The sequence below is a fragment of the Solimonas terrae genome, assembly GCF_011067135.1.
GTDB classification, from domain to species: domain Bacteria; phylum Pseudomonadota; class Gammaproteobacteria; order Nevskiales; family Nevskiaceae; genus Solimonas; species Solimonas terrae.
This window is the reverse complement of sequence record NZ_JAAMOW010000007.1, coordinates 171,319-227,429: the sequence shown is the minus strand read 5'-3', so window position 1 is coordinate 227,429 and position 56,111 is coordinate 171,319. Positions and strand designations below refer to the sequence as shown.

Genomic DNA, 56,111 nt, shown 5'->3' with positions numbered 1-56,111 from the left:
TCTGGTGATCGGCTTCGCGGCCGGGCCGATTCCGAATCTGGCCGCCAACCGTCTGTTGCTGAAAGGCGCGGCGGCGGTCGGCGTGTTCTGGGGCGCGTTCGCGCAGCGCGAACCGGAGGTCAATGCCGACAACTTCCGGCAGCTGTTTGCCTGGTATGCGGCCGGCGAAATCAAGCCCTTCGTCTCCCGGCGCTACACGCTCGCCGAGGCGCCTCAGGCACTGCGCGACATGATGGATCGCCGCGTCACAGGTAAAATCGTCGTTACCCCCTGAACTGTCGATCGGGCTGCTGCGCTCGCCAGCTCGCGTGCCGGCGGTGCCCGGAATGCTCACGTACTGATGTACGCTGCGCTTCCTGCGCGCCGTCCTCGACGCGATCTGTCATCGCTCGCGACGCCTGGCCGGCAGTTCATCATCCGGAAAAAGCAGGCGGCCCGATGCCGCCCTGGTAAGACATGTTCAATCGCATCATCGTCGTCTGCACCGGCAACATCTGCCGCAGCCCCATCGCCGAAGGCCTGCTCAAGGCACGCCTGCAGGATCGCAAGCTCGACATCTGCTCGGCCGGCACCGGCGCGCTGGTCGGCTATCCGGCCGATCCGCTGGCGATCGAGGTCGCGGCCGATCACGGGCTCGACATTTCCGCGCACCGAGCCCAGCAGGCGACGCTGCCGCTGCTGTCGGCGATGGATCTGGTGCTGACGCTCGATCAGGGCCACAGCGACTGGATCAACGCCAGGTACCCGCAATTGCGCGGCCGCGTGCACAAGATCCTGAAATGGCGGGAAGACGCCGATGTCGCCGATCCATACCGGCAGCCGAAGGCGGCATTCGAGCAGGCCTGGGACGGTATCGAGGCCGGCATTGCCGACTGGATGCAGAAGATCGGCTGATAGCGGTCTGGCCGGTACCCTGCCGCCGGGGCAATGGGCGCGTGTCGTTTATACTGTGCGGCCTAGGTTCTGACGGCCTTCCCCGGCCGCATGCGATGTCCGAAGCCTTGTCCTCCGAAGCCGCCCCGACCGTGCCGCGCAAGCTGTACCTGATTTCCTACGGTTGCCAGATGAACGACTACGACTCGGCGAAGATGGCCGACGTGCTCGCCGCATCGCACGGCTATGCGCGCACGCAGAACCCTGACGAGGCCGACCTGCTGCTGCTCAATACCTGCTCCGTGCGCGAAAAGGCGCAGGAAAAGGTGTTTTCCGAACTCGGCCGCTGGCGCGAATGGAAAGCTGCCGATCCGGCGCGCGTGATCGGCGTCGGCGGCTGCGTCGCCTCGCAGGAAGGCGAGGCGATCGCGCAGCGCGCTCCGATCGTCGACATCGTGTTCGGGCCGCAGACCCTGCATCGCCTGCCGCAGATGCTCGACAGCACGCGCTCGACCCACAAGCCGGCCGTCGATGTCAGTTTTCCGGAAATCGAGAAGTTCGATGCGCTGCCCGCGCCGGTCGCGTCCGGCCCGACCGCGTTCGTGTCGATCATGGAAGGCTGCTCCAAGTACTGCACGTTCTGCGTGGTGCCGTATACGCGCGGTGCCGAGGTTTCGCGACCGCTCGACGATGTGCTGGTCGAATGTGCACGGCTCGCCGCGCAAGGCGTGCACGAGATCACGCTGCTCGGCCAGAACGTCAACGCCTATCGCGGCGCGATGGGTGGTACCCGCGAGCGCTGCGATCTGGCGCTGCTGATCGACTACCTCGCGCAGATTCCGGGCATCGAGCGCATCCGCTACACGACCTCGCATCCGGCCGAGTTCAGCGACGCGCTGATCGAGGCCTATGCCGAGCAGCCGAAGCTGGCGTCCTATCTGCACCTGCCGGTGCAGTCGGGCGCCGACCGCATTCTCGGCATGATGAAGCGCGGCTACACGCGCGCGCAGTTCCTCGACAAGATCCGCCGCGTGCGCGCGGCGCGGCCGGATCTGTCGCTGTCGTCCGACTTCATCGTCGGCTTTCCGACCGAATCCGATGACGACTTCATGCAAACGATGGACCTGATCGCCGAAGCGCGCTTCGACTGCGCATTCTCGTTCGTCTACAGCCCGCGGCCCGGTACGCCGGCGGCGAATCTGCGCGATACCGTCGATGCTGCGATCAAGGAGCAGCGGCTGGCCATCCTGCAGAACCGCATCCGCCAGTTCGACGATGAATTCCGTCAGGGCCTGGTCGGCACGACACAACGCATTCTGGTGGAGCGGCCGTCGCGGCGCGGCGGCGGCCAGATGGCGGGCCGCACGTCGAGCAACCGCATGGTCAATTTCGACGGTGATGCGTCGCTGGTCGGCCGGTTCATCGACGTCACGATCACCGCAGCGATGGCCAATTCGCTGCAGGCGCGTTTGTTGACGCCCGTGGCATGAGCAAACCCGTACAGCCGGCGAAACTCGATCTGGTGCTGGAGCCGGACGACGCGCAGCGCCTCGTCAACCTCTGCGGGCCTTTCGACGCACATCTGCGGCAGATCGAACTGCGCCTCGGCATCGAGATCCGCAATCGCGGCAACCGTTTCCAGCTGGTCGGTGCGCGCAAGGACGTCGGTCGCGGCGAGGCCGTGCTGCAGGAGCTGTTCAACCTTGCCGCCGACGACACGGTGACCACGGAGAACGTGCATCTCGCGCTGGCCGAGCAACTCGGCGACGGCGACGACAACAACGGCAATGACGACGATGCGCGGGTCGGCGACGAGGTCGTGATCCGCGGCAAGCGCGGCGTGATCCGCGGCCGTGGTGCGCAGCAGAAGCAGTACCTGAAAAGCATCGTCACGCATGATCTGAATTTCGGCATCGGCCCGGCCGGTACCGGCAAGACCTACCTGGCGGTCGCCAGCGCCGTGCATGCGCTGGAACGCGATCGCGTGCGCCGCATCGTGCTGGTGCGGCCGGCGGTCGAAGCGGGCGAGAAACTCGGCTTTCTGCCGGGCGACATGGCCGAGAAGATCAATCCCTATCTGCGGCCGCTGTATGACGCGCTCTACGAGATGCTCGGCTTCGAGCGGGTCGCGCGGCTGACCGAGAAGAACGTCATCGAGGTCGCGCCGCTGGCCTTCATGCGCGGCCGCACGCTCAACGAATCGTTCATCATCCTCGACGAAGCGCAGAACAGCACCGTCGAGCAGATGAAGATGTTCCTGACGCGCATCGGCTTCGGCAGCGTCGCGGTCGTCACCGGCGACATGACGCAGACCGATCTGCCCAGGCATCTGATGTCCGGCCTGCGCCATGCGCAAACGGTGCTCGCCGGCGTGCCCGGCATCAGCTTCACGCAGTTCCGCAAGGAAGACGTCGTGCGCCATCCGCTGGTGCAGGCCATCGTCTCGGCCTACGAGCAGCACGAACTGGGCGCGGACGGCGCCGCGTCATGAACGAAATCGCCATCCAGCGGCAGGTGTCGGCGAAAGGCCTGCCGTCGCCGGCCAGCCTGCGCAGCTTCGCGCTGGCGGCCCTGCCGAAGCGCTTCGGCGAACTGACGATCCGCATCGTCGATGAAAGCGAAAGTCATGCGCTGAACAAGCACTACCGTGGCAAGGACAAGCCGACCAATGTGTTGTCCTTCCAGGGCGATGCCGCCCTGCGCGAGGCCGTGCTCGGCGATCTGGTGATCTGCGCGCCGGTCGTCGCGCGCGAGGCCGTCGAGCAGAACAAGACCGCGCGCGCGCACTGGGCGCATCTGGTTGTGCACGGCTGCCTGCATCTGCAAGGCTATGATCACGAACAGGAACCCGAGGCCGGTGCCATGGAGGCACGCGAAGTGCGTATCCTCGAAAAGCTTGGATTCGCAAATCCCTACCAATGAACGACGACGAAGAAGACAGTAGTCACAAGGACGATGCCCCGCTCGGCGGCTGGTGGCGGCGCGTCACGCAGCGCCTGGCCGGCGGACCGCGCACCCGCGACGATCTGCTGGAACTGCTGCGCGATGCGCGCGAAGCCGAGCTGATCGACAGCGATGCGATGTCGATGTTCGAGGGCATCGTCCAGACCACCGAGATGCATGTGCGCGATGTCATGGTGCCGCGCGCGCAGATGGTGATCGTCGAGGCCGACTGGCCGCTCGATCAGATCTTCAACGTCGTCATCGAGTCCGGCCACTCGCGGTTTCCGGTGATCGGCGATTCCAAGGACGAAGTCGTCGGCATCCTGCTCGCCAAGGATCTGCTGAAGTTCAGCGGCAATATTCCGGACTTCAATCCGGGTACCTTCGACTTGCAGCGCCTGCTGCGGCCGGCCGGTTTCGTGCCGGAGTCCAAGCGCCTCAACGTGCTGCTCAAGGAGTTCCGCCGCAGCCGCAATCACATGGCGCTGGTGGTCGACGAGTACGGCGGCGTCGCCGGCCTGATCACGATCGAGGACGTGCTCGAACAGATCGTCGGCGAAATCGACGACGAGTACGACGAAGCCGAGGGCGCGCACATCCTCAAGCAGGACGAGCGCCGCTATCTGGTCAGCGCGCTGGCCACGGTCGAGGAATTCAACGAGTACTTCGGCACACGGTTCCCGACCGACGATTTCGACACCATCGGCGGCTATGTGCTGCACGTGTTCGGCCACATGCCGAAGCGCGGCGAGAGCGTCAGCGTCGAGCGCTTCATGTTCAACGTGCAGCGCGCCGACACGCGCCGCGTGCACCAGTTCATGGTGACGGTGGCGTCGAATTGATGCGCTTCCGCATTGCCACGGCATCGCGGCTGCACAAAGCCCTTGCAGGAGCGGCGCAAGCCGCGATGCTGGCAATCCTGCCGCTGCTCGGCGTCCAGCCGGCGCTGGCACAGGACACGGCGCCATCTCCCGCGATCAGCCTGATCACCTTCGGTCCGGGCGAAACCTACTGGGAACGCTTCGGTCACGACGCCATCCTGGTCGGCGATCCGGCCGATCCGGACGCGCGGCTCTACAACTACGGCATGTTCGATTTTCATCAGAAGAATTTCTTCCTGAACTTCGCGCGTGGCCGCATGAATTATCGCGTCGCCGAGCAGCCGTTTTATGACGCGCTGCGTTTCTATGCTTCGGAACGGCGTTGGGTTTACCTGCAGCAGCTCGATCTCGACGCCGAACAGCGCCGCGGGCTGGCCGCCTATCTGCAATGGAACGTGCAGCCGGAAAACGCCGAATATCGCTACGACTACTTCGTCTCGAACTGCGCGACGCGTGTGCGCGATGCGCTCGACAAGGCCAGCGGCGGTGCGATCGCCCGCGCCAGTCGGGGTGTCGCCAGCGGCCGCACGTATCGCTTCGAGGCAACGCGCCTGATCGCGCCGGTCGCGCCCCTGTCCCTGTTGATGGATCTCGGCATGGGCCCGCGTGCCGACGTGCCGATCGACCGCTGGCAGCAGAGCTTCGTGCCGATGGTGCTGAAGGACGTCGTGCAGGACGCGCAGCTCGTCAACGCCGACGGCAGCACGCGACCGCTGGTGGCGCACGCGACCTGGGTCCTGCGCAGCGATGCCTGGCCGGAACCGGCGCGGCCGCCGGCCTGGACCCTGCCGCTGACCGTCCTGGGGCTCGCCTTTGCCGCCTTGCTGCTGTTGCTCGATCGCCTGCGCCGGCAACGCGCCGCGCGCTGGAGCTTCGCGCTGCTGGCGTTCGCGACCAGCGTCAAGGCCGCGCTCGGCGGGCTGGTGCTGCTCGCCGGCTGGACGCTGACCGAACACTGGGCGCTGTGGGCGAACCGCAATCTGCTGCTGTTCGATCCCCTGTGCCTGTTGCTGCTGCCGGCCTGGCTGATGTCGGCGCGCGTCGGCTGGCAGCCGCGCGCCTGGCAACGGTTGCTGGCGGTCGTGATCGCGTTGCTGGCGACCGTCAGCCTGCCGCTGCTGTTGCTGCCCGGCGCGCAGCAGAACCTGCCGTGGATCGGTGCCATGCTGCCGGGCCAGCTGGCGCTGGCCTGGGCGATGCTGCGCATGCCGCAGCGACTGCCATAGCGTTAACAGGCCCTAGTCGCGGAACGAGGGATCGAGACGGTCGAGCCGACGCAGCAGACCCGGCCAGGCCAGCGCGCCGCCCAAGCCCTTGGTGACAGCCGCGGCGGCGGCCTGCACGCCGGCGACGATCTTCGGGTTGACCGGTATCAGCTCGCCGCCGCCCGCCTGCGCGCGTACCTGGATCATGCAGGCGGCTTCGAACACGTACATCGCCAGGAAGGCGTCGGCCGGCGTCGCGCCGACCGTCAGCAGGCCGTGATTGCGCAGCATCAGGAAGATCTTGTCGCCGAGATCGCCGACCAGGCGCGGTTTCTCGTCTTCGTTGAGGGCGATGCCCTCGTAGTCGTGGTAGGCCAGTGACGCCAGGACCAGCGTCGACTGCTGCGAGATCGGCAGCACGCCGCCCTTCTGCGCCGAGACCGCGACCCCGTTCAGCGAATGCGTGTGCATCACGCAATGGGCGTCGTGGCGCGCGGCGTGGATCGCGCTGTGGATCGTGAAGCCGGCCGGATTGATCGGATTCGGCGAGTCCATGACCTTGCGGCCCTGCAGATCGATCTTGACCAGGCTCGATGCGGTGATTTCGTCGAACAGCCAGCCGTAGGGATTGATCAGGAAATGGCCATCCTCGCCGGGCACGCGTGCGGAGATGTGGGTGAACACCAGATCGTCCCAGCCGAAATGCGCGACCAGCCGGTAGGCCGCCGCCAGATCGACCCGTGCCTGCCATTCGGTTTCCGGGACCTGCTGTTTGATGCTCGCGCTGCTGCCCATGCTCGTGCTCCTCCCGATCTTGTGCGCCGACAGTAGCGCAGCAACGGCGACATCGCCCATGCTGTGAGCGCAATTTCCCATCGGAGCCAACTTGGAGCCGCAACTGCTGCTGGCCTCGCAATCGCCGCGTCGCGCCGAACTGCTGCAGCAGTTCGGCCTGCGCTTCGTTGTCGCACCGGCCGATATCGTCGAGCAGGTCGAAGCCGGCGAAACGGCGGCCGACTATGCCCGCCGCATCGCGCTGGCCAAGGCGCGCGCCGGCTGGCAACGCTCGACGCTCGGTCTGCCGGTGCTCGGCGCCGACACCGATGTCGTGCTCGACGGCCGCATCCTCGGCAAGCCGCGCGACCGCGACGATGCGCTGGCGATGCTGGCCGCGCTGTCCGATCGCGAGCACGAGGTGTATTCGGCGGCCGCGGTCGTGCACGATGCCTGCGAGGCGGTCGCGCTGTCGGTGACACGCGTGCGATTCGCGGCGATCGCGCCGGCACAGGCGGCGGCCTACTGGGCCAGCGGCGAGCCGGCCGACAAGGCCGGCAGTTACGGCATCCAGGGCCTCGGCGCGCTGTTCGTGACCGAAATCAGCGGTTCCTACAGCGGCGTCGTCGGCCTGCCCTTGTTCGAGACTGCCGCGCTTCTGAAACAATTCGGCATCGAACCCCTTTTTCTTCCATCCAGAGCATGAGTACAGAAATACTGGTCAATATCGGGCCGCAGGAGACGCGTGTCGCGCTGGTCGAGGGCGGCAGCGCGCAGGAGGTTCACGTCCAGCGCGCGTCGCGGCACGGCCTGACCGGCAACATCTACAAGGGCACGGTGCAGCGCGTGCTGCCCGGCATGCAGGCGGCCTTCATCGAGATCGGCCTCGAGCGCACGGCGTTCCTGCACGTCAACGACATGCTGGCGACGCCCGCCAATGGCGGCGCCGCGCCGCTGATCACGCAATTGCTGCATGACGGCCAGCGTGTGCTCGTGCAGATCGTCAAGGATCCGCTCGGCAGCAAGGGCGCGCGCCTGACCAGCCTGTTGTCGATTCCCTCGCGCTATCTGGTGCTGCTGCCCTACGAGCCGCATGTCGGCGTGTCGGCGCGGTTGGAGGACGAGGCCGAACGCGGCCGGCTCAAGCAGATCCTCGACGAGCTGCAGCAGCGGCTGGCGCCGAACTTCGGCGTGATCGCACGCACGGCGGCCGACGGCGCCGAGCCTGTCGCACTGGAAGCCGACCTGCTGTTCCTGCTGCGGCTCTGGGACGATGTCATCACCCAGGCGGAGCCGGCACCGCCCGGCACGCTGGTGCACGGCGATCTGCCGCTGTCGATGCGCATCCTGCGCGATCTGCTCGGCACCACCGTCGAGCGCATCCGCATCGACTCGGCCAGCGAGTGCGAGCGGGTCCGCGAATTTGCACAGACCTTCATTCCGCAGGCCGCGCCGCTGGTCGAGCTGTATGAAGGTCGCGCGCCGATCTTCGATCTGTACGGCGTCGAGGACGACATCTCGCGCGCGCTCGAACGCAAGGTCGATCTGAAGTCCGGCGGTCACCTGGTGTTCGACCAGACCGAGGCGATGACCACGGTCGACGTCAACACCGGCGCCTACATCGGCCACCGCAATCTCGAAGAGACGGTGCTGAAAACCAATCTGGAGGCGGCGCAGGCCATCGCGCGCCAGCTGCGGCTGCGCAATCTCGGCGGCATCATCATTCTCGATTTCATCGACATGAAATCCGAGGACCATCGCGCGCAGGTGCTGCGTGCACTGGAGCGTGCGCTGGCGGCCGATCACGCGCGCACGCAGATCCATCCGTTCTCGCCGCTGGGCTTGATCGAAATGACGCGCAAGCGCACGCGCGAATCGCTGGGCCACATTCTCTGCGAGCCATGCCCGGCCTGCAGCGGTCGCGGCACGATCAAGACCGTGGAAACGGTCTGCCACGAGATCGCGCGCGAAGTGCAGCGCGCCGCCCGCCAGTTCGAGGCCAAGGGTTTTCTGGTGCTGGCGGCGCCACATATCGTCCAGCGCCTGGTCGAGGAACAGCCGTCCGGACTGGCGGCGCTGGAAGCCAGTCTCGAACGGCCGATCCGGCTGCAGGCCGAGGCCGGCTACACCCAGGAGAACTTCGACGTCGTGCCGCTATAGGCATTCGCTGACAGCGATCGGCTGGATTCCGGTCCGGCCGGCAGTGGCTCTTGGCGCCGTCGCACGCGACAATGGCGGCCGTTTTCTTCTGCGCTGATCCATGGAACGCGTCAAACGCCGCTGGTGGACCTGGGCGATCACGCTGCTGGCCGCCGTCGTCATTGCCGGCGCGGTCATCAGCGGCCTGTTCCAGCTCGCGGTTCTCACCCTGCCGAGCTACCGCGCCGACCTGTCGGCGTGGGTGACGCGTGTCGCCAATCGGCCGGTGCAGATCGGCGGCGTCAATCTCGGCTGGCACGGCATCGAGCCGCGGCTCGATCTGACCGATATCACCTTGTTCAGCGACGACGGCGACGAAAGCCTGACGATGGACCGCCTGAGCCTCGGCTTCAGTCCGTTCCGTCTGCTGACCGGCGACATGCTGCCGGAGCGTCTGGAAGTCTCGGGCCTGACACTCGACATCGAGCGCGGCGATGACGGCCAGTGGAGTTTCGCCGGCTTCCCGGCCGGCACCGGCGAGCTTTCGCAGCAGAAGCGCGACGCCCTGCAGAAGCAGATCGCGGGCTTCGGCCATGTCGTCGTGCAGAACTGCACGCTGGCCTTCAGCGGCAAGCCGTTCGGCGACGATGGCCAGCAGCTGCGCATCGTGCGGCTCGATCTCGAGCAGAGCGCACATGGCTTCGAGATCGACGGTCGCGCGCAGCTGCCGGTCACGCATGGCGACGTCGTCGAACTGTCGGCGGACATCGACGGGCCGATCGTCGATCCGCAGCAATGGACCGGCGATTTCGAGTTCGACTTCGAACGGCTGCGGCCGCAGGGCTGGCTCGCGCCGTTCCTGCAGAAAGGCGTGCAGATCGGCGCCGAGAACCTCAACGGTTCGGTCGAAGGCCATCTGCGCAACGGCCAGGTGCGCGACGCCCAATTCGACGCCGACTCGGAAGGTTTCATCGTCGCCCACGGCGGTCACGCCAGCGGCGCCCGGAAGATGCACCTGCGCGCCAACCTCGGCAACGACGCGCGCGGCTGGTTTGCCGATCTGAAGGAACTGCGCTTCGACGACGATCTGCTGGCGCGCGGCAGTCTGCGCTGGATGGACGATGCCGACGGTCACGAGCTCGACGTCAACGCCGATGAACTGCATCTCGGCCGGCTGACGCCCTGGCTGGCGGTCTGGCGCGACATGCCGGCTGCCACCGCGCAACTGCCGCGCCTGTCCGGCACGCTGCGCAATCTGGTCTTGCGTCTGCACACCGACGGCGAAGGCCACACGCGCTACTCGACGACCGCACGTCTCGACGATGTGGCGCTGGCGCCGGACGCGCACATCGGTGTATCGCATATCTCCGGCGAGGCCTCGGCCAACGAGAGCGGTGGCCAGCTGCGGCTCAAGCAGGCGCCGGTCGAACTGCAGTTGCCGAATGCCGTCGGCAAACCATTGGCGCTCGACGGCTTCGACGGACAGGTGCAGTGGAGCCACGGCAGCGACGGCTGGCGGATCGGCAGCCCGGCCTTCTCCTGGACCTGGGTCGGTACCAGTGGCGACGGCCATTTCGATCTGCAGCTGCCGGCCGATTCCGGTGCCTCGCCCGTGCTTGACCTGGGCGCGAACTTCGCGGTGCAGGACATCAACCTGCTCAAGCCGTACATGCTCCTGCACTGGAGCGATCATCTGCGCGACTGGCTGAACAACAGCCTGAAGCGCGCCCATGCGTCGAGCGGCAGCCTGACGATCCGCGGCCCGCTCGCCGACTTTCCGTTCGGCAAGCATCCGGACGGCATCTGGAAACTGGATGCCGACATCAGCGGCGCCGACCTCGTCTTCGCGCCGGACTGGCCGCAACTCAGCGACGTCTCGGCGCATCTGAGCCTGGATCGCGACAGTCTCGCGGTCGAGGCCTCGGCCGCCAACATCAATGGCAACAAGCTCGATCACGCGCTCGCGCGCATCGATGACCTGTCCAATGCCGACATCGAGGTTGATGCCACGACCAGCGGCGAAATCGGCCGCTACTACGACTTCCTGCGCGCCTCGCCGCTGCACGAGCAGCTCAGCGGTCTGCTCGACCAGACGCGAGCGGCCGGCGATGCGACCGTGAAGGTGAAGCTGGACCTGCCGCTGCACGACCTCGACTCGACCACCGTCGACGGTGACGTCGCGCTCGACAACGTGCAGATGTTCTACGACAAGCTCGACCAGCCGCTCAGCGGCATCACCGGCACCGTGCATTTCACGCGCGCCGGCGCGACGGCCGACAGCGTCACCGGGCGCTTCGAGGATCTGCCGCTGACCGTGCGCATGGAGCCGCGCGAGGGCACTCATGGCGTGGTCATCGCCGAGTTTCCGTTCACGCCGAACGCCGACGGCGTCGGCGCCAGCGAGTTCCTTCCGGACTTCATCCGCACGGCGCTGGGCGGCAGCAGCCAATGGCGTGCCGAGTTGCCGATCGAGGCGCACGGCGGCACCGCGCTGACCCTCAGCAGCGATCTGCGCGGCACCGAAATCCGGCTGCCGGAGCCGCTGGCCAAGCCGACCGACACGCCCTTGCCGATTCAGGTGCGGATTGGCGGCGACGCCGACGCGCCGCTGCGGATCGCCGTCGACTACGGCCAGCGCGCCGCCGCCGACATGATGCTGGCCGGGCGTGACAACGGGCAGCGGGGAATGGACCTGCAGGGTCTGCGCTTGCGTTTCGGTGCGGCGCTGGCGCCGAAAGCGCAGAAAGGCAGCTTCATCGTCGATGGTCATGCCGGCACGCTCGACCTCGGTGCCTGGATCGGTCTGATCGGTCATCGTGACGACGGTCCGGCCGCGCCGGTCGCCGCCGGTACCGCGGCCGTCGCGTCCGCGGCGGCGCCAGGGGACGGCGGCCTGCCGCTCGACCTGATCGATCTGGATGCCGACCACCTGCGCTGGCAGCAGCAGCTCACCGCAGCGCTGCACCTGCACTGGCTGCCGCTGCCGGATGGTTGGCGCGCGAGCCTGAGCGGCGACGGTGCGCAGGGCACCGCCGAGTGGAGTGGCCCGTCACCCGGACATCTCGTCGTGCGCCTCGATCATCTGGCACTGACACCGGCCGAGACAGCCGACACCGCCAGGGACCTCGCTGGCGAAGCCGTGGCCGCGAAGAGCAACGGCGCGCCGCTACAGTCGCCGGCAAGCGGCGCGCCGCCGGCCGCTCCGGCGCAGTGGCCGGACGTCGATCTGCTGTGCGCGTCGCTGACCGGCAAGGACGCCGATCTCGGCCGGGTCGAGCTCAGGAGCGTGCGGATCGCCGATGGCCAGCGGCTCGATCGGCTGAAGATCGCCGGCGGCGCGCTGACGCTCGACGCCAGCGGCCAGTGGCGCCGCCGCGGCGGCAAATCGACCGCCGAGCTGCAGGCCAATGCCGACAGCAGCGATTTCGAAGCCGTACTGCGTGCACTCGATTACGAGCAGAACTTCAGCGCGAAGAAGACGCAGATCAAGGTCGATCTGAAGTGGCAGCCCTCGGCCAGCGGGCTGATGTGGCAGCAAGCCGCCGGCCGCGTCGATCTCAGCGCCGAGGATGGTCAGTTGCGTGCGGTCAAGCCGGGCGCCGGCCGCGTGCTCGGCCTGCTCAATTTCTACGCGTTGCCGCGACGCCTGCTGCTGAATTTCAGCGACGTGGTCGACGAGGGGCTCGGCTTCGATCACATCGACGGGCATTTCGATCTCGGCGACGGCGCGGCGGTGACCGACGACCTGACGATCAAGGGCCCGTCGGTGAAGATCGACATGCGTGGTCGCATCGGCCTGGTCGCGCGTGACTACGATCAGCGCGTGACGGTCTATCCGGCGGGATTGTCGTCCGGCGTCACGCTCGGCGCCGCCCTGCTCGGCGGTCCGGCGGTCGGCGCGCTGGTGCTGCTTGCGCAGGAAGTGCTCGACAAACCGCTCGACTCGGTGACGCAGCTGACGTATCACTTGTTCGGCAGCTGGGACAACCCGCAGGTCGAGAAAGTCGATTCGCATGCGGCCGAGCCGCACGCAGTGCAAAAAAAGAAGTCGGAGCCGAAGAAATGAACGCGACGGTCGCGGCGATCCAGATGAACAGCGGCGACGATGTCGTCGCCAATCTCGAGCAGGCCGCGCAACTGCTGCGCGAGGCGGCAAGCGCCGGCGCGCGGCTTGCAGTGCTGCCGGAGAATTTCGCGTTCATGGGCAAGCATGAACGCGACAAGCTCGCGCATGCCGAAGCCGACGGACGAGGCCTGATCCAGGATCGCATCGCCGCGCTGGCGCGCGAGCTCGATCTGTGGATCATCGCCGGGACCTTGCCGATCGCGGTCGACGGCGAACCGCGGGTATACGCCTCCTGCTGCGTCTACGACAGCGACGGTGCGCGCGTCGCGCGCTACGACAAGATCCATCTGTTCGACATCGACGTGCCGAACGGCGGCGGCGAGCGCTATCGCGAATCGGCGAGCATCGCGCCGGGACGCCTGCATCCGGTGGTGGTCGACACGCCGGCCGGTCGCGTCGGCCTGTCGGTCTGCTACGACGTCCGCTTTCCGGAGCTGTATCGCGCATTGGCGCAGGCCGGCGCCGAATTGCTGGTGGTGCCGGCGGCATTCACCGTCAAGACCGGCGAGGCGCACTGGGATCTGCTGCTGCGCGCGCGTGCGGTCGAGAACCTCTGCTATGTCATCGCGCCCGGCCAGTGCGGCACGCATCCGAGCGGCCGGGCGACCTACGGGCACAGCCTGATCGTCGAACCCTGGGGCGAGGTACTGGCGGCGCGCGCCGAGGCGCCGGGCCTCGTGCTGGCGGCTCGCGACGCCGAGCGCCAGGCCGAACTGCGACAGTCGTTCCCCGCGCTCGCGCACCGGCGCTTGCAAACCGCGTATCCGCCGTCACTATGAATGCCATGACTGAATCCCTTGATCTTGCGCGGCAGACCTTCCTCGAACCGGCGGAGCTGGACGAGAACCGCATCGCCGACGTGCTCGGACGCTTGATGAAACCGGGTGTCGACAGCGCCGATCTGTATTTCCAGCATGCGGTGACCGAAACCTGGTCGCTGGAAGACAGCATGATCAAGTCGGGCGCACATCACATCGAACACGGTGTCGGCGTGCGTGCGGTCGCCGGCGACAAGCAGGGCCTGGCGTACTCGGACGATCTGCGCATGCCGGCGCTCGGCGACGCCGCGAATACCGCCGGCGCGATCGTCCGTCACGGCCAGGAAGGCACGGTGCAGGCGTTCGCGCCGCGCCTCGTCAAACCCTTGTACGCGGCGGTCGATCCGCTCAAGAGCTGGCCGACCGAGCGCAAACTGGAACTGCTGCGCCGCGCCGACGCGGCCGCGCGTGCCGCCGATTCGCGCGTGATCCAGGTGATGTGCTCGCTGGCCGGCAGCTACGAAACCATCCTCGTCGCCGGCAGCGACGGCACCTGGAGTGCCGACGTGCGGCCGCTGGTGCGCATGGATGTGTCGGTCATCATCGAGCATCAGGGGCGTCGCGAGCAGGCCCATGCCGGCGGCGGCGGACGCGCCCGCTACGCGGATGTCTTCGACGGCGACATGCCGGAACGCTATGCACGCGAGGCCGTGCGCATGGCGCTGATGCTGCTGGAAGCGGTGCCGGCGCCGGCCGGTCAGCTTCCTGTCGTGCTCGGCCCCGGTTGGCCCGGCGTGCTGCTGCACGAGGCGGTCGGCCACGGCCTGGAAGGCGATTTCAACCGCAAGGGCACGTCGGCGTTCTCGGGCCGCATCGGCGAGAAAGTGGTGTCGGAGCTGTGCACGATCGTCGACGACGGCACCTTGCTCGATCGGCGCGGCTCGCTGACGGTGGACGACGAGGGCACACCGACACAGTGCACGACGCTGATCGAGAACGGCGTGCTGAAGAACTATCTGCAGGACAAGCTCAACGCCAAGCTGATGAAAATGGCGCCGACCGGCAATGGTCGCCGCGAGTCGTACGCGCAGCTGACGATGCCGCGCATGACCAATACCTACATGCTGGCCGGCAAGAGCGAACCGGGCGACATCGTTGCCTCGGTCGAGAAGGGCCTGTATGCCGTCAACTTCGGCGGTGGCCAGGTCGACATCACATCCGGCAGTTTCGTGTTCTCGGCGTCCGAGGCCTACCTGATCGAGAACGGCAGGATCACGCGCCCGGTGAAGGGGGCGACCCTGATCGGCAATGGTCCGGAGGCGCTGTCGCGGGTCTCCATGGTCGGCAACGATCTCAAGCTCGACACCGGCGTCGGGGTCTGCGGCAAGGACGGCCAGAGCGTGCCGGTCGGCGTCGGCCAGCCGACACTGAAGCTCGATGCCCTGACCATCGGCGGTACGCAAGCCTGAGGACGGGCGCGCTGCCCGTCGCCCGCTTCACCGCCGGTTCACGCGTCTGCGGGATGCTCGACGGATGACGACGCGACGGGAGCGCGACGATGATCTGGCTGCGCTTTGAAAGCCATCTGGCGGCCGAGCCGCCGACCATCTGGTTGCATGCGACGCAGATGTCCGGCGTCAACAGCGAGCTGTCGCCGTTGATGCGGATGAGCGTACCGAAGGCGTTCGCCGGTCTCGGCCTGCGTGATGCACCGCAGGGCAGCCTGCTGTTCAACAGCTGGCTGCTGCTGTTCGGCGTGCTGCCGTTCGACCGTCACGGTCTGCGCATTGAACGATTCTGGGATTACGGTTTCCAGGAAGATTCGAGTTCGTGGCTGCAGCGCCGCTGGCGCCACCGGCGCTACGTCGAACTGCTGCCGGATGGTTCGCGTCTGGTCGACGAACTCGAAATCCAGCCGCGCTTTCTGCCGGCCTGGCTGCTGCGTCCGGTGATCGACCTGCTGTTCCGGCACCGGCATCGCTATCTGCGCCGCCATTTCGGCATCGTCGAGCCGCGCCCGCCGGCAGGCTGAGGAATCTCCCGCACGCGGCCTCGTCGCAGTCTGCGCATAATCGGCACCTTGTCCGAACGGGGGAGTGTCGTCATGCGTATCGCCGCGGCGGGGCTGTTGATGGTCATGCTGGCGGGGCCGGTCTTTGCCGACGATCCGGCCTATCGCTGGAATCTGGCCGACCTGTACCCGGATGTCGCGGCCTGGAATGCCGACGCCGGCAAGCTGCAGGCACAGCTCAAGGATCTCGAAGCCTGCCGGGGCCATCTGGCCGACAGTCGCGCACGCTTCAAGTCCTGCCTTGATCTGCAGAGCGACGCCGCCCGGCGCTACTACCGCCTGCGCATCTATTCGTCGCAACTGCTCGACGAAGCCAACGACAAGGCCAGCAGCCAGGAACTCGATCAACGCGCCAACAACCTGGGTACCGCGTTCGGCGAGGCGGCCAGCTCGTTTGCGCCGGAGATTCTCGCGATCGGCGAGCAGCAGATCGACGGCTGGCTGGCGCAGGACCAATCGCTGGCGATCTACCGCCATCCGCTCGCCGATATCCTGCGCGGCAAGGCACATACGCTCGACGCCGAAGGCGAGTCGATCATCGCGACCTTGTCGGCCACCAGCGATGCGCCGCAGAACACCTACGGCATGCTGTCCAGCGCCGATCTGCCCTGGCCGACGCTGAAACTCGACGGTCAGGACGTGCGCCTCGATCAGGCCGCCTACACCAAGTACCGCAGTGCCGCCGATCGTGACGAGCGCAAACAGGTGTTCGATGCCTTCTTCGGCAAGTGGAAGGAATACGAGAACACCTTCGGCGCGACGTTCTACGGCATGCTGAAGAACAGCAGCGCCTACGCCAAGGTCCGTCACTATCCGGATTCGCTGGCGCAGGCCCTGGATGGCAGCGCCGTGCCGGCGGCGGTGTACGACACGCTGATCCAGCAGACCGAGGCGCATCTGCCGACGCTGCATCGCTACTTCCGTCTGCGCGCCCGCCTGCTCGGCATCGACGAACTGCATTACTACGATCTTTACGTGCCGATCGTGAAGTCCTCGCAGAAATATCCGATCGCAACCGGCGAGCAGCTGATGCTCGATGCCGTCAAACCGCTGGGCGCCGACTACGTGGCGGCGATGCGCAAGGGTGTCGGCAGCCGCTGGATGGACGTCTATCCGCGGCCGCACAAGACGTCCGGTGCGCACATGGCCGGCAACGCGTATGACGTGCATCCGTACCTGCTGATCAACTACAACGACGACTACGAATCGGTGTCGACGATCGCCCACGAGTGGGGCCACGCCATGCATACCGTGCTGGCCAACAAGGCCCAGCCGTTCGTGACCTCCGACTATCCGATCTTCATCGCCGAAATCGCCTCGACGCTGAACGAGGCGCTGCTGCTCGATCACATGCTGAAGATCGCCAGGAGCGACGACGAGAAGTTGTTCTATCTCGGCTCGGCGCTCGAAAACCTGCGCACCACCTACTTCCGTCAGGCCATGTTCGCGACCTTCGAGCGAGAGGTGCACGCGCGCGCCGATCGCGGCGAGGCGCTGACCGGCGAGGGGCTGACGCAGATCTACGGCGACATCCTGCGCAAGTACCACGGCGACACCGGCGACGCCCATCCGCCGGTCAGGATCGACGACATCGACGCCGCCGAGTGGATGTACATCCCGCACTTCTACAACCCGTTCTACGTCTACCAGTACGCGACGTCGATCGCCGCCAGCAGCGAGTTCGCGCAGGACATCCTCGACCACAAGCCGGGTGCACGCGAGCGCTACCTGAATCTTCTGCGTGCCGGCGGCTCGGACTATCCTTACGAGCTGGTCAAGAAGGCCGGTGTCGATCTGGCGAGTCCGGCACCGTATGACGCGATTGCCGCGCGCATGGATCACATCATGGACCAGATCGAAGCGATCCTCGCCAGGCGCGACGCCGGCCAGCATTGAGGCGGGATTGACGGCGGCTCGCGGCTGGATAAAGTCGTGAGCCATGAAGTCCGATCAAGCGCCCTGCCGTTCGCCCGCCGACCACGCATCGCGCGTCGCGCGTCGCTGCGCGGGGAGCGCGCCGTGAAACGGCGCGGCGAAGGCAAGCTGCGCGTGATCGGCGGCGAGTGGCGTTCGCGTGTCATCGAATTCGACGCCGCCAACGGCGTGCGACCGACGCCCGACCGGGTACGCCAGACGCTGTTCGACTGGCTCGCGCCGCGCATCGACGGTGCGCGCTGCCTCGATCTGTTCGCCGGCAGCGGTGCGCTCGGCATCGAGGCGCTGTCGCGTGGTGCGGCCAGCTGCTGCTTCGTCGAGGACGGTCACCGGCAGGCGACGGCGATCCGCACGGCGCTGAGTCTGTTCAAGGCGCAGCATGCCGAGGTCATGGAACTCGACGCGCTCTACTACCTGGCGCAGACCTGGCATCGCTTCGACATCGTGTTTCTCGATCCGCCGTACGACAAGGGTCTGCTCGAACGCGTGCTGCCGGAGCTGCCGAAGGCGCTCGCGCCGTACAACCGGATCTACCTCGAATGGTCGCCGGGCAAGCCGCCGGCCCTGCCCGAGCGCTTCGAATTGCTGCGGGAGAAAAAGGCCGGTCAGGTATGCTCGGCACTCGCGACCTACCATCACCCGGCCGAGAAGGCCTGAACGCCTGCGCCTCACGCAAGCTTCACGGCCGGCCGATCTGCACACGAGAGAAGACCATGCCCGTCACCGCGGCTTACAGCGGCACTTTCGATCCGATCACGTTCGGACACTTCGACATCATCAAGCGCGCCTCGAAGATGTTTCCGAAGCTGATCGTCGCCGTCGGCAGCAACATCGCGAAGAACCCCAAGTTCACGCTCGACGAGCGTGTCGAACTGATACGTGAAGTGGTCCACAAGCTGAAGAACGTCGAAGTGCAGGGCTTCAGCGGGCTGGTCGTCGATTTCGCGCGCGAGCACGGCGTGACGGTACTGGTGCGCGGCGTGCGGACCACCGCCGATTTCGATTACGAGAAGCAGATGGCGGTGATGAACCGTGACCTGTATCCGCAACTCGATACCGTGATCATGAACCCCTCGCCGGCCTACGCGCATCTGTCATCGTCGCTGGTGCGCGAACTGGCCGGGCTTGGCGCGCCGGTCGAGAAGCTGGTGCCGGAAGCGGTGATGCCGATCCTGAAGGCACGCTTCGGACGCAAGCAGAGCGCGCGCAAGGCCTGAGCGGCATGCGGCGCCGTTACAATACGGCATGGCCCTGAAGATCACGCACGATTGCATCAACTGCGACGTCTGCGAGCCCGTCTGCCCGAATCACGCGATTTCGCAGGGCATCGAAATCTACGAAATCGATCCGGATCTGTGCACCGAATGCGTCGGCCATTTCGACGTGCCGCAGTGTCAGCCGGTGTGTCCGGTTGCCTGCATTCCACTTGATCCGGAACACGAGGAAACGCGTGAGCAGCTGCAGGCCAAGTATCGGCGACTGGTCGGTATCGCGTCCTGATGCGGCTCGTTTCAGGCTCGCTGGGACAGCGTGCGTGATCCGCCGTTCACCCGACTTGACGGCGTGCCGATGATACGGCGCAGCCGATCGCGACCGATCGCGACCGGGCGCAGTTTCAGTTCACCGAGACGATTGCGGCGCACCAGCTTTTCGATGCGAGCCAGATGCGCGGCGATCGCCAGACCGTAAGGGTTGGGGCCGCCGAAATGCACGTCGAGAAAGCGATGTGCACCGCCGAAATACCCGTCGAGCCGCTCGTCCCAGAGTGCGCGGTTGAAGTCGACGGTCTTCTCGAGCAACTCGCGTGACGAACCGTAGATCGGCGTCGGTCCGCCCGTCCGCCGGGCGCCGGCCAGACCGCACAGAGCGAATTCACGAAACAGGAAGTCGCGGCATTTTTCGAGATAGCAGCGGTCGGCGGTCTGCGCGAGCACGTCGGCGCTGCCCAGCAGGAAGCCAAGCATGCGGTCCTTGCCGTCGCGCACGCGGATCTTGTCGAGCGCGATCTCGTAGCCGGTGAAATGGACGATCTGCTGCGCCTTGGCGACATCGTCGCCATAGCCGATCTTCGGCAGGTATTCACCGAGGAACTCGCCGCTGCGGTAGACGTGCGTGAGCGTGAACTCGGCGCCGTTGACGGCGTGGTCGCCGCGCCGACGGATGTAGCCGGCATCGTGAAACAGCGCAATCAGCACGCCGAGCACGGCGCGATGCGCGCCCAGCTTCTGCGCGGCCGGCACGCTGCGTTCGTGGCCGTCGAGCAGGCGCATCATCGCCAGTGCACAGTCGAGGCTGTGCTGGGCGTCGTGATACCAGGTGTCGCAGCCGGCATAGCCGGGCAGGGTTCCGGCGTAGAGCCGGCCGAACGTCGCGAAAGCCTGCCGCACGGCCGCCAGATCGGCGTCCGGATACAGACCGGCCAGCAGATCGCAGACCGCGGTACAGACATCCCGCGGATGCGAAATCTGTACGCGATCGGTCACGTCGTAGTGATTGCGGCGACGCGCCGGGCTGGCTCGCGAAGTCTCCATGCCGGCGATATTAACCGGGTCTGCGGCCGGTGATCGCGCACCCCGTCTCAGAACCCGGCAAACCGCAGCAAACTCAGACGCCCGGCATCAGATCGACGATCAGCGGTGCGTGATCCGAAGGCCGCTCCAGGCGCCGTGGCGCGAGATCGACGTGCGCACTGCGCGCGTGGGCGGCCAGGGGGGTCGACAGCAGCCAGTGGTCGATGCGCAGGCCGAGATTGCGGCTGAAGGCGGCCTGCCGGTAATCCCACCAGGTGAAGCTGTTGGCGGCCTGCGGGAACAGGCGGAAGGCGTCGTGCAGGCCCAGCGCCAGCAGGCGGTTCAGGCCGGCGCGCTCCGGCCCGGAGCACAGCACGCCGCCTTCCCAGATCGCCGGATCGTGGCTGTCCTGCGGGGTCGGCGCGATGTTGAAATCGCCGCCGACTGCCAGCAGCGGATGCCGGTCCAGCTCGCCGGCGAGGTAGTCATGCAGGGCATCGAGAAAGCGCAGCTTGTACGCGTATTTGTCGCTGCCGACCGACTGGCCGTTGACGACATAGACGCTGACGAAACGAACGCCGTTGATCGTCGCCGCGATCACGCGCTTCTGATCGTCGGCGAAGCCATCCATGTCGCGCACCACGTCCCGCAACTCGCCGCGCGCCAGCAACGCGACGCCGTTGTAGGTCTTCTGGCCGTTGCTGACCGCGCGATAGCCTGCCGCCGCCAGCTCGGCGGACGGAAAGCCGTCGTCGAGCGTCTTGATCTCCTGCAGCGCGATCACGTCGAGATCGACGGCGTTCAGCCAGTCCAGCAGGTGCGGGAGCCGCACTTTCAGCGAATTGACGTTCCAGGTGGCGATCTTCATAAATGAACTTTCATACTGATTTATATGGATATTTAATTTTACTTACTTGATGAGGCCCCCATTGAGGCCCCCAAGATTGCGCGTCAACTGCTATTGGCTGATCCGGATAGCGTGAGCCTGTGACGCCAAGATACCCACAGCCGCTGTTAACAAGTTGTCCATAAGTGGCGACCCCCAAATCGAGAAGGCTTGAAACCTCGGTGTCACAAGCGGATTGGACAAGATTTGCTCTTCCCTTCCGGCTCGACCAGTACTTTATGTGGGCGGACTGGATACATCACGCTGAGTGCGGTGAAAAGTACGGTTGCGCGACCTTCGGTAATCCGCCGCTGTTCGCTCCAACGCGCTGTGCTGGGTTTGCCGACGAGATAATCTGAATCAGCCTGACGCCTGTGAATTCACAGCGAGAATCGCAATGTCAGACGAAGATGTACTCGGCAATCTCACGACGACGCGGAGCAATTTTCCGATCCCGGCGTTCTTTCGCATGGCTGACATAGTCCGAATCACCGGTCTGAGCCGAGCCACAATCTATCGACGGATCGGCGCAGGTAGATTTCCTGCGCCGGTCAATCTCGGTGGTCGAGCATGTGGGTGGCCATCAGCCGCGCTTCAAACCTGGATTGAAGCTCCGGATCGCTACAGAGCCGAAGGTCGAGCAGCATAGAAATAGTTACATGCTGATGCCGGCGGACTTCGGAGTTGCGAACTGCTCGGGTTCTTGGCCGAGCGGGAATGCCACGACGTACGCCACTTCTGTCCGGTACGGCTTGTTGTCCGCGTCTGTTCCGAATTTCACCTGTACCCGGCGCTCGGCGTAGCGCAGGGAAACACCCAATGCCTTAAGGGCGTCAATGAGTGATTGCATGTCGTCGTATATCTCGAATTTCTGCGATTCGCTGTACTCGCTGGCGCAATCGCGATAGTCGCGGAAGTAGTCGATCAGCGCGGCGAATGTTTCTTCGGCTTCGCGGCTCATCTCGAACGCCGGCTCTGACATATCCATCGTGCAGGCCTCGGCCAGCTTCGCCAATTGCCTGCCCGTGGTCAGCGGGCTCGCTGTCAGCGTAACGTGCTCGCGGTCGAACTTCTCTTGTGCCGCCTTGATGTCCTCACCCGTCGGAATGGTGAACGGCTTGTTGAGCGCATCGATGTCTTCAAAGCCGAACGCACCGGCCAGTGCGCGGCGCGTATCGAAGCTGGCGGATGTGCCTTGTTCGATGCGCTGGATCGTGCGTACGTTGAGGCCCGAGATCGCCGCCAATTGTTCCTGCGACCAGTGCCGCGTTTCGCGAAACAGCCTGATGCACGGGGTTAGTTCGGCGGGCGTCAGCAGACGAGCTTTCGGAATGCTTTCTGAGGTGCTCATGTCTTGCTCCACCTTGTCCAATCGACGTGGCGGAGTATGAAAAACCGGCACTGAGGGCGACACGACAATAGCCCGACAGTGACCTGACCCCAGTGGCCATCCAGGCGCAGGCGCGTCCCGGCGTTCCGCCGTCGGGCTTGCGGGCAATTGCCCCGCGTCTCGTCGAGTCGCGGCCATTCGGCTTCGATCCTTTGTATCTTCGTTGCCACGTGATCGGAGTGCCGATCACGCCCGGTGACGTTTGGCACCGGTGATTGGCCGCAGCATGTAGCTCGTTATCCCTCGGTGCTTTCAAGCCCGTGCGTCAGTCCTGAGCGCATGTCTGCGACTGGTCTCTGCAATCCCGAACAGTTGCAGGAACCACATTCGCATTTGCAAGGATGGGACATAGAGATCATGGCCAATGGAGCAGTCGTCGGTATCGACGTCTCGAAGAACACACTTGATGTAGCCATCGGGAGGGATGGTGCAGTCACCGTTTTCAGCAACGACGAAGAGGGCCACCAGGCCATGGAAAGAAGGGCCTGCACCTGGGCGCACCGATGCTGAGAGAGCGGCATCGTGTCACATGGGGCCGAGTTGACTCCCTCCCTCATGGTCGGTGGGCGATCCAGCCCTTGAAGGTGAACGCGTTGTAGAAAAGATCGATATCCGTGAAGCCTGCCTCGCGAAGCAGATCGACATCCTGCTGCGGTGAAAGCACGGGCAGCCGCTCTTTGATCGCTGCGATGCTGCCTTTGGCCTGTGCCACAGGCACGCCGGAAGCAGCCGCGAATGCCGCATTGCGCGCGAGCCATCTGTCCCTGACGGTATCTTCGCTGGGAAAACTGTGTTGCGCGACGACCAGGGGCGCACCGGGCTTGAGTCGCAGGTGTATTTCCTGCAGCGTCTTCAGGCGCTCGGCCGGTGGCAGGAAATGCAGTGTCAGCAGGCAGGTCGCGCCATCGAACGGCCCCTTGGGGGCACTGTCGATATAGCCTTCGTGCAAGCGTACGTGAGCCGCCTCCGGCCCCAGAGTCTTGCGGGCGAGTTCGAGCATCTCGGCGGAAGGGTCTACGCCCTCGAAGTGCCAGCCTGGCTGCATTTCGGCAAATGCCTTCAACTCCAACCCGCCGCCGGCGCCGAGCACCAGGATGCGCGCGTTGGCCGGCGCGCGCTCGGCCAACAGCACGCCTGTCATCCGGTGCAGATCCCGAAGACCCGGCACGATTCTCGCGGTCCTCTCTGCATAGCTTGATACAGCAGGCGGGTCGGAAAGCGGAGTCATCGAACGCGGCCTTCCGCTTGCACCGGGGCGATGGTCTCAGGCCAAAGCAGCGACCGGTGAATCTGCGCGCCTGCCATGGCGCCATTGCCCACGGCCAGCGACACCGAATGGGTTGCCCGCGCGACGTCACCGCAGGCAAATACGCCAGTTACCGAGGTCTTGCTCTCGGCATCGGTACGAACCTGGCTGCCCATGGGCGTCTCTTCCAGCGCGCAGCCCAGCGCTTCGGCCAGAGAACTGGAAGGAGAAGTCCGCGTCGCTGTGAACAGGCCAGCAAATCGAAGCAGGCGCCCATCGGCCATCACCACATCGGCTTGCCCTTCGATTCTGTCGATGGGCGCCTCCTCGATCGTCACACACAGACGCTCCAAGGTGGACCTGTCCTCCTGACTCAGTTCCACGGCGCCGTTGACGAGCAAGGTCACACTGCCCCAATCGGTCAGCAGTTCGGCCTGGTGGATGGACATCGGGCTGGTGCCGACGATGCCGATGCGGCCCTGGCCGAGTTCGTAGCCATGGCAGTACGGGCAGTGGAAGACCGACTTGCCCCAACGCTCGACGAGTCCGTCGACGGCAGGAAGCTGGTCGGCCACGCCGGTGGCCAACAGGATGCGGCGGCCTCGGTGCGATCCGCTGTCGGACGTCGTGACAGTGAATTCATCTGCCTGCCCTGTGACGGCTTCGACCCGCCCTTCGAGCCAGGTCAGCGTTGAGTAGGCTTCGAGCTGGCGGCGCGCGTTCGCCGCGATCTCGCCGGGGGGGACGCCATCCTGGCCGAGAAAGCCGTGCGAATGGCTGGCGAAGCGGTTGCGCCGCTCGCCCGCATCGATCACCAGCACGGCCCGGCGTGCCCGCACCAGTTGCAGGGCTGCGGCCATCCCCGCATAGCTCCCGCCGATGACGATGACGTCATGGTGCATGGTCAACTCCTTTTGCGTCGCACTGCCGCATGTCGGCGCGCAAAGTCTGCGGCCAGATCGGCGAGGGTGATCTCCGAAAACCGCTTCAGCAGCAGCGCCTCGGCCTCGGCAAAGGTATCTTCGAGCGCGGCATTCACCGCCTGCTCGACCAGGCACTCCGGTGCCTCGTTGCGGTTGCCGATGGCGAACATGGCCGGCTCGCCCAGCGCTTCGTGCAACTGGCGCAGGGTGACGGAGCCCAAGTCGGCATGGAAGCGCCATCCACCCGCGTGGCCTCGATCCGAAGTCACGATGCCCGCTTCCCGCAGATACGCCATGGTGCGCCGGACGACGACTGGGTTGGTGCCCAGGCATTGCGCCAGGGCGTCCGAGGTGACGGGCCCCTCCTGCTCGGCCATGTGCAGCAGCGCATGCAAGACGGACGACAGGCGGCTGTCGCGTTTCATGTAACTAATGATGTTACATATAGAACCATGTGTCAAGGCGAGGCTGCAATGAAACGCTTATCGAGCCGAGGGCTTGACATTCAAGACAGTTGCTGACGCCTGCGGATGCCTCCACGGCCTGCGCGCTCCGCTTGCCGGGACTGCGGAGTGGGCGGCTTTGCCTGTCCATTTCACCGTATCACGTCGTTCTCGCCGTCAAGACGCTGCGTTGCTCGCTTTCGCTCCTCTACTCGCCGAGTCGCCTGCGGCGAGTCTGTGACGGCTGCGCTGCGGCGTGAGGGCTCCGGTCCAGGGCAATCCGCCCGAGACCATTGGAGCTCGACATGTCGCATCTCAATTTCTCGCGTGACGCATCCACCGACCTGTTCGTTCGCGACGCCTGCGGCGAATACCGTACGGCGACCGCCGACGAGGTCTTGCAGCGAGCCCGCCAGGTGCTGGCCCGCCGTGTGAGGCGTGGAACCACATTTAGTTCGCCCCAGGTCGCCCGCGATTACCTGAGCTTGATGCTGGGAACACGCGAGCATGAAGTTTTCGTCTCGGTGATGCTTGATGCGCAGCATCGGCTGATCGAAGTGCTGGAGCTGTTCCGGGGCACGATCGACGGGGCGGCGGTGTATCCGCGGGAAGTCGTCAAGGAGGCGCTGGCACGCAATGCGGCGGCGACCATTTTCTGCCACAACCATCCGTCGGGCGTCGCGGAGCCGAGCGCAGCGGATCGCGCATTGACGGAGCGGCTCAAGACGGCACTGGCGCTCGTCGAGGTGCGCGTACTGGACCACCTGGTCGTCGCCGGCGACAGTGTCGTCTCCTTCGCCGAGCGGGGCATCTTGTAGGGAAGGGGGCGCAAGCCCCCTTTTCGTCTTCCCTGCCAGGTGACTGAGCGCATTGCCAGTCTCTCAAGTCTTCGCCATGGCATCAGACGCCTGGCTGCGCTGCTGTTCGCTGCGCTGAGTTGCTTGGGGCGGCCCCATCCACGACGCTGGCAGCGGCTGTTTCACTCATCCCGAAGGGGTGGTGCACCGATGGGCCGATCGGAGAGCTCATGACGATTCCACGCCGTGTGTCGGTCTTGCTGCTGTCCGGGCTGCAGGGGGACGCCGTCGTTGGCAGACGAGACCTGGCGGTGTCAGCACGGAGCTGGCGGAGTCCTCGTGCGGGATGCCGATTCCGTCATGACGCCTTTCAGCAAGGTTCGCCCGGTACGGCCTTGGCGGGTCGTGAATCCTGGCGAGGGATCGGCTGCGCCTCGGGCTTTGGCGCTGCAACCGTCCGACCCGAACAATTTCCCCGGCGCTGCGCGCCTCCTCGCCGCACAAATTCTCCAGTTCTCCCGGTCCTCCACGCTGTTGCGGTCGCAAGCGATGCAGCCAGCCCGACCCTCCCCCCTGCGGATCACGACAAGGCCGCAAAGGGCGACCTTGCAAGCATGAAAGGAGTAACACCATGGCTAACATCGGCACCTTTACCGCACAGGGCAACGGCTACGCCGGCACCGTCCGCACGCTGACACTGAACGTCAAGGTCAAGATCGTCCCCAACGACAAGAGCAGCGAGAACGGCCCCGACTATCGCATCCAGGCGGCTGGCAGCTACGACATCGGCGCGGCGTGGAAGAAAGTCAGTCAGGCCGACCGGCCCTATCTGTCGGTGACGCTCGACGACCCGTCGTTTCCGGCGACGATCTACGCCCGCCTGGTCGAAGACGAGGACGGCGCACACACGCTGATCTGGACGCGCAGCAAGAGCGACTGACGCTCGCAGCCTTGGCGCCCCGCTGCGGCGGGGCGCTCTTCTTTTTCAGCTCAGAGAATCGAGATAGGCGTCGCCGTCGTCGATCCCGAACTCGATCCACATCGGCAGATGATCACTCATGCGATAGGTGCGCCAGTCCTTGAAACTGCGGCCGGGCTTGCTCTCGCGTTCCTTCGCGTATTCGGCTTCGTCCGCGAACCGGTAGACGTGCTCGTAGTAGTCGAACACACCGGCCTTGCCGGTCGGCTTCAGGTGCGTCAGGCGCTTGAGGTAGGCGATCTGGTCGTAGTGCTTGTTCTTGTCGACGTTGGAACCGGGCACGCCCTGCAGCTCATCGGGGACGAGGAAGCCGGCGCTGGTGATCGCCTCCATCGTCACGTCCTTGCGATTGAAGATGTTGAAGTCGCCGAGCATGATCAGGTTGTCCAGCGTCGGCGGCTGACCGGGCTCGTACTGCGGCGCGCTCGACAGCTTGCCGGCGTTCTTGGCCACGGTTTTGCTGAAAGCCGTGATCTCGGCCAGGCGCCGCGGATCGACAGCGACGCCGGTGCCGTAGTAGATGTGCACCGTCACCAGCGTCAGATACGCCCAGCCGGCGCGAAAGCCCGCGACGTATGGCGAGCGCGCCATCTGCACCGGTTCGGTCTTGGCGCCATTGTCTTTCGGCAACACCAACTCGGCCGCGAGGCCCGTGAAGTTCACCTTGCGGCGATCAAACAGGTAGGCCATGCGCTCGGAGTTGCCGGACGTGCCGAGCGTGACGTCGGTGACGATGAAATCCCACCAACTGCCGAGCAGGCGCTGCAACCGTTGCAGCGGATATAGGCCGTCGCGCACTTCCTGGATCGCGATCAGGTCGAAGCGGCTGAGAATCTCGGCGATGTAGTAGTAGCACTCGTCGCCACGGTAGCCGTACTTGCCCGAGTCAAACTCGCGGATGTTCCAGGTCGCCAGCAGCAGCGTGTCGGTTGCAGTGCGTGCGGGCAGGGCAGTGGACAATGCCGGTCGCAGGCGCTGCAGTCCGTCGATCGTGCGCTCACGGACCTTGGCGTCCTTGATCTGCTTGAGTCCGGCGTAGTACGGCATGACGCACCCCCGACGTTTCCCTCTGCCTGGTCAGGATGCTAGACCCGTCCTCGCGTCGGAAATATGACGTGCTTCTCAGTCAGCCGTCCGCGGGTGGTTTGTGCCAGCGCTTCGGCAGGCGGGCTTCGGTGTCCTGCATCAGCAACGCTGAGCTGATACCCAGCGCCCGTGCGATCCGCAGCACGAGCGCCAGATTCGGCAGATGCTCGCCGCGCTCGATCTTGCCCATGTGCGAGCGCTCGATGCCGGCGCGGTGCGCCAGGCCTTCCTGAGCGATGCCCTGGTCCGTTCTGGCGGCGCGCACCGCGGCACCGAAGGCAAGCGCGGGCGCCACTTCGTACGTGGTGGTTCCTTTGGGCCGGCCTCGCTGGATCGCGCGCTTCTGCATGGACAAGAGCGTCGATCGTCGCCACAATCAAAACCACGTTAAATTAAACTACAGAACAAATGGTCGAGACGGCGTTGCGCAGGTTCAAGCGACGTTGAATGGGTTTTCGGCCAGAAGCGGCAATCCGTTTCCGTGTTTCCGTGCTTCCGTTGCATTTCGGGATTGCGCTTCTGCGGATTTCCGCATTGGTGCAAATCCACCTTTGAGGATCGGCGTCATGGCGTATCCGCGCATTGTCGGCTTTGCGCGTCGGCGTAGAAGCGTGCCGCTGTCGCTTCGCCTTGAGTGAAACCGTCAGGGAGGCGACGATGAAGATGCTCATCACCGACGAACAGCGAGCGCAGCTACTCGCCAACGGCGTCGCCCATGCCCAGGGTCAGGAGATCGACCTACTGCCGGTCGTGCGACTGTTCACGCCCGATGCGCACGCAACCTGGCTTTTGACCGAAATCGACCCTCGCGACGGCGACACCGCGTTTGGGCTGCGCGATCTGGGTTTGGGAATGCCGGAACTCGGGCACGTGCGACTGTCGGAGCTGTGCACGATTCACGGTCCGCTGGACCAGCCGGTCGAGCGCGATCTGTATTTCAAGCCGCGGCGCACGCTGTCGGAATATCTGCGGCTCGCGCAGGCCGAAGGTTCGATCAACGACTGATCGGAAACGGACGGCGACCGCCGCTGGCGGTTCATGCGCCTGCAGCTTGAGGTTGGTTGCTCTTCTCCGGTCTGGAAGCGGACGCATATCGCAACAGTGGTCTCGTCTGATCTCGATGGCATGCGCCAGGACGCGATTGGCAAGAACCCACCCGGCACGTTGCGCCATCCTGCGCGTAATCACGCTGCAACTGTGCACTGATTCAACGCGCTTGCCGCGACAACAATTTCCGTTCTTTAGCGATTGGATTGACTCCGTCACATCCGAACGCTGGTGTGCTGACGCTGCCGGCGTTTCCAGTGGCAACCAATTCCTGGCCCCCGACAGGAGATTGCGCCATGAGGGCTCCGGCGATCGGCTGGCATCCCGTTGCCGCCTATCTGTATGTGTTTCATCTGGACGGTCCGGCGCTGGCGTGGGAATACCTGCGTCGACATCCTGGCTACCGATGTGACTGGCAGCGGTATCGCCGCCGACCGCACGAACGGCACGCGCTGCGGTGGGGCCTGCGCCTGCTCGAAGATCCTGGCCGCGATGCGCGGGACGCGCAGCCGGACTGGACGCCCGATCCGGATCGGCTGGTACTCGTGCGGCCTGATGACGATCCACCGCATGCGGCACCACCGTTCCGGCTCTGGAGCATTCCCGGTCGCAAGCGTCTACTTCATGACGGCCGGCGCTTAGTGCTGAGCTGCCAGCTGGTTGATCGCACGCTGCGTTTGGCTTTGTCGCCGATGTTGGCGGACGGCATGGCCTACGCCTATGCGGTGCGCGCCGGCTCTCGGCTCAACGAGCGCTTGCGCACTACCGGGCCCGAGTTGGCGGTGCTCGATGCCACTGCTGCGGGACGCCGCACTGCAATTGCTTCGAACCGGCCGGGCAGGGCTTCGCTACTTCACTTGCTCACAATGCAGGCACTCGATGGCACGCAGGCTGGCGCCTCGCAGCGAGAGTTGGCCGAAGTATTGTTCGGCCAGGAGGCGGTTGCAGAACGCTGGCATGGCGATAGCGAACTGCGTGCCCATGTGCGCCGGTTGGTTCGGCGCGGACAGCGTTTCATGCAGGGCGGGTATCGGCAGCTACTGTGTGGGGGCCGGTGACCAAAAGTTCGATATCGTCACCAATCCATTTACATGCCATCTAACCATAGGAGCCGGATTCGTCGGCTAAGAGCGGTTGTGCCAACTGCAGTTCACCAGCTGATTCGTCTGAGCGGCTGATATTGGCATAGCGAACGTCACCCGCCCGAACTGACCGCCGAGTCGATGCAGGGCTGAATAGAGGCCGCATCTGCGCCTGCATCTATTTACAGGTGGCGAATATCGCTTCGGCACTTCGCGGTGGTATGCTAACCGCGGAGTCGAATGCCATGGCTGGAAGCGGCCAAAAAGACGATGCGGTGGTTTGGCTACTCGTTCGTTGGCATCTCTGTAATTCGCTGGCGTAAGTAGTTCTTAAGCGCTTTCAACTACTACCAAGTCCAGCCTTTTATGGAGCTACTTCAATGCCACACGATATTTCCAAGGATTGTTCCGATTTTCTCCGCGCTCACGCGGCCGATGCCGTTGCTGACGGCAGGCTGAAGGCAAGTCACGCGCGCGAGCTCGTGGCCGCCTTTTTCGGCTACAACACTCACGCTGCGCTGCTGTCGGAATCGGATTACCCGCTGCATCAGCTCGACGAGGCCGCCGTGCTTGTGCCTGACGTGCGGTTGATGAATCAACGCCGCAGCTGCCTCAACGGGTTGCCCGATCTTCCCAATAGCATCGAGTTGGCAAAGGCCCTCGTTGGATTCCTCGCGAGCCAGCACCATTTTTCCGGCAAGGCGTGGATCTACGACTCGTTGGAGTCGTACGTGATGGAGGTGCTGTTGCCCGAAGAGGATCCCTACATCTCCGACTGTCTGTCCGGCGTGATGGCCGAGACGAATGCGTACTTCGACGAAGCGTACTACGAGTCTGCCGAAGTCCAGAATGTCGGCGATGCGGTGGAGATCGCAGTCACGGGTTCATACAACGGGTCCAATGACGAAGACCGTCCATTTTGCGGCGACCAGATCGATATGATTGTCACGGTGAATCTTCCGCGCGTCGCGGGCAAGGCCGGCTTCGGGCATCCCGATATTTCGGCTAGCGGCAGTGTGAACGACGACTGGGTGGATCCGGAGCTGAGGTTCCCGGCGGACCGCAAGCCGTTGCATGCCTGATGCGTGCGGCCCCCGGCTACTGCCGGGGGCCATTTTGATTGGAGGGGAAATGGGGCGTCTATCTCAGGCGATCATCGCTGCGCAACAAAATGCTAGCGGCGTTGCGCCGAACGCCTATGTCCAGTTTCTTCGCCAAGCCATCGACGACGTCGAGGCGGCCGAAGCAGGCAGCCCATCGCTAACTGCGTTGATAGACGAGCTCGTTGCGATTGCATCGGCCCCCAATTTTTCGCTGCACTCTGCCGCGGTGAACGAATTCGCGCAGAAACTCGGCGAGGCTCATTTCCTCGCTCTGTGCGCCGCCCAAGGCATTCACCTGGAAAGAATCCCAGAGACGAAGATCAAGACCCCGGACTTCAAGTGGGACACTGATCGCGGCCCGATTCACTTCGAGGTAAAAACGTTATCGGTTGTCGATGGAGATCGCGGTATTGATGCTGCGCTCGAAAGCGCTTTCGAATCGCAAGCTGACCTCGAGGATCATCGCGCCGCAGGCGCCAGGGTGGCGACCTCGACTTCAGAAATTGCGCCGTATGCGGCCAAGGCACACAAGGTTCCGCGGCTGGTTTCCGTCATCGACACGCTATTGGAGAAGACGCGGGGCAACGTGAAGCGGGATCAGTTCGTGCAGCCCAATACGTTTCTGGTGATCAACCTTAGCCTCATCCCGCCGAGCCTCACGGAAGTACAGGCGCTGAGGCCGGTGTACTGGGACGACTCGTTGTTCCCGACACCCGTCACCGGCGATCTCTGGATGCTTGGGTTTGGGCGACAGGGCATGCTGATTCACGACGTTCCCGAGTTCGAGGGAAAGCCCTGCATCCAGGGCACGTTCGGCAAGGCCGGCCTGCTGATGGAGTTCGATTTCATCCGTGGTGTGTTGATCGTCGTCCATCCTTGGCAGCGGGCCGCTGAGGTTTGGGGACTGTTTCGCGAAAAGGACTGCTCAACTTGGATGGATGAGCCAGGCCATCCGTGCGAGTACGTTTTCAAGCTAGTTGGCGACCAATGGAACGACGATTGCGACTCCAATGGCTTCCGACTCAACGGTGATCGCTGAGAGGGCGGTTCGGCCGCCAAGGCTCAATAATGTTTCGGACCAGCGGTGATCGATTCGCTCTTTTAAGCGCCTGCATTCGATGAACGCGGTTGTCGATTAGCAGACATTGGGCGGCATACTGCCGACGCTAGGCATGGTGGGTACCAGTCCTCGCTATTAAATCTCGCCTCACTTGTTTAGCCCGAGGTTTGACGGGTCCGATGGGCAGCGTCCCAAGCGCGAATGCTGCTCAGGGACGCTTTGCCGAAGCTGTAAAACGTCCCTGAGCAGGACGCCGACCTTTCCCGAGACTGTCTCCATCCGGCGGCGCTTTGCCTGCCGGCGATCGTTATCGATGGAGGCCCCTGCCGTGAGACCCTTGCCGCTCCAGCCGTCGGCCGTGGCTGCTGCGACCGCGCCGCGGACCGCTCAGTCACGCTATCTCACCAACGACGAAGCCGCTGAATTTCTGCGGCTGTCGCCGCGCACGCTGGAAAAGCAGCGCGTGATTGGCGGCGGTCCGCGATTCCGCAAGTTCGGGCGGCGCGTGCTGTATGCGTTGTCCGATCTGGAGGCTTGGGCTGACGGGCGCAGCTTCGAGGCGACCTTCGATCCCGAGTACGCGGCACATCGCGCCGGCATTGCCGCTCGTGGCCGCTGAGCGGTCTGCTGGTGTCCGCACCCCAGGCCAGCGCACGCGGGCGCGAACAGCTGGAGCTGTTCCGCGCTTTGCCGGGCGACATGGCGCCGCGCGATGCACAGGACCTGATGGCGTATCCGTTCTTCTCATTGGCCAAGAGCAAGCGCACAGTGCCGATCGACTTCCGCTCGGGGGGCGTGACGGTGCGTGTGGAAGGCACGGCCGAGCACGGCATTGCGACCATCTGGGACGCCGACATCCTGATCTGGGCGGCCAGCCAGATTGTCGAAGCCCGCGATGCCGGCATCCGCACGTCGCGCTGGATGAGCGCGACGCCGCACGAGATTCTGGGCTTCATCAACCGCGGCACGTCAGTGCGCGACTACCAGCGCCTCAAGGCCGCGCTCGACCGTCTGCAGTCGACCAGCGTCGCGACCTCGATCCGCGAGACCACCGGCCGACGCCTGCACCGCTTCTCGTGGATCAACGAGTGGAAGGAGCGCGCCGATGCGCGTCGTCGGCCGCTGGGCATCGAGTTGATTCTGCCGGACTGGTTCTACGCCGGTGTGCTGGAGGCGACGTTGGTGTTGACCATCGATCCGGCCTACTTCCGGCTCAGCGGCGGCATCGAGCGCTGGCTATATCGTCTCGTGCGCAAGCACGGCGGGCGGCAGGTCGACGGCTGGCGGTTCGACTTTCGGCATTTGCACCGCAAGTCCGGCAGCCTGGCGCGGTTCTCGGACTTTGCCTGCGATCTGCGCGCGCTGGTCGCACGGCAGTCGTTGCCGGGCTACGTCCTCGCCATCACGCGGTCGTCGTCGGCAACGGAATGGCTGGCGTTCCGGCCGGTGTCGTCGACGGCACGGGGACAAGCTGCGGACAAGCTGTGAATCGACTCGTGCCATCGGGCGCAAGGGGACTCGTGCTATCGGGCGTATCCGGCTCGTGCTATCAGGCGCACGAAACGGCCGGAAACCCAATGACGGCGTGGATTTCCGGGCGCCCTAACGTATCTAACCTAAATGCTCTAACCAGTAGCAGTCGCAACGCGCGTCAGTGGAAAAGCCGCGCGAGCCGTTCGGCATTCGGTGTGGCCCCATGATTGTCGCCCTGCTCAACCAGAAGGGCGGGGTCGGCAAGACCACGTTGGCCACGCATTTGGCGGGCGAGCTGGCGACGCAGGGCCGGTCGGTGATCCTGATTGACGCCGATCCGCAAGGCTCGTCGCTGGACTGGACGCAACAGCGCCAGCAGCAAGGCTGGCCGCGCTTGTTCGGCGCCGTCGGTCTGGCCCGCGAGACATTGCATCAGGAAGCCCCGCAACTTGCCCGCAGCGTCGACCATGTCGTTATCGACGGGCCGCCGCGGATCGCGGCGCTCGCGCGCTCAGCGTTGCTCGCGGCCGACTTGGTATTGATTCCCGTGCAGCCCAGCGCTTACGACGTCTGGGCCAGTGCCGAGATGGTGGCGTTGATCCGCGAGGCGCAGATGTTCCGGCCGACATTGCGCGCGGCCTTCGTCGTCAGTCGGCGCGTCGTGCGCACCATCATTGGCCGCGAGGCTCGCCGTGCGCTTGCGGATCAATCGCTGCCGGTGCTGCTGTCCGAAATCCGCCAGCGCATCGTCTTCGCCGACAGCGTCGCCGCCGGGCGCTTGGCACGCGAGCTGGCGCCGGACAGCGCTGCTGCGCACGAGATTGCGGCCCTGACCGATGAAGTGCTGAGGCTTGGTGCATGAGCGCCAGGCGTACCGGTATTGGCCTTCGCCCGCAAGCCAATCCGCAGGTCGAAGCATGGATACGGCAGGGCGATGGCGCTGCTGTCAGCAAGGGCGACCTATACAGCGCGCGCCTGACGCTCGACGTGACGCCGGCGTTGCGTGCCCGCATCAAGGTCGCCGCGTTTACGCAGGACATCACGGTGGCGGAAATGCTGCGTGGACTGCTCGAGCGCGAATATCCGGAGCCGAGCTCATGAACACTCGATACGAGCGCGTCGGCGCGATGCGAATCGGCATTGCACTGTGCGCGATCTGCAGCGTCGCTGCACTCGCCGGACCGTGGCTGTGCACGCCTCTGCCGCGCATCGTTTACAACGCATCCGACAGCGTGCCGCCTGGTTGGTACCTCGTGGATGCTGCGGCTGCACCGCGCACCGGCCGCTTCGTCCTTGCGCGTCTGCCGGCAGACGCTGCGGCACTGGCGGCGCAGCGGCGCTATCTGCCGTCGCGCGTGCCGCTGCTCAAGCCAGTGGCGGCTGTCGCGCCGCACCGGCTGTGCATGCGTGACCGCAAGCTCAGCATTGACGGCATCACGGTTGGCGTCGCGTTGACGGCGGATCGCCTTGGCCGTCCGCTGCCCCTTTGGTCGCAGTGCCGACGCCTGCGGGATGGCGAGCTGTTCCTGCTCAGCACCACCAACCCGGCGTCGTTCGACAGCCGCTACTTCGGTCCGATCTCCGTCAGCGACGTGCTGGGCGTCGCACGTCCGTTGTGGACGTGGGATTCGCGATGAACATGCGGCCAGCATCGCGGACTGGCGGTCCGTCAGTTGCACTACGCGTTGCAGTCTTGATGCAGGCGATTCGTCGGTCCTGTCGCAGGAAGTGCACAGGTCAAGGCTTGCCGGAAAAGCCGGGCAAGATAAAAGGTCGCGGCACGGTCGGCCGCCCAAAGCCTTGTCTGCACATCGGAAGGGACGGCACGCGCGACCATTGTCTGCGTGCCGCCAGCGATACGGTGGAAACACCATGAGCCGGCGCAGCGACGACGATCGCTTCCGCGTGCGGCCAAGCGCTCCGAAGAATCGTCCGCCGCGCTTCGTCTCCCAGGTCCTGAAGGAAGCCAGCAAGGCGAGTGGCCTGCCGTTGCGCGGACGACACGGGAAGGGCGGCCGACGTCCGGGTGCGCGGTTCGGTCGCGGCCATGTCGCGGCGCGATTTACAGGTCACGCGCTGATGGCGAACGCACGCCGCGCCACCATCAAGACCCGTTTGGTGAACCTGCGCAAGACCGGCCCGCGCTCGATCGAAACACATTTGCGCTACATCGAGCGCGAGGGCGTGGGGCGCGATGGCGAGCCGGGCAAAGCTTACGGGCCGGCGACCGACGAAGCGGACCTCGCGGCGTTTCGGGAGCGCGGCAGCGAAGACCGACACCAGTTCCGTTTCATCGTCTCGCCCGAGGACGCCGACGCCCTCGAAGACCTGCATCGCTACACGCGCAGCCTGATGAGCCGGATGGAAGCCGACTTGGGCACGCGGCTGGACTGGGTCGCGGTCGACCACTGGAACACCGACAACCCGCATACCCATATCGTGCTGCGTGGCAGAGACGACGCCGGCAAGGACCTCATCATCGCCCGTGACTACATCGCGCACGGTATGCGCGAGCGCGCCGCAGAGTTGGCGACCGAGTGGCTGGGACCGCGCACAAAACGGGAAATCCAGCAGACCCTGCAGCGCGAGGTGGAACAAGAACGCTGGACCAGCCTCGACCGCGTTCTGCAGCGCGAAATGCAGGATGGCCTGATCCACCTGAGGCCGTTCGCTGTGAACACATCGCAGCGTGGGGTGCTGATCGGTCGTCTGCAGTACCTGCAGCGCTTGGGGCTCGCGCAAGAATCACAAGCGGGTGTTTGGACGCTGCACGACGCCGCCAGGCCGGTACTGCGCGCGATGGGCGAGCGCGGTGACATCGTCCGTACGATGCAGCGGGCGATGGGTGATGCGCGCCGCGATTTTTTGATATTTGAACCTCGGGCGAAGGCTGTGTCCGTCGTCGGCCGAATTGCCGCCAAGGGCTTCGCCGATGAGCTGCACGATCGTGGCTACTTGGTGGTGGACGGTGTCGACGGGTGTGCGCATTACGTTGCGCTGTCCGTGAAAGCGGACCTCAGTCAATATCCGATCGGCGGCATAGTGGAAGCCCGGATCGGGAACAACGCGCGCGCGGCGGACCAGACTATTGCAGAGCTAGCCTCAGACGGCCTGTACCGAACTGAGCAACACGTCGCTATCGCGCGGGTGGAGCGTCCGGATCGCGATCCGCAGGAATATGTAACGGCGCATGTGCGGCGGCTCGAAGCATTGCGCCGCGCCGGCATCGTGGAGCGCGTCGCCGAAGGTGTATGGCACGTGCCGACCGATCTGCCGGAGCGTGGTCGTCAATATGACGCACGGCGCGCTAATAACTCCGCAGTCGAACTGCATTCGCAGCTGCCGATCGAGCGCCAGATGCGTGCCATCGGCGCGACTTGGCTGGACCGGCAGCTAATTGGCGACGCGGGCGGCACATCGGATCAAGGGTTTGGCGGCGAGGTGCGCGCGGCGCTGCGGCAGCGCGTCGACTTCCTGGTCGAACAGGGATTAGCCGAGCGGCGCGGCCAGCGCGTAATGTTTGCGCGCAATCTGCTGGCGACGCTACGCAGTCGTGACGTCGAGACTGCCGCAAAGGGAATTGCTGACGACACCGGATTGGCGTATCGCCCCATTGCTGACGGCGAGCGCGTCGGCGGTGTCTATCGCCGCAGCGTGCAGCTTGCCAGTGGACGTTTCGCTGTGCTCGAGGATGGCTCGGGATTCAGCCTCGTGCCTTGGCCGCATGCCACCGAGCCACGTCTGGGGCGGGCATTGACTGCGGTGGTACGCGATGGACACGCTTCGTGGACTCTGGGGTGGCGAAGAGGGCAATTGCTGCGATAAAGCCATTTATGAGCCGACCAGTATCGGGAAATGCCCTCATGCATTTCACTCCCGAGGGGCCCATCAGCGCCATGTGTCAGGCACGCGCACAGGCACCACAGGTAGGCCGGGGACCTTCACGCGCATTGAAAAAACGCCGCCGGCGAGTGGTTCCGTACGAAGTGTCTGCATATCGAGCCCCTGCCTTGCTGTGGTCACGAAGGCGGTCAGAAGATCACTTCCGCCAAAGATCAATTTGGTAACGTTTGTGCAAGGCAAAAAAAATGTTGCCAGCAGTTCGCCGTTAGGTGAGTAACGTCGGACTGATCCTGTACCGTACATGGCAACCCACAGACAGCCTTCCGCATCGACTGTCGTTCCGTCTGGCCATCCCGCACCGCTTTCGATCTGAATGAACGGACGCTTCTCGAGTAGTTCGTGGTCGTCGCTGACGATAAAGCGATAGATGACCTTCCTCAGCGTGTCGGTGTGGTAGAAGTGGCGCCCGTTGGGGCTGAATGCCGGCCCATTCGAGATCGCATAATCGCGATCGTGGCAGGTCGGCGCTGCCAAGCCATTCCAGCGATACAGGGCGCCAGTCGAGTCTCGCTCCATATTGTCCATCGAGCCGAACCATAGTTGACCCCGGTGATCGACGCATGCGTCGTTGAGTCGGTTATGAGGCTGGTCAGGTTCCACCGTCACGATAGGCTCGAACTGCCCGCTCTTCGGCGAAAAGCGAGCGAGCATGCCTGGAAGGCCCACGATGAATTGCCCCACGTGGTCGGGCACAATGAAGCTGATATCTGCAGGGGCTGGCCAGCTGTGACAAGCGCCAGAAGACTCTTCAAAGCAGTGGACGCGACAACCCTTTATGTCGACAAACCACAGCGATCCCTGAGTCCAGCAAGGACTCTCCCCAAGCGTCGCGGCAACAGCCCATAAGCAAGAGAAAGGCGACGCTGGCGTATTCACACCTTGGCCACCACCGTCGGCACGCCACTTACATGTTTCGCGTCGTCATTGGCATGTGCCTTTTCCGTGCGGACTGCTGTGGCGGGAATGGCAAGGCTTTCCACGAATCGATCTCGCCCGCTCGAAGGGCTGTGGTGCTGCCTGAATTTATTCGGCACAGGGTCCGTTCCGCTGTTATAAATAGATAAAATAATCGTCATTGACAATATCATCATTTATGTACAATATGTCAATGAAAGCCACTGAGCGCAGGCAATGCGCTCAGCGGAGTTTGACGGGGCAGGACGTGCGGCCAAGAGCGGTGACCGCAGGCGTCCCAAATCTGCTGGACAACATACGCCGTAAGTGCGTCGCCCTAGCGATCGCGTGTTGGCCGTGATCCGGATCAACGAAGGTCTTGGCGTGCAGAGCAAAGAGATGACATCCGCGGCGAAGGAACGCCATGGCGGCGTGGCTGTTGCTTTTTCGTCGCGCTTCACGCCACGGAACGGCCCGCATCTTCTGCGCTGAAGGTAGGAAATGCGGTGTGGTGTTTGAGGGATATACAAAGAAAATAGCGAGGAGAGAAGCAATGAGGGATATGTTCGTATCGGGGAAGCATGACGTGCACGAACTGGCCGCGCATTTGCGTCCGACTGCCATCGCGCTGGTATTGCTGGCCGGCATGGTGCCCCCCGCTGTCGCCGCTCAGGCGCCATCCACACCTGAGCCGGCACCGGGCACGTCTGCGGCACGGCCTGCTGGCGTTACAGAAGAAAAATCCGGCGATCAGACCGAACTGCGGGATGTGTCCGGCGAAGGCGAAAGTGCAGAGCAGCCCTTCGGCGCGGAGAAGGACAATTCCGGCATTGCTGAGATTGTCGTGACCGCACAACGTCGCAGTGAGAGCCTCCAACGGGTTCCGGTTTCAGTTACAGCCCTGACGGCCGACACATTGAGTTCGCGCAACGTCAACGATCTAAACCAGCTTGCCCTCGCAGCGCCGACCTTGCAGATCGGCCTTCTCGGCAACTATTCGATCCGCGGTGTCGGCACTCTCGCGCTGGCCAGTACCGTGGATTCCAGCGTCGCAACCGCGGTCGACGAGGTGAACATCGGCCGCCCCGGCTTTGCAGTAAACCTCTTCAACGATGTCGAGCGCGTCGAGGTACTGAATGGTCCGCAAGGCTTGCTATTTGGCCGAAATGCTTCGGCCGGCCTGCTGAACATCGTGACCGCACGCCCCGTCTTGGGTGAGTTCCACAACAGCTTCAGCACCGAACTCGCCTCTTTTGATCGTCCGGGAGATTCGACCGACGGTCAATCCATTATCGTTCGCGAAACGATTAACGTGCCGATTACGGAAACTTCGGCGCTGCGCCTGAATGGATTTAGCTCTCAAGCGGACAGTGTTACGACACTATTTGGATCTTCTGGTGAGCGTCAGGATACGGATCCTCGGCAGTGGGGTACACGCGCCAAGTACCTTAACGACTTCACCGACCGTCTGAGCGTATATCTGATCGGCGAGTACGCGGAAAGCCATGGTACGCCAACCAATACCTATCGTTCCGTCGGAGTCGGGTCCACGTTGATTGGGCCGCAGCTCGTGGCAGACGGCATCACGGCGGCCCCCGACAACTTTCGCGGATCGAGCGACGGCGCCATCTATCGCGATCTAAGTAACGTTGGCGCACAGGCTACGATCGCCTACGACCTTGGCGGAGGCGTGGTGCTGAGCGATATCGCTGCGTGGAAGCGCTACAAGCTCGTAAACCGTTTCGATATTGACCTGACGTCGGCCGATATTCTCAACACGAATCTCACCGATACCGATTTCGAGCAGTATTCCAATGAGATACGGCTGACGTTCCCGAGTGCGAGCCGCCTGTCAGGACAGGTTGGCCTCTATTACTACTACGCGGATACGGACAGCTCACTCGATACGCATGGTGGCTACTTAGTTCCGGAGGCAGCACGACCAAATCCGCCCTTTTGTGTTGGGCCCGGCCCGACCGCGAACTGCAGCCAGCAGAACCTGTATGTGATCGGGCGCGACTTTGTCTACGCGCTGAATAACGAAAGCTATGCCGCATTCGGGCAGATGACATTTGACGTGACGCAGAGTCTCCGGCTTATCGCCGGTGCGCGTGTCACTTATGATGATCTTTCGATCATCCAGAGCCAAAATCAGAACAATTATTTCCGGCCACTTGGTGTTCGTGCGACCTTTGATCAGTCCACCAACAACACCAATCTGAGCTGGAAGGCAGGCACGCAGTATCAGATCACGCAGGACATCATGGCCTACGCGACGGTGGGTAGTGGATACAAGGGAGCGGGGGCCAACGACAATGGCGCAACCGTGGATGCCAATCTGATCGTGAAGCCGGAAACCTCGGACAACGTTGAGGTGGGCATGCGCTCGAGCCTTTTCGATCATCGCCTGATCGTCAATGCATCAGTCTTTCATACGAAGTTCAAGAACTATCAGTCTCAGTCCTTCGACGCTGACCTTACTGCCTTTGTCATTCAGAATGCGGCGTCCCTGACAAGTCGGGGCTCGGAGATCTCGATCATTGCGAAGCCCTTTCGGGGATTCACGCTGAACGGAACGGTCTCACTCGTCGATTCGAAGTTCGATTCGTTCCCAGGCGCTCAATGCTATCCCGGGCAGACGACGGAAGGTTGCGCGACATCGGGATCCTTTGACGCCGCTGGTTTTGAAACGCCTACAACGCCACGCTTCACGTCGTCGGTGCAGGCGATCTACGAGCGTCCGATCTCGGGTACAGTGAGTGGCTTTGTACAGGCCAACTACTACCATCGTTCCGAGATTAACTACCAGGTCAACGGAGCGCCTGGGTCGGAGATCGGTCCTATCGATATCCTCGGTGCCAGCGTCGGCGTCGATTTCGGCAATGGTGCTCGCGTCTCGCTGTTCTGCAACAACTGCACGAACGAGCACTACCCAGCGTACGTCGCGAGCGATCCGATTGATGCCACCACGAACGTCGCGACGTTCAATCAGACCTTCAGCATGGACTCCGTCCGAAAGATCGGTATCGCGATTAGTCTAGATTTCTAGGGAGGGCAGGGGCATTGAAGTCGGCATGCGAACTTCCGCATGCCGACTTCAATTGTCCTTGGCTTAGTTGCCCCTGCTACGCAAGGCATGCCACGCCTGCACGAACTGCTTTGCGAGCTCGCCAACGAGCGTCGGATCAGATCCGGGGGCATAGATGGAAGATCCGATGCCGAATCCCGTTGCGCCGGCATCAAGATACGCCTTCATGCCTGTCGGAGTGATGCCTCCCACGGGCAAGAGCTGGCAACTGGCCGGCAATACCGCCGTCCATGCTTTCACCGTGGCTGGTGGCAATGCTTCAGCCGGAAAAAGCTTCAATGCGTCCGCGCCTGCACTGAGCGCGGCGAACGCTTCAGAGGGCGTTGCGCAGCCCGGAACGACAACTAGGCCTGCCGCCTTCCCTGCCTCAATAACTTTCAGATTTGTGTTAGGCGTGACGATGAAGATCGCGCCGGCCTTTGCGACTGCCGACACGTCGCTGATGCTGAGGACGGTGCCGGCGCCGATGGCTAACGTGTCACCAAATCGCCCCCGGATCTTCGTGATGCTGTCCAGCGCATTGGGTGAATTTAGCGGAACCTCGAGACACCGAAAGCCGGCTTCCAGGAGCGCACCCGCAATTTGCAGTGATTCACAGGGTGTGAGGCCGCGGAGTATCGCCACCAAGGGCAGCGTCGCGAGCGCTTGTTCCCAGCGCATGGTGTTGGTCATGCCGCATTTACATCCATGCCCGTATTCCATGGTTTCAGCGGTCCCCTGCACACAGCAGTTATCGTCCAGTAAGTTGGTGCCCGATGCGGGCAAGAGTATGCAGCGTCCGATTAAGAATCCTCTCGACGGCGTCGCGTAATAAAGTAGCGGTCATACAGACCAGATTTTGATCGCGCGGGGCAAGCTCCATCGCTTCGGCCGCCGCGGTTACCCTGGTAAGGAAAATTGTGGTCGCAGCGGAACATGCGGCTAGGAACTGCCTGCCATCGAATCTGTGCATTTACGGAAGCCGCCGGAGCACTCCTTCAGTTCAGGGTTACCGGAGGTACCGGCCTCCCGGCGAGCTTGGTCAGGCGTGCTACCAGTTCGGCGGTCGTGAAAGCGTGGCCGCCGCGAACAACCAGGCTCACGGCGCGCAGATTCTCGACAGCAGCCAGCGGATCGGCATCAAGCAGCAAGACATCGGCGTTCATTCGCTCCGCAACACGGCCCATGGTGTCTGTGCGTCCAAGATAGCTCGCGGGATCGATCGTCGTTGATCGGAGAATATCGAGCGGAGACAGGCCGGCTTTCCCCAGTTCTTCAAACTCCAATTGAAGAGACTGCCCAGGCGCACGGACCGATTCATCTGTTCCACTCAGAAACTTTACCCCTGCCGCTTTCCACAGGCCCACAGTGTGCAGGCTCGCCTCGTAATATCGATGGTATACCTCGATATATCTCTTTGACCGGTGTCGAAATTCGTCGACCATTTCGAGGTGTAGCTTCCGATCGGCGTCCGACATTGCCGCGAGCCAAGGGTCCGTTCGATAAATCGGATCGTCGAGACGGTACTTCTTGCGCGTGCCAACGAGTGTCGGACTCTGCCAGGTGCTTTTGTGCATCAATAGCTGGCCGAGCGCTTGGGCTCTCCCATCGTCATATGTATCGAGCGCCCTGTCTAAGAGATCGAGCTCCTTGGGGCCGACATTGAGCGCGTGCCTTATGATCCAGCTGGTAAAATGATTCGCGATGAATTCACCGGCCTTGGGGCCGATCCACGCAGGCATTGCAATACTCTTATCTTTCTCCCGCCAGAGCTGATCCGCATTCCGCGAGCACTCGATCCAGAGATTGCTGCTGGTCCCCAAGTGCTCAACACAGTCAAAGCCGGAGATGGCGGCTTCACTCATCTTAATCGAGGGCGGGAGATGACCGGCGATGCGGAGCCCCTGCCGATGCGCCGCACTGACCGCGGCGAAGAATACTTCACGCTCAGTTTGGATCAGTTTGATGAAATCGGCGCCTTCATCCCATTGAAGCGCGATTTGTCGTCGCGCCTCTTGTGGCGTTCCGGCGTTGTATGGCAGAAGCAGAGCGCCCGGCATTTGGAGCAGACGTGGTGCGTGTTGGTCAAGGGGCAAGCGCTGCTCAGCGCGGTTTCTCAGCATCTCCAGCGAACCCGCCATCTGGCGGATGCCCGTGACGCCTTCGACCAGGAAGCTGGCGAACGCGAGCTCTGGGTCGTCGAGCTGCATCGTATGAACGTGCATGTTGTTGTAACCGGGCACCGCGAAGCGCGCGGCGCCGTCGATGATCATCTCCGAGGTTTCCCGCGGTGCCTGATCGGCCGGTACGATCGACTCGATCAAACCGTTAGCGATCCGTATCGACATGTCCGGTGTCTTGCTTCCGTCGAGCGGGTCGACAATTGTTACCGAATGCAGCCTGAGTGGGGCCGCTGGCGGGAAGACTACCCGTGGCGGTGTCTTAGGCCTCAGTTCCTGAGTGAGTACGCTGCTCGCGACACCGCCAGCACCGAAGAGGAGGGCGCCGACTCCCGCTCGCTTGAGGAACGCGCGCCTTGTTTGCCAGGACCCCACATCTTCAGAAGCCTCGCGTCCTCTCTCTGGATTGCCCATGTACTTCTCCCGTTCAATTGGAGGTCACGCCAGCAACAAAACACCGAGCCAGTGCGCCTGACTAGGTTGTCCTTGTAGGCGGCTAGTTTCTGCGACGCTGCCACCAGCTTCTTACGTGGGCCATCGACTCAGCCGATCGAAATCGGAAATCGTGCTGGCAGCCATGCCAGTATTGGCCAGCTTGTTGCGGCGTCCTTGATCGCAAAAATAGTGTCCAGCTGCTTGTCAGCTCGGCAATTTCGATCTTCGCAATTTGCGTATCCACTACGCGTTGTCTCCTCCTGCTTCTCGAGGCGTATCCCGCCGAGCGCATGCGAGGCAAACTACATTTACGACACAGGCGGAATTCCTTCAGCCGTGCTCCATTTAGAGGTCCGGTGGCGTCCTTTCAGCGATATAATTAATGACGATATTATCAATTATGAACAGTTAATCAACTGTTAATTATCTTGGTATCTCTTTTCAGAGCAGAGCGCGGAATGGCGCCGGGAGAGGTCTGCGCAGTTCGCGGTCAAACCCTGCTCAACGCGGGTGACGCGCCCCCGTTGCTGATGCCGCGCAATATCGCCAGCCGAGGGAGGGGCGTGATGCCTGTTCCCAGTGCGTGGAGTGGGTCATGGCTTTGCTTGCTTCAGGTGCGTTTCCCACAGATTCCATAGTCCGCGGCACACAGCCAACTCAGCGTCGATGCGGCGCACTGCGGTGCCTCCGGCCGCCAGAATTGCCGCTTCATATAGTCTGCCTAGCGACGCAGTCGCGACGACACTGACCATACTCGCACGATAGCGGCGAAGCGCATCGTGCACCTCGCTGCCGATTAAAAGGCCAGAAAGATATGCGGAATGAGCTTCCGCGGCACGTTGGTCGAATAGCGCGCCGGATCTGACGCTGAAAAGGGAATGCAGCAAGTTCGGTTCCCGGCGGCTCTCACGGACGCCGTCCAAGAATGATGCTTCGTTCTGGATGGTGCGATCTTCGTCTGGCATAAGCCATCCGATGCTCGAATGGCTGCGCAGTAACGCAAACATCTCGCCGGTCAAATACGTGCGGAAGTGTTCAATCGTGGAATCTTTCGAGATGCACCATTTGCTGTGTGTTCCCGGCGTCACGATGATCGCCCTCTGCCCACTGAGCTCACAGCCGAAGATCTGCGTCTCTTCGCCCCTCATGACATCGTAGCGACGGTGCTTGTCTTCAGTAGAGAGGCCAGCCACAAAAAGCGCCTTTCCCCAAGGGGAATCGACCGCTGTCAGAGCACTCGCGAGATCACTGATGCGTGAAGGGCAGCTGCGGTATGGTACCTCGCACCAGCCTTGCCGGCTGCCGACCATGCCGCACAGAAGCATCGGAAGCGTCGGGCCAGGTCTTGTGTGGGCGTACCAGTCGGCGATGAGCGGCTGTAGCGCGGACACAAAGTCTTGGTTGCGGATAGTTAAGATGCCGGCACTACTCTCGCGGCGCTCGAGTACCTGACCGCCGGCAGCGATCCGATAAGCGCGTAGATGTGTCGTTCCCCAATCAATGCCAACCAGCTGCGCCAGATCGCGCTCTGTCTGCATCGTTGGGCAGGTCATAGTGAACATAGTCGGCCACCATCAACGGTCAGCGCCGTGCCTGTGATGAAGCTGGCCTGCGGTGAGGCGAGGAAGGCGATCGCCTCAGCGATGTCCTCTGGGGCGCCGATGTACTCCGGGTCGACCCGCTCGGCGCCTGACGCAATATTGGGATTTGACCAAAGCATTGGCGTGTCTATTGCGCCGGGGAGGACCCCATTTACTCGAATTCCGAGGGGTTTCCCTTCGATTGCTGCACTGCGAGTCAGTGACAAGAGTGCCGCCTTTGCAGCAGCGTAAGGCGCCATGAGCTCGGTAGTGCTGATAGCGTGAACGCTGGAAACATTGATGATCGCAGATCCCGCTTTCATGACGCGGAAGCTTTCGCGAACGAAATTGGCCGGTGCCAACAGATTGATGTCCAGGACAGTCTTCCAATCGAAGGCGGTCAATTCGACTAGCGGCTTGTGGATCATGAGCCCAGCGTTATTGACGACGACATCGATACGCCCGAACTTCTCCATAGTCGAGCTAAAGATCGCGCAAACCTGTTGCTCGTCAGAGATGTCGCAGTAGAAGTGCTCGACACGACTCGCACCGAACTCTAAGCACGTAGATGCGACGAATTCAAAGTTGTCATGATTAGCTGCGGTTGGCAGATCGACGATGATCAGCGTGGCACCTTCGCAGGCTAGGCGCTTGGCTGTTGCCACGCCGATGCCCCCAAGGCCGCCACTAATGATCGCGACTCGGCGTGCGGGATGCTTCGCTTCTGGCAGCGTCGTGCTTACCATTCACAGACACTCCCGTCATGACCACGCCATGCCGGATTTCTCCAGATATGAGAGCCTCTTGCAGCATCACGCACCCGCTCTTCGTCAACCTGAATGCCGAGTCCTGGAGCCGTTAGTGCCGCCACGAAGCCATCGTTGATGGAGAAGACCTCTGGATTCTGCAGGTATGTCAGAAGATCGTACTGCTGCGTGTTGTAGTGGATGCCCAGCGACATTTCTTGAATAACGAAATTCGGCGTTGATAGCGCGAGCTGCATACAGGCCGCCAATGCGATTGGCCCCAAGGGACAATGGGGTGCTATGGCGACGTCGTATGCTTCGGCAAACGCTGAGATACGCCGGCACTCTGATATTCCACCTGCATGGGAAAGGTCCGGCTGCAGGATGTCGACCGCTGCGGATTCCAGGAACGGTTTAATATCCCACCGATTGTAGAGTCGCTCGCCGAGCGCAATGGGCAGCGTGGTCAGCGTAGAGAGCTGGCGAATGGCTTCCGGATGTTCGGATAACAGTGGTTCCTCGATGAAGAGCGGCTTGACTGGTTCGAGGAGGGCAGCGAGCTGTTTAGCCATTGGCTTGTGCACGCGGCCGTGAAAGTCCACGGCGACATCAAGTCCAAGGCGGCGAACACTGGCAACACGCTCAACAGTTGCATCCAATGTGCTCGCACTATCGAGCCAGCCGAGTTCCCCTGTCGCATTCATTTTGATGGCGCGGAAGCCCTGCTCAAGACGGCGTTGGGCAGCTTCGATTACTTCAGTAGGCGAATCTCCGCCGATCCACGCATACACCGGAATCTTGTCTCTGACGCGACCACCGAGCAGCTGCCAGACTGGGACGCCCAGCATCTTTCCTTTGAGATCCCAAAGCGCTTGGTCGAGCCCGGCCAGTGCCGACATCAGGACTGGCCCACCTCGATAAAAGCCAAGACGATACGCAACCTGCCAAATGTCTTCGATTCGTTCGGCACAAGTTCCCACGAAGCGATCGCGCAGCGAGGCGAATGCTCCCTCGACAGCCTCCGTGTGTCCCTCGAGGCTGCCCTCACCCCAGCCGACATGGCCGTCGTCTGTCTCAACACGAACGAACAGCCAGCGAGGCGGAACACGGAATGTTTCAATACGGGCGAGCTGATTCATTTGCTGACTGGTTCTATCGAAGGGAGAAATGACCGGCGGTGGTGTGACAAGCCGAACTCCTACTTACGGACGGCGGCAAACATTGGGCCCCTTTGTTGCCCGAGCGGCGTAGAAGCTAAGGCGAAGCAGGACCGCGCCAGAGAGCGCCATGACTATCCCCCAGAAAAGACTTACGTTGATACCAACGACGCGGGGGCCTGCCCCTTCGAATAGTCCTGCAGCTACAAGTAGGCAGCCAACGACGAGAAGTAGTAGTCCGACCGGCACTCGAATGTCGAAACCCATACGATGTCACCAAAATAATACGTTGAGGATGAAAGCCAGAGACAGAACGAAAATGGCGAGCACTTTGGGTCGAATCCACCAGCGTGATTCCACCCTCTGAAGCTTCGGTGTAAGTGAGTAGACGAGGCCGGCGAGTTCGTGATCAGCGCGAGGACGGCTGAAGCAGCTGACGACAATCGTCAATGCAACACAGGCCGAGAAGGCGTAAATCGCCGTCCAGAAATTTTGAGCCATTTCGCTCGAATACTGGTGGATCACGAAGATCCAGCCGCCCTTGAGGCCAGTCGGACTGCCTTGCACGAGCGTCAATCCGTGGTGCGTCGCCGCGGCTATCGAGCCATGCCGTTGCGAGCGATCGCGCCGAGATGCCAAGCACTTGGCTTCGGGGTCCGCTCGAAAGTCGTTCTGTTAACTGCAACCAGGCCAAACTTGGGGCGATAGCCATAAATCCACTCAAAGTTGTCGAGCAGCGACCAGTGGATGTAGCTGCGAACGTCGATGCCATCGTCGATGCACTTTTTTACTTCGGCGATGGCTGTGTCGATAAATGCGATGCGCCGGCTGTCATCCTCAGTGCCTATTCCGTTTTCGGTGACATAAACCGGCTTTCCGGTCGCGGCCGCGGCATATCGAATCGTGGCGCCGAGCGCTTGCGGGTAGTACTCGTAGCCCATCTGCGTAAGCTCGATTCCGGGTTCGGGTCCGAGATCCCCATGGAGGCCTGTACGGTTCCTGGAATAGGTTTGTACGCCGACGAAATCGGATTTCGATGCAGCGCTCAGCCAAACGCCATAGGACTCTTTCTGCCGCAGCCGTGCCAAATTGTTCGGGCCCACACCCTGCTCATCTGAGATGGCTAGGGTCACACCGACTGGAAAGTCGCCGGGGCCGGCCTTGATCGCCGCGTACGCCATTTCGTGAGCCGAAAGGTAGTGTGGAAGCGCGATGACTGGATCACCGCTATAGAAAGTGGTGAACTGCTTGGAGCCGGTCGCCATGGCCGCAGCGGCGCCCATCTGCAGCGCCGTTGGCGAGCCGGCGAGTGATTTCTTCCGCCAGAACACGCTCTGCAGAAGGTTCGGTTCATTGAATGTCGCAGCGGCTTCGATGAGATGGCCGAGCCGCGATGTCGCTTTCTCAGCGAAGCGGGAAAAGAGATCGGCACTGTCGGGTGTCGTGAACCCGCCACGAGATGCGAACCATCGCGGCGTGGTGAAATGATTGTAGGTTACGAAAGGAGCCACTCCATGCTTCCGGCAGGTCTCCAGAACACGTTCGTAGTGGTCGAGCTCAGCCTCGGAGAAATTGCCGGCTTCTGGTTCGATACGGCTCCATTCAATACTCAAGCGCAGGCAATTGAACCCGAGCATCGCTGTCAGTGCGATGTCCTCTTCGTAGCGGTGATAGTGATCACACGTGTCACCGGACCGATCGGCAAAGAGAGTTGGCTTTACATTCTCATAGACCCAGAAGTCCGCATTGATGTTGTTGCCTTCGACTTGATGTCCCGCCGTTGCACAGCCCCAAAGAAATCCACGGGATGGAGCACGATCCGTGGCGAACGTTGGGGTTAACCGCGAAATGGTGGAAAGACCGGCGACGCCGATGGCGCCAGCGAGAACGGAACGACGGCTTATGTGTCTATCACTCATGCACATCTTCTCCCTGCGTTTTGTAGAGTTCTTTTGATTGATGCTGAGCGTGAAGGCGCTGTTATGCAGCGTATTGCCGTTCACGGATGGCAGCGTCTCTGGACTTCAGAGCCACTGTCATCGGCTTTCGACGCTGGCAGCAACGCTGGACATCAGAGCATCCAGATCTTGTCTGGAGTAGTAGTAGCCGTTGCGGACCACTGCGTAGACGCGATGGAGGTTCTGTACGCTTTCGAGCGGATTGCCATCCAGTAGGACAAGGTCCGCGTTTTTTCCTGCTTCGACGGTTCCCATGGTCGCTGTGCGTCCGAGAAACTCCGCGCCTCTGAGCGTCGTCATTTGCAAGACGCGCAGCGGCGTCAGGCCAGCCTTTTCGAGTTCATCGAACTCCTTATGCAAGCCGGAACCTACCCACCCTGGGCCTGAGTCGGTGCCGGTCATCATCTTGACGCCGGCATCGTCAAGTGCTTTTACAAGCTTTAGATCAAGATCATATATCTGCTTCAAGGTCTGCTTGTCATCAAGGCTGATTTTGTCGATGAATTTCTGAGTGACGGCGCGCCACAATTTCAGCGAGTCAGAGTCGACGTAACGCAGAGCCGGATCGGCTCGATACGCGGGGTCCTCGGCGATATATGAGCTTCGGAGTTTGATAAGAGTAGGCACTTGCCACTCGCCGTATTCGGCGAACTGTGCTGCCACCTCTCTGCACTTTTTATCGCTGTACGACATAACGATGCGGCGCATTTGATCGAAGTCGCGCGGGGAATCAGCCAATACGGGATTCACCAGGAGCGGACGGAGGAAGTGCGTGACGATCCCTTCGGCGAATGGGATCTTGGGCAGCAGCTTCAGCATCGGAGGCAGCTTGATAGGCACCCTCTTTAGTCCGTCGTCGGTCGCGCAGTTCATCAGGACGTTATCTCCCGGCCCAAGGTGTTCTATCGAGCGCATGCCTGCCTTCGCGGCATCAAGCGCATTGACATCGGGCGGAACGTGGCCCAGCGCCGGGATGCCGACGCGATGGGCTTCATCTAAAACAGCGGTCAGTACCACGGGAGTGACGAGGCCAATCTTGATGAAGTCGGCGCCCGCAGCTGCCTGCTCGTCCACTACTGTTACCGCCGTCTTCTTGTCAGGTGCAATCCAAGGCGTCAGAAAAGCGCCTGGCATAGCGACAAGCTCGGGCTGCTCCGGTCGAATGGGCAACGTTCCCTCACGGCGCTGCTGGAGGAGCACCAGCGATCCGCTCATTTGGCGAAAGCCAGTCACCCCACTCGCGAGCATGAGTGACAAGCTTTCCCAGAGGTGTCCTTGCTCCAGGACATGAACGTGCATGTCGAGGAAGCCCGGAACGACATATTGACCATGCGCATCAACGACCTGCGCTGAATCTGGAATTGGTACCGACCACGTAGGACCGATTGCTGCGATCTTGCCGCCCTTCAGAACCAGGCGAACTCCTGGAGTGAGGTCTCCGCTGCGCACGTCGACGACCGTTGCCCCATCTAGGACGACCACGTTCCGCTGTCGCGCAGTCGACGGTGATTCGTCCTTCAAAAAAGTTCCGCCGCTATTGATGCAGCCCGTGATCGTAGCGATGGCAAAGGCTGCAGCAGCCCACTGCGTGCTAACCATTGAGCGCTCATTTGTATGTTGGACGTCTCGCATGGCTCTCCTGACTACGCAATATCGGCGAGTGCGGCCACCTGAGCGGTCGCCGCGCGGCCGCAATGATGGATGAATTACTCGTAATTGACAAGATTATCAGTAGTGGGCAGGATATCAATATAACTACACGGAGGAGTGGGGCATGTGCCGCAAAACGGCTGCAATGTTTTTGTCTTTGGCGCTTCTGGCAGGTCCTAATACAGGGTGGTCGCAAAGCCCCGGGCTAGGCTCTCCTAGCGAGCTTGTAAAAGGTACAGGTGACAGCGGAGCGCCCACGCCTGCGGCAGATGGCGACGGAACAGAGAACGCCGAGGGCTCATCCGGTTCATCGGCAGAAGATTTGGCGGGATCCGCAGGTGAGCTTGACACCATCCCGGTTGCCGAACCCACTCCTCAGATGCCGGTTGGTCAAGGCGATGAACGGCCGACTGATCAGCTTGCGGAGGTCATCGTCACGGCGCAGCATCGCATCGAAAACGCGCAGAAGGCAGCTGTGCCACTTGATGTTGTTGACGGAAGCGATCTTCAAAACGCGGGAATCGTTGATGTCGCACGGTTGACTGAAAAGGTGCCTGCACTCGTCAGTAATGGAATTAGCAACTTTGTGAGGGGTGTTGGGACCTTTTCCCAACTCGGATATACGGATCCCGCCGTCGCGTTTAACTATGACGGGATCTATATCGGTCGATCGACGTCCACGGTTGGCATGTTCTACGACCTTCAACGCATCGAACTGCTAAAAGGCCCGCAAGGAACGCTCTATGGTCGAAACGCAACCGGCGGTGCTCTGAATGTTCTGCCCGAACAGCCACATATTGGCGAATCGTCGGGATTCCTGAATGCTGGTTACGGAAACTATGATTTTTACAACGTAGAAGGAGCAATTAACGCGCCCGTCGGCGACTCAAGCGCCGTGCGTCTGTCGATGCTGATGACTAGGAACAGCGGATTTAACAACGATGGGACCGCCGACAAGGACATCAAGTCCATCCGCTTGCAGGGAAAGTCCGAATTGTCAGATGACCTAACCGTTCGCCTCGCAGGAGATTATTCGCATATTGGCGGGGTGGGTGGCAGCAATACTTATGTCGGTAGTGCGCAGTACAACAATCAGACCGGGCAATACGATTACACCCCTTCTGGCTTTTCACCGAGCGAAGGTCTTTTTTCGAACGCCTCGCAAGCTTTCCGAACGAACATTTTCTTGTCGCAAGCAGGACGGAATTTCGATCCGCTGAGCCCATATCCGTACAGCGACAACGACTACTACGGGGTGAACGCTGAGGCGACTTGGACGACCGCAATTGGGACCCTAACGCTAATTCCAGCCTATCGTTACTACAAGTCGGATGTCGTAGTCGGCGAGTCGTTTACGCTTGGCTCGGTCGATACGGGAAAACAGGAGAGCGTCGAGGCGCGCCTCGCGGCTGAAGACGTTGGGATCTTCGACTACACGGCAGGGCTTTTCTATTACCACGAGGTCGTCGATTCGGATGGTGCAGTCAATCAATCCGCCGTTTACGCGCGCCAATACTATGAGAGCGAAACGACATCCGGTGCGGCGTTTGCTCAGCTGAGGATGCACGTTACCGATGCCATGCGCCTCGTGGGTGGCCTTCGATACACCAAAGACGACAAGAACTTCTCGGGAGCGACGGACGGGCTCGCGATGGTATGCACCCTAAAGCTTGTGGGTATCGACAGCTGCCCTGCCGGTCAGCTTTTTGAGTTTGTACGAACGCCAGAAGAGCAGCCCTTCGCCGTTCCGGCGCGTGGAGGTCTTCCGACGGTGCAAATCCCAGGGGCCGAGATTGTGATCAGGCAATTTACCGAGGAGCAGGCCAAGCTCAGTAAGGGCAAGGCAACATATCGCGCCGCCCTCGAATATGACCTAGCAAAAGACTCTCTTTTCTACGTCAGTGCTGAAAGCGGCTTTCGATCAGGTGGAATATCTCTCGCCGCCGGCCACGAAACCTATAAACCGGAGAATATCCTGGCATATACCGTGGGCATCAAGAATCGATTTTTCGGCGGCAAGGCCCAGCTCAATCTTGAAGCATTTGACTGGGAGTATAAGGGCCAGCAGTTCAGCCACCTCGGAGCAGACGCGAACGGCAATCTCGGGCTCATCATTCAGAACATCGGAACATCGCGCATTCGAGGGTTAGAGGTGGACGGTAAGGCGCTCCTCTGGCGAGGGATGCACATCGGTACGACAGTGCAATATGTCGATTCCGTTTACAAGGATTTTGAGTATGACTCGCCTATCGTGGATGTCGTTCCCATTCTTACGACCGACAATTCACCGCCGCCGCGACTTGGGTGCCCGTCTACCAATAACCAGGACGGAAAGGCCTACCACGTGAACTGCGATGGACTTCCGGGCTTTAATTCACCAAAATGGACGGTCAATCTGTCGGCATCGCAGACGATTCCGATTGGCGGTTATATCGCGGTTATCAGCGCGGAGACGCAGTATCGAACTGGCTACTTCGTTGGCTTTGAATACTTGGACTTTGAACATCAGGACTCCGCTTGGCGGAGCCAAGCGTCGCTGTCACTGATGCCGGGCGCTGGCGCCTATCTTTGGTCGATCTCCGCCTATGTCCGGAATATCGAAAACACCCGTAGTCTGCAGACTGCCAACAGCCAGAACAACATTGATTCGGTTGCGTACAGCGAGCCGCGGACCTACGGGATCAAGCTTGGTATCCAGTTTTGACAACGAGCCAGCCATCGGAGTGACGTCATTTTTTGAATGATGGTCACGCCGATGGCTCGCTCATCCGCATTGTCTAAATCGTCCGCCCGCGTTCAATGATGGGGAGGGGCCGCTGGGCGACATTTCGAGCCTGCGCAAAAGTCAGACCAAGGCTATGCAGAAATACTGTAGCGGCGCGCTCTGGGATGTCCTGCTTGCTGAGGCCGTATTGATTGAGCGAAGAGTTGGCGTCGCTGTCGAGCTGTAGTTCCGCGGAAATGGTTGCGAGTACACCGCCAGCGATTGCAATGAAGCTCATAATCGGATCGGGTACGTTGAATCTCCCACTGGCGACGCCCGCTTGTATATCGCGCATCAGGCGAACGCCGAGTCCCCGGGAAAGAATTCGGGACGATAGTCCCTCGCGCATAAGAAACTTCCCCCACAGCGGCTCGCGTCGGGCGCGCATCAGTGTGTGGCGAATGGCAATCGAGATGACTTCGGCTGGATCTTTGACGTCGTTCAGCATCTGATCAAGTGCATCGCCGAAGTTCTCGAATACCGTGTCCATTAGCACGGCGTAGATCTGATCGCGAGACTCAAAGTGATTGTAGAAGGTGCCGAAACCGACATCGGCGGCCTCCGTGATCTCATTAATGGCCACGGCGTCCAAACCGCGTTCTGCCATGAGGCGAAATGCGGCTTCTACGAGGCGCTGGCGGGTTTCCCGCTTGCGCCGGGCGCCGCGCGTCTCCTTGCCAGCCTCGATTTCCGAGTCGATCTCCGCCGCAGAGCCGGGCGCCGCGTGGCGTGCGCTTTTCGTTGCTGCGGATGTGGGGCGGTGGCCGCCTCCCTTCTTTGGCTTGGCGCTCGTTGTCGGCATCTTCATTGATCACTTGCAGGACGTTTTCCATTGTAGATCATGGCATCTAAATTGACAAAATTATCATAACTGGATAATGTCTCAGTAACAGTGCTTCATTCGGCTGCGGGCCTGTGCGTTCCGACGGGGGGGCGCCGAGCTTTTTGCCTTCTCGTTCTGGGAAATCTTGATGGACACAAATCCGACAGATGTGGATGTGCTGGTGGTCGGCTATGGTCCGGTCGGAGCAATGGTGGCGTGCTTTCTCGGGCGGTACGGCATTCGAGCGATGATTGTCGACAAGGCGCAAAGTGTCCTGCGAGCGCCCCGGGCAATCGCGCTCGACAACGAAGCCTTGCGAATCGTCGAGATGGCGGGTGTCTCGACGGATGCCTTTGACAAGGTCGTCATTCCGTTCGTGAAAATGCGCAGCCCATATTGGGGGCACTTCGGCACGATCAACACCAGCGGAAAGATCGACGGCCACCCCAAGCTGGTCACCTTTTTTCAGCCGGATCTCGAGCGTGCTCTGAGGGAAAGCGCCGAGAGCTATGGCTGCCTGACGATACGCTGCGGAGTAGAACTACTCGACATGGTCGATGACGGATCGAGTGTCCGCGCAACCTTGAAGGGCGACGATGGGCGAAAGCATGAAGTACGAGCGCGGTTCGTCGTCGGGGCTGATGGTGCGAACTCGCACGTGCGGCGCCTGATCGGCCAGGAGTTCCAAGGCGAAAGCTACAGCGAGGACTGGCTCATCGTCGATGCGCTGGGTGTCAAGAACAATATCGACCATGTCGAATTCATCTGCAATCCACGGCGGCCGACGCCGCACATGGTAGCGCCCGGCGGGCGCACGCGATGGGAGTTCATGCTCGCACCGGGGGAGTCGCGCGAAGAGATGGAGAAAGACGAGTCCATCAAGCGACTGCTCACGCCCTGGGCGGATCCAGACAAACTTACCATCGAGCGTAAGGCGGTCTACCGCTTCCATGCTCGCTCATGCGAGCGTTACAGCAAGGGCCGCGTCTTCCTTGCGGGCGATGCCGCGCACATCACGCCTCCCTTCGTCGGGCAGGGGCTGGTAAGCGGTATGCGCGATGCGCTCAACCTAACATGGAAGCTCACTTGGGTAGTACGTGGGTCGGCAAGTTCGATCATCTTGGACAGCTACGACGAAGAGCGTCGTCCTCATGCGGTCAAAATGATCGGCTTGGCAAAAAAGATGGGCCAGCTCGTCATGCCGCGCAGCCCGCTCAAGGCCAT

General features: G+C 62.5%; 55 protein-coding genes (2 of these 55 only partly in view). 35 read left to right on the top strand and 20 right to left on the bottom strand.

Going from position 1 to position 56,111, the window contains the following annotated elements; translation table 11 throughout:
• The 7 genes from G7Y85_RS14465 to G7Y85_RS14435 all read left to right on the top strand — a co-directional run.
• Positions 1–274 carry the end of an NADPH:quinone oxidoreductase family protein gene (locus tag G7Y85_RS14465; RefSeq protein ID WP_166258538.1) on the top strand. It extends 701 nt beyond the left edge of the window, so the window shows 274 of its 975 coding nt (coding positions 702–975); its start codon lies beyond the left edge, outside the window; it ends in the stop codon at positions 272–274.
• A gap of 182 nt (positions 275–456) precedes the next feature.
• Positions 457–894: a low molecular weight protein-tyrosine-phosphatase gene (locus G7Y85_RS14460; protein WP_166258535.1), complete on the top strand. Its 438-nt coding sequence runs from the start codon at positions 457–459 to the stop codon at positions 892–894.
• A 95-nt stretch (positions 895–989) separates the two neighbouring features.
• A complete protein-coding gene (gene miaB / locus G7Y85_RS14455) occupies positions 990–2,363 on the top strand; it encodes a tRNA (N6-isopentenyl adenosine(37)-C2)-methylthiotransferase MiaB (protein ID WP_194241186.1) in 1,374 nt (457 codons plus the stop codon).
• Positions 2,360–3,364: a PhoH family protein gene (locus G7Y85_RS14450; protein WP_166258532.1), complete on the top strand. Its 1,005-nt coding sequence runs from the start codon at positions 2,360–2,362 to the stop codon at positions 3,362–3,364. The genes miaB and G7Y85_RS14450 overlap by 4 nt, the downstream gene beginning before the upstream one ends.
• Complete coding sequence (gene ybeY / locus G7Y85_RS14445; protein WP_166258529.1) at positions 3,361–3,795, top strand: rRNA maturation RNase YbeY; 435 nt, start codon at positions 3,361–3,363, stop codon at positions 3,793–3,795. The genes G7Y85_RS14450 and ybeY overlap by 4 nt, the downstream gene beginning before the upstream one ends.
• Entirely contained in the window at positions 3,792–4,658 is an 867-nt protein-coding gene (locus G7Y85_RS14440) for a CorC family transporter (protein ID WP_166258526.1), read from the top strand. Before ybeY ends, G7Y85_RS14440 begins: the two co-directional genes overlap by 4 nt.
• Before the next feature lie 65 nt (positions 4,659–4,723).
• Positions 4,724–5,923 (top strand): Lnb N-terminal periplasmic domain-containing protein, encoded by a 1,200-nt coding sequence (locus G7Y85_RS14435; protein WP_166258523.1) that lies wholly within the window; start codon positions 4,724–4,726, stop codon positions 5,921–5,923.
• Positions 5,924–5,935: 12 nt separating this feature from the next.
• Here the strand turns inward: G7Y85_RS14435 and G7Y85_RS14430 are convergent, their stop codons facing one another.
• Complete coding sequence (locus G7Y85_RS14430; protein WP_166258520.1) at positions 5,936–6,697, bottom strand: class II aldolase/adducin family protein; 762 nt, start codon at positions 6,695–6,697, stop codon at positions 5,936–5,938.
• 91 nt (positions 6,698–6,788) lie between these two features.
• On the opposite strand from G7Y85_RS14430, the gene G7Y85_RS14425 reads away from it, so the two are divergent.
• From G7Y85_RS14425 to G7Y85_RS14380, 10 genes are all read left to right on the top strand, one after another.
• Positions 6,789–7,382 carry a Maf family protein gene (locus G7Y85_RS14425; protein WP_166258517.1) on the top strand — a complete coding sequence of 198 codons (594 nt, stop codon included), beginning with the start codon at positions 6,789–6,791 and terminating at the stop codon, positions 7,380–7,382.
• Entirely contained in the window at positions 7,379–8,836 is a 1,458-nt protein-coding gene (gene rng / locus G7Y85_RS14420; protein WP_166258513.1) for a ribonuclease G, read from the top strand. Before G7Y85_RS14425 ends, rng begins: the two co-directional genes overlap by 4 nt.
• A 100-nt stretch (positions 8,837–8,936) precedes the next feature.
• The gene (locus tag G7Y85_RS14415; protein ID WP_166258510.1) at positions 8,937–12,881 is read left to right on the top strand and encodes a YhdP family protein; all 3,945 of its coding nucleotides are present in this window, start codon (positions 8,937–8,939) and stop codon (positions 12,879–12,881) included.
• A complete protein-coding gene (locus tag G7Y85_RS14410) occupies positions 12,878–13,720 on the top strand; it encodes a carbon-nitrogen hydrolase family protein (protein ID WP_166258507.1) in 843 nt (280 codons plus the stop codon). The genes G7Y85_RS14415 and G7Y85_RS14410 overlap by 4 nt, the downstream gene beginning before the upstream one ends.
• A gap of 5 nt (positions 13,721–13,725) precedes the next feature.
• Positions 13,726–15,168: a metalloprotease TldD gene (tldD, locus tag G7Y85_RS14405; protein WP_166258504.1), complete on the top strand. Its 1,443-nt coding sequence runs from the start codon at positions 13,726–13,728 to the stop codon at positions 15,166–15,168.
• Positions 15,169–15,257: 89 nt separating this feature from the next.
• Complete coding sequence (locus G7Y85_RS14400) at positions 15,258–15,731, top strand: Rv1443c family protein (protein WP_166258501.1); 474 nt, start codon at positions 15,258–15,260, stop codon at positions 15,729–15,731.
• 72 nt (positions 15,732–15,803) lie between these two features.
• On the top strand, positions 15,804–17,666 hold the full coding sequence (gene pepF, locus G7Y85_RS14395; RefSeq protein WP_166258498.1) for an oligoendopeptidase F: 1,863 nt from the start codon (positions 15,804–15,806) through the stop codon (positions 17,664–17,666).
• A 123-nt stretch (positions 17,667–17,789) separates the two neighbouring features.
• Positions 17,790–18,362 (top strand): 16S rRNA (guanine(966)-N(2))-methyltransferase RsmD, encoded by a 573-nt coding sequence (gene rsmD / locus G7Y85_RS14390; protein WP_166258494.1) that lies wholly within the window; start codon positions 17,790–17,792, stop codon positions 18,360–18,362.
• A 56-nt stretch (positions 18,363–18,418) separates the two neighbouring features.
• A complete protein-coding gene (gene coaD / locus G7Y85_RS14385; RefSeq protein WP_166258490.1) occupies positions 18,419–18,922 on the top strand; it encodes a pantetheine-phosphate adenylyltransferase in 504 nt (167 codons plus the stop codon).
• A 28-nt stretch (positions 18,923–18,950) separates the two neighbouring features.
• A complete protein-coding gene (locus G7Y85_RS14380; RefSeq protein ID WP_166258486.1) occupies positions 18,951–19,205 on the top strand; it encodes a YfhL family 4Fe-4S dicluster ferredoxin in 255 nt (84 codons plus the stop codon).
• Positions 19,206–19,216: 11 nt separating this feature from the next.
• Here the strand turns inward: G7Y85_RS14380 and G7Y85_RS14375 are convergent, their stop codons facing one another.
• Entirely contained in the window at positions 19,217–20,236 is a 1,020-nt protein-coding gene (locus G7Y85_RS14375) for a hypothetical protein (RefSeq protein WP_166258483.1), read from the bottom strand.
• A gap of 73 nt (positions 20,237–20,309) precedes the next feature.
• On the bottom strand, positions 20,310–21,083 hold the full coding sequence (gene xth / locus G7Y85_RS14370; protein WP_166258480.1) for an exodeoxyribonuclease III: 774 nt from the start codon (positions 21,081–21,083) through the stop codon (positions 20,310–20,312).
• Positions 21,084–21,498: 415 nt separating this feature from the next.
• Here xth and G7Y85_RS14365 point away from each other — a divergent pair, with 415 nt between their 5' ends.
• On the top strand, positions 21,499–21,750 hold the full coding sequence (locus tag G7Y85_RS14365) for a helix-turn-helix transcriptional regulator (protein WP_166258477.1): 252 nt from the start codon (positions 21,499–21,501) through the stop codon (positions 21,748–21,750).
• Positions 21,751–21,756: 6 nt separating this feature from the next.
• Here the strand turns inward: G7Y85_RS14365 and G7Y85_RS14360 are convergent, their stop codons facing one another.
• The 4 genes from G7Y85_RS14360 to G7Y85_RS14345 all read right to left on the bottom strand — a co-directional run bounded on the left by G7Y85_RS14360 (position 21,757) and on the right by G7Y85_RS14345 (position 25,085).
• Positions 21,757–22,452 (bottom strand): helix-turn-helix domain-containing protein, encoded by a 696-nt coding sequence (locus tag G7Y85_RS14360; RefSeq protein WP_166258474.1) that lies wholly within the window; start codon positions 22,450–22,452, stop codon positions 21,757–21,759.
• Positions 22,453–23,044: 592 nt separating this feature from the next.
• Positions 23,045–23,719, bottom strand: coding sequence for a class I SAM-dependent methyltransferase (locus G7Y85_RS14355; protein WP_166258471.1), 675 nt, complete (start codon positions 23,717–23,719; stop codon positions 23,045–23,047).
• The gene (locus tag G7Y85_RS14350) at positions 23,716–24,639 is read right to left on the bottom strand and encodes an NAD(P)/FAD-dependent oxidoreductase (RefSeq protein WP_166258468.1); all 924 of its coding nucleotides are present in this window, start codon (positions 24,637–24,639) and stop codon (positions 23,716–23,718) included. The genes G7Y85_RS14355 and G7Y85_RS14350 overlap by 4 nt, the downstream gene beginning before the upstream one ends.
• A gap of 2 nt (positions 24,640–24,641) precedes the next feature.
• Entirely contained in the window at positions 24,642–25,085 is a 444-nt protein-coding gene (locus tag G7Y85_RS14345) for an Rrf2 family transcriptional regulator (protein WP_166258465.1), read from the bottom strand.
• A 323-nt stretch (positions 25,086–25,408) separates the two neighbouring features.
• Here G7Y85_RS14345 and radC point away from each other — a divergent pair, with 323 nt between their 5' ends.
• Both radC and G7Y85_RS14335 read left to right on the top strand, forming a co-directional pair.
• Positions 25,409–25,921 (top strand): RadC family protein, encoded by a 513-nt coding sequence (gene radC / locus G7Y85_RS14340; RefSeq protein WP_166258462.1) that lies wholly within the window; start codon positions 25,409–25,411, stop codon positions 25,919–25,921.
• A 610-nt stretch (positions 25,922–26,531) separates the two neighbouring features.
• Positions 26,532–26,840, top strand: coding sequence for a DUF736 domain-containing protein (locus G7Y85_RS14335; protein ID WP_166258459.1), 309 nt, complete (start codon positions 26,532–26,534; stop codon positions 26,838–26,840).
• Between the two features lie 45 nt (positions 26,841–26,885).
• Here G7Y85_RS14335 and G7Y85_RS14330 read toward each other — a convergent pair whose 3' ends face one another.
• Both G7Y85_RS14330 and G7Y85_RS14325 read right to left on the bottom strand, forming a co-directional pair.
• Positions 26,886–27,926 carry an endonuclease/exonuclease/phosphatase family protein gene (locus G7Y85_RS14330; RefSeq protein ID WP_166258455.1) on the bottom strand — a complete coding sequence of 347 codons (1,041 nt, stop codon included), beginning with the start codon at positions 27,924–27,926 and terminating at the stop codon, positions 26,886–26,888.
• Between the two features lie 79 nt (positions 27,927–28,005).
• The gene (locus G7Y85_RS14325) at positions 28,006–28,314 is read right to left on the bottom strand and encodes a helix-turn-helix domain-containing protein (protein WP_166258889.1); all 309 of its coding nucleotides are present in this window, start codon (positions 28,312–28,314) and stop codon (positions 28,006–28,008) included.
• Between G7Y85_RS14325 and G7Y85_RS14320 the strand changes: the two genes are divergently transcribed.
• From G7Y85_RS14320 to G7Y85_RS14270, 11 genes are all read left to right on the top strand, one after another.
• Positions 28,313–28,603, top strand: a complete 291-nt coding sequence (locus G7Y85_RS14320) for a hypothetical protein (RefSeq protein WP_166258452.1) — start codon at positions 28,313–28,315, stop codon at positions 28,601–28,603. The two genes, G7Y85_RS14325 and G7Y85_RS14320, sit on opposite strands and share 2 nt — an antisense overlap.
• 19 nt (positions 28,604–28,622) lie before the next feature.
• Positions 28,623–28,970 carry a DUF2958 domain-containing protein gene (locus tag G7Y85_RS14315; RefSeq protein WP_166258449.1) on the top strand — a complete coding sequence of 116 codons (348 nt, stop codon included), beginning with the start codon at positions 28,623–28,625 and terminating at the stop codon, positions 28,968–28,970.
• 338 nt (positions 28,971–29,308) lie between these two features.
• On the top strand, positions 29,309–30,070 hold the full coding sequence (locus G7Y85_RS14310) for a DUF2285 domain-containing protein (protein ID WP_166258446.1): 762 nt from the start codon (positions 29,309–29,311) through the stop codon (positions 30,068–30,070).
• A 404-nt stretch (positions 30,071–30,474) separates the two neighbouring features.
• On the top strand, positions 30,475–31,176 hold the full coding sequence (locus G7Y85_RS14305) for a hypothetical protein (RefSeq protein ID WP_166258443.1): 702 nt from the start codon (positions 30,475–30,477) through the stop codon (positions 31,174–31,176).
• 49 nt (positions 31,177–31,225) lie between these two features.
• The gene (locus G7Y85_RS14300) at positions 31,226–32,236 is read left to right on the top strand and encodes a hypothetical protein (RefSeq protein WP_166258440.1); all 1,011 of its coding nucleotides are present in this window, start codon (positions 31,226–31,228) and stop codon (positions 32,234–32,236) included.
• 349 nt (positions 32,237–32,585) lie between these two features.
• Complete coding sequence (locus G7Y85_RS14295) at positions 32,586–32,876, top strand: helix-turn-helix transcriptional regulator (protein WP_166258437.1); 291 nt, start codon at positions 32,586–32,588, stop codon at positions 32,874–32,876.
• Between the two features lie 80 nt (positions 32,877–32,956).
• Entirely contained in the window at positions 32,957–33,745 is a 789-nt protein-coding gene (locus G7Y85_RS14290; protein ID WP_174839784.1) for a replication initiator protein A, read from the top strand.
• A gap of 208 nt (positions 33,746–33,953) precedes the next feature.
• Positions 33,954–34,592 carry a ParA family partition ATPase gene (parA, locus tag G7Y85_RS14285; protein ID WP_166258431.1) on the top strand — a complete coding sequence of 213 codons (639 nt, stop codon included), beginning with the start codon at positions 33,954–33,956 and terminating at the stop codon, positions 34,590–34,592.
• Positions 34,589–34,831, top strand: a complete 243-nt coding sequence (locus G7Y85_RS14280) for a chromosome partitioning protein ParB (protein ID WP_166258426.1) — start codon at positions 34,589–34,591, stop codon at positions 34,829–34,831. The genes parA and G7Y85_RS14280 overlap by 4 nt, the downstream gene beginning before the upstream one ends.
• Positions 34,828–35,367 carry a S26 family signal peptidase gene (locus tag G7Y85_RS14275; RefSeq protein WP_166258423.1) on the top strand — a complete coding sequence of 180 codons (540 nt, stop codon included), beginning with the start codon at positions 34,828–34,830 and terminating at the stop codon, positions 35,365–35,367. The genes G7Y85_RS14280 and G7Y85_RS14275 overlap by 4 nt, the downstream gene beginning before the upstream one ends.
• Positions 35,368–35,602: 235 nt before the next feature.
• Positions 35,603–37,555 carry a relaxase/mobilization nuclease and DUF3363 domain-containing protein gene (locus G7Y85_RS14270; RefSeq protein WP_166258418.1) on the top strand — a complete coding sequence of 651 codons (1,953 nt, stop codon included), beginning with the start codon at positions 35,603–35,605 and terminating at the stop codon, positions 37,553–37,555.
• 63 nt (positions 37,556–37,618) lie between these two features.
• Here G7Y85_RS14270 and G7Y85_RS14265 read toward each other — a convergent pair whose 3' ends face one another.
• Entirely contained in the window at positions 37,619–38,509 is an 891-nt protein-coding gene (locus tag G7Y85_RS14265; RefSeq protein WP_166258415.1) for an SMP-30/gluconolactonase/LRE family protein, read from the bottom strand.
• On the bottom strand, positions 38,506–38,709 hold the full coding sequence (locus G7Y85_RS14260; protein WP_166258412.1) for a hypothetical protein: 204 nt from the start codon (positions 38,707–38,709) through the stop codon (positions 38,506–38,508). Before G7Y85_RS14260 ends, G7Y85_RS14265 begins: the two co-directional genes overlap by 4 nt.
• Before the next feature lie 175 nt (positions 38,710–38,884).
• Between G7Y85_RS14260 and G7Y85_RS20485 the strand changes: the two genes are divergently transcribed.
• The gene (locus G7Y85_RS20485) at positions 38,885–39,019 is read left to right on the top strand and encodes a hypothetical protein (RefSeq protein WP_277817175.1); all 135 of its coding nucleotides are present in this window, start codon (positions 38,885–38,887) and stop codon (positions 39,017–39,019) included.
• A 61-nt stretch (positions 39,020–39,080) separates the two neighbouring features.
• Complete coding sequence (locus G7Y85_RS14255) at positions 39,081–41,576, top strand: TonB-dependent receptor (RefSeq protein WP_206675582.1); 2,496 nt, start codon at positions 39,081–39,083, stop codon at positions 41,574–41,576.
• A gap of 63 nt (positions 41,577–41,639) precedes the next feature.
• Here the strand turns inward: G7Y85_RS14255 and G7Y85_RS14250 are convergent, their stop codons facing one another.
• From G7Y85_RS14250 to G7Y85_RS14215, 8 genes are all read right to left on the bottom strand, one after another.
• Positions 41,640–42,287 carry a 2-dehydro-3-deoxy-6-phosphogalactonate aldolase gene (locus G7Y85_RS14250; protein ID WP_206675581.1) on the bottom strand — a complete coding sequence of 216 codons (648 nt, stop codon included), beginning with the start codon at positions 42,285–42,287 and terminating at the stop codon, positions 41,640–41,642.
• Positions 42,288–42,592: 305 nt separating this feature from the next.
• Positions 42,593–44,188, bottom strand: coding sequence for an amidohydrolase family protein (locus tag G7Y85_RS14245; RefSeq protein ID WP_166258409.1), 1,596 nt, complete (start codon positions 44,186–44,188; stop codon positions 42,593–42,595).
• Positions 44,189–44,802: 614 nt separating this feature from the next.
• The gene (locus G7Y85_RS14240) at positions 44,803–45,771 is read right to left on the bottom strand and encodes a 2-dehydro-3-deoxygalactonokinase (RefSeq protein WP_166258407.1); all 969 of its coding nucleotides are present in this window, start codon (positions 45,769–45,771) and stop codon (positions 44,803–44,805) included.
• Positions 45,759–46,535 (bottom strand): SDR family NAD(P)-dependent oxidoreductase, encoded by a 777-nt coding sequence (locus G7Y85_RS14235; protein ID WP_166258405.1) that lies wholly within the window; start codon positions 46,533–46,535, stop codon positions 45,759–45,761. The genes G7Y85_RS14240 and G7Y85_RS14235 overlap by 13 nt, the downstream gene beginning before the upstream one ends.
• The gene (dgoD, locus tag G7Y85_RS14230) at positions 46,529–47,674 is read right to left on the bottom strand and encodes a galactonate dehydratase (RefSeq protein WP_166258401.1); all 1,146 of its coding nucleotides are present in this window, start codon (positions 47,672–47,674) and stop codon (positions 46,529–46,531) included. Before dgoD ends, G7Y85_RS14235 begins: the two co-directional genes overlap by 7 nt.
• Before the next feature lie 291 nt (positions 47,675–47,965).
• The gene (locus tag G7Y85_RS14225) at positions 47,966–48,259 is read right to left on the bottom strand and encodes a hypothetical protein (protein ID WP_166258398.1); all 294 of its coding nucleotides are present in this window, start codon (positions 48,257–48,259) and stop codon (positions 47,966–47,968) included.
• A 29-nt stretch (positions 48,260–48,288) separates the two neighbouring features.
• Complete coding sequence (locus tag G7Y85_RS14220; RefSeq protein ID WP_206675580.1) at positions 48,289–49,695, bottom strand: glycoside hydrolase family 1 protein; 1,407 nt, start codon at positions 49,693–49,695, stop codon at positions 48,289–48,291.
• Positions 49,696–49,728: 33 nt separating this feature from the next.
• A complete protein-coding gene (locus G7Y85_RS14215) occupies positions 49,729–51,282 on the bottom strand; it encodes an amidohydrolase family protein (RefSeq protein ID WP_166258395.1) in 1,554 nt (517 codons plus the stop codon).
• A gap of 142 nt (positions 51,283–51,424) precedes the next feature.
• Here G7Y85_RS14215 and G7Y85_RS14210 point away from each other — a divergent pair, with 142 nt between their 5' ends.
• Positions 51,425–54,004, top strand: a complete 2,580-nt coding sequence (locus G7Y85_RS14210) for a TonB-dependent receptor (RefSeq protein WP_166258392.1) — start codon at positions 51,425–51,427, stop codon at positions 54,002–54,004.
• A 73-nt stretch (positions 54,005–54,077) separates the two neighbouring features.
• Here the strand turns inward: G7Y85_RS14210 and G7Y85_RS14205 are convergent, their stop codons facing one another.
• Positions 54,078–54,866: a TetR/AcrR family transcriptional regulator gene (locus G7Y85_RS14205; RefSeq protein ID WP_166258877.1), complete on the bottom strand. Its 789-nt coding sequence runs from the start codon at positions 54,864–54,866 to the stop codon at positions 54,078–54,080.
• Between the two features lie 169 nt (positions 54,867–55,035).
• On the opposite strand from G7Y85_RS14205, the gene G7Y85_RS14200 reads away from it, so the two are divergent.
• A protein-coding gene (locus G7Y85_RS14200) for a bifunctional 3-(3-hydroxy-phenyl)propionate/3-hydroxycinnamic acid hydroxylase (RefSeq protein WP_166258389.1) crosses the window boundary here: on the top strand, positions 55,036–56,111 show its 5' portion. 532 nt of this gene lie beyond the right edge of the window; the window shows 1,076 of its 1,608 coding nt (coding positions 1–1,076); it begins with the start codon at positions 55,036–55,038; the stop codon falls past the right edge of the window.

Bases quoted from the DNA above. Each gene is read 5' to 3' on its own strand.
- G7Y85_RS14300 (WP_166258440.1), top strand. From the start codon at position 31,226: ATGGGGCGTCTATCTCAGGCGATCATCGCTGCGCAACAAAATGCTAGC.
- G7Y85_RS14375 (WP_166258483.1), bottom strand. From the start codon at position 20,236: ATGGAGACTTCGCGAGCCAGCCCGGCGCGTCGCCGCAATCACTACGAC.
- G7Y85_RS14215 (WP_166258395.1), bottom strand. From the start codon at position 51,282: ATGCGAGACGTCCAACATACAAATGAGCGCTCAATGGTTAGCACGCAG.
- G7Y85_RS14310 (WP_166258446.1), top strand. From the start codon at position 29,309: ATGAGGGCTCCGGCGATCGGCTGGCATCCCGTTGCCGCCTATCTGTAT.
- tldD (WP_166258504.1), top strand. From the start codon at position 13,726: ATGACTGAATCCCTTGATCTTGCGCGGCAGACCTTCCTCGAACCGGCG.
- G7Y85_RS14250 (WP_206675581.1), bottom strand. From the start codon at position 42,287: ATGACCAACACCATGCGCTGGGAACAAGCGCTCGCGACGCTGCCCTTG.
- coaD (WP_166258490.1), top strand. From the start codon at position 18,419: ATGCCCGTCACCGCGGCTTACAGCGGCACTTTCGATCCGATCACGTTC.
- radC (WP_166258462.1), top strand. From the start codon at position 25,409: ATGTCGCATCTCAATTTCTCGCGTGACGCATCCACCGACCTGTTCGTT.
- pepF (WP_166258498.1), top strand. From the start codon at position 15,804: ATGCGTATCGCCGCGGCGGGGCTGTTGATGGTCATGCTGGCGGGGCCG.
- G7Y85_RS14430 (WP_166258520.1), bottom strand. From the start codon at position 6,697: ATGGGCAGCAGCGCGAGCATCAAACAGCAGGTCCCGGAAACCGAATGG.
- rng (WP_166258513.1), top strand. From the start codon at position 7,379: ATGAGTACAGAAATACTGGTCAATATCGGGCCGCAGGAGACGCGTGTC.
- G7Y85_RS14380 (WP_166258486.1), top strand. From the start codon at position 18,951: ATGGCCCTGAAGATCACGCACGATTGCATCAACTGCGACGTCTGCGAG.
- G7Y85_RS14365 (WP_166258477.1), top strand. From the start codon at position 21,499: ATGTCAGACGAAGATGTACTCGGCAATCTCACGACGACGCGGAGCAAT.
- G7Y85_RS14415 (WP_166258510.1), top strand. From the start codon at position 8,937: ATGGAACGCGTCAAACGCCGCTGGTGGACCTGGGCGATCACGCTGCTG.
- G7Y85_RS14410 (WP_166258507.1), top strand. From the start codon at position 12,878: ATGAACGCGACGGTCGCGGCGATCCAGATGAACAGCGGCGACGATGTC.
- G7Y85_RS14235 (WP_166258405.1), bottom strand. From the start codon at position 46,535: ATGGTAAGCACGACGCTGCCAGAAGCGAAGCATCCCGCACGCCGAGTC.
- xth (WP_166258480.1), bottom strand. From the start codon at position 21,083: ATGAAGATCGCCACCTGGAACGTCAATTCGCTGAAAGTGCGGCTCCCG.
- G7Y85_RS14240 (WP_166258407.1), bottom strand. From the start codon at position 45,771: ATGTTCACTATGACCTGCCCAACGATGCAGACAGAGCGCGATCTGGCG.
- G7Y85_RS14335 (WP_166258459.1), top strand. From the start codon at position 26,532: ATGGCTAACATCGGCACCTTTACCGCACAGGGCAACGGCTACGCCGGC.
- G7Y85_RS14355 (WP_166258471.1), bottom strand. From the start codon at position 23,719: ATGACTCCGCTTTCCGACCCGCCTGCTGTATCAAGCTATGCAGAGAGG.
- dgoD (WP_166258401.1), bottom strand. From the start codon at position 47,674: ATGAATCAGCTCGCCCGTATTGAAACATTCCGTGTTCCGCCTCGCTGG.
- G7Y85_RS14260 (WP_166258412.1), bottom strand. From the start codon at position 38,709: ATGACGATTATTTTATCTATTTATAACAGCGGAACGGACCCTGTGCCG.
- G7Y85_RS14270 (WP_166258418.1), top strand. From the start codon at position 35,603: ATGAGCCGGCGCAGCGACGACGATCGCTTCCGCGTGCGGCCAAGCGCT.
- G7Y85_RS14350 (WP_166258468.1), bottom strand. From the start codon at position 24,639: ATGCACCATGACGTCATCGTCATCGGCGGGAGCTATGCGGGGATGGCC.
- miaB (WP_194241186.1), top strand. From the start codon at position 990: ATGTCCGAAGCCTTGTCCTCCGAAGCCGCCCCGACCGTGCCGCGCAAG.
- G7Y85_RS14255 (WP_206675582.1), top strand. From the start codon at position 39,081: ATGAGGGATATGTTCGTATCGGGGAAGCATGACGTGCACGAACTGGCC.
- G7Y85_RS14435 (WP_166258523.1), top strand. From the start codon at position 4,724: ATGCTGGCAATCCTGCCGCTGCTCGGCGTCCAGCCGGCGCTGGCACAG.
- G7Y85_RS14320 (WP_166258452.1), top strand. From the start codon at position 28,313: ATGGACAAGAGCGTCGATCGTCGCCACAATCAAAACCACGTTAAATTA.
- G7Y85_RS14330 (WP_166258455.1), bottom strand. From the start codon at position 27,926: ATGCCGTACTACGCCGGACTCAAGCAGATCAAGGACGCCAAGGTCCGT.
- G7Y85_RS14305 (WP_166258443.1), top strand. From the start codon at position 30,475: ATGCCACACGATATTTCCAAGGATTGTTCCGATTTTCTCCGCGCTCAC.
- parA (WP_166258431.1), top strand. From the start codon at position 33,954: ATGATTGTCGCCCTGCTCAACCAGAAGGGCGGGGTCGGCAAGACCACG.
- G7Y85_RS14345 (WP_166258465.1), bottom strand. From the start codon at position 25,085: ATGAAACGCGACAGCCGCCTGTCGTCCGTCTTGCATGCGCTGCTGCAC.
- ybeY (WP_166258529.1), top strand. From the start codon at position 3,361: ATGAACGAAATCGCCATCCAGCGGCAGGTGTCGGCGAAAGGCCTGCCG.
- G7Y85_RS14460 (WP_166258535.1), top strand. From the start codon at position 457: ATGTTCAATCGCATCATCGTCGTCTGCACCGGCAACATCTGCCGCAGC.
- G7Y85_RS14210 (WP_166258392.1), top strand. From the start codon at position 51,425: ATGTGCCGCAAAACGGCTGCAATGTTTTTGTCTTTGGCGCTTCTGGCA.
- G7Y85_RS14440 (WP_166258526.1), top strand. From the start codon at position 3,792: ATGAACGACGACGAAGAAGACAGTAGTCACAAGGACGATGCCCCGCTC.
- G7Y85_RS14360 (WP_166258474.1), bottom strand. From the start codon at position 22,452: ATGAGCACCTCAGAAAGCATTCCGAAAGCTCGTCTGCTGACGCCCGCC.
- G7Y85_RS14315 (WP_166258449.1), top strand. From the start codon at position 28,623: ATGAAGATGCTCATCACCGACGAACAGCGAGCGCAGCTACTCGCCAAC.
- G7Y85_RS14400 (WP_166258501.1), top strand. From the start codon at position 15,258: ATGATCTGGCTGCGCTTTGAAAGCCATCTGGCGGCCGAGCCGCCGACC.
- G7Y85_RS14275 (WP_166258423.1), top strand. From the start codon at position 34,828: ATGAACACTCGATACGAGCGCGTCGGCGCGATGCGAATCGGCATTGCA.
- G7Y85_RS14450 (WP_166258532.1), top strand. From the start codon at position 2,360: ATGAGCAAACCCGTACAGCCGGCGAAACTCGATCTGGTGCTGGAGCCG.
- G7Y85_RS14205 (WP_166258877.1), bottom strand. From the start codon at position 54,866: ATGCCGACAACGAGCGCCAAGCCAAAGAAGGGAGGCGGCCACCGCCCC.
- G7Y85_RS14245 (WP_166258409.1), bottom strand. From the start codon at position 44,188: ATGGGCAATCCAGAGAGAGGACGCGAGGCTTCTGAAGATGTGGGGTCC.
- G7Y85_RS14290 (WP_174839784.1), top strand. From the start codon at position 32,957: ATGGCGCCGCGCGATGCACAGGACCTGATGGCGTATCCGTTCTTCTCA.
- G7Y85_RS14280 (WP_166258426.1), top strand. From the start codon at position 34,589: ATGAGCGCCAGGCGTACCGGTATTGGCCTTCGCCCGCAAGCCAATCCG.
- G7Y85_RS14325 (WP_166258889.1), bottom strand. From the start codon at position 28,314: ATGCAGAAGCGCGCGATCCAGCGAGGCCGGCCCAAAGGAACCACCACG.